General features: G+C 64.3%; 54 protein-coding genes (1 of these 54 only partly in view). 26 read left to right on the top strand and 28 right to left on the bottom strand.

The genetic code is table 11. The features are described from left to right. Positions 1-263 precede the first annotated feature (263 nt). Positions 264-1,202 carry a dihydrodipicolinate synthase family protein gene (locus tag G3N95_RS29150; protein WP_205973562.1) on the bottom strand — a complete coding sequence of 313 codons (939 nt, stop codon included), beginning with the start codon at positions 1,200-1,202 and terminating at the stop codon, positions 264-266. Between the two features lie 215 nt (positions 1,203-1,417). Here G3N95_RS29150 and G3N95_RS29155 point away from each other — a divergent pair, with 215 nt between their 5' ends. Then, the gene (locus tag G3N95_RS29155; protein WP_205973658.1) at positions 1,418-1,723 is read left to right on the top strand and encodes an antibiotic biosynthesis monooxygenase; all 306 of its coding nucleotides are present in this window, start codon (positions 1,418-1,420) and stop codon (positions 1,721-1,723) included. A gap of 63 nt (positions 1,724-1,786) precedes the next feature. Next, entirely contained in the window at positions 1,787-2,173 is a 387-nt protein-coding gene (locus G3N95_RS29160; RefSeq protein WP_205973563.1) for a DUF488 family protein, read from the top strand. A gap of 27 nt (positions 2,174-2,200) precedes the next feature. Here the strand turns inward: G3N95_RS29160 and G3N95_RS29165 are convergent, their stop codons facing one another. Together G3N95_RS29165 and G3N95_RS29170 are read right to left on the bottom strand one after the other, a co-directional pair. Beyond that, positions 2,201-2,914 (bottom strand): SDR family oxidoreductase, encoded by a 714-nt coding sequence (locus G3N95_RS29165; RefSeq protein ID WP_205973564.1) that lies wholly within the window; start codon positions 2,912-2,914, stop codon positions 2,201-2,203. Positions 2,915-2,960: 46 nt separating this feature from the next. Next, the gene (locus G3N95_RS29170) at positions 2,961-3,524 is read right to left on the bottom strand and encodes an ester cyclase (protein ID WP_205973565.1); all 564 of its coding nucleotides are present in this window, start codon (positions 3,522-3,524) and stop codon (positions 2,961-2,963) included. Positions 3,525-3,633: 109 nt separating this feature from the next. Here G3N95_RS29170 and G3N95_RS29175 point away from each other — a divergent pair, with 109 nt between their 5' ends. The 8 genes from G3N95_RS29175 to G3N95_RS29210 all read left to right on the top strand — a co-directional run bounded on the left by G3N95_RS29175 (position 3,634) and on the right by G3N95_RS29210 (position 13,598). Next, a complete protein-coding gene (locus G3N95_RS29175; RefSeq protein WP_205973566.1) occupies positions 3,634-4,548 on the top strand; it encodes a LysR family transcriptional regulator in 915 nt (304 codons plus the stop codon). Positions 4,549-4,803: 255 nt separating this feature from the next. Beyond that, the gene (locus G3N95_RS29180; protein WP_205973567.1) at positions 4,804-6,480 is read left to right on the top strand and encodes a methyl-accepting chemotaxis protein; all 1,677 of its coding nucleotides are present in this window, start codon (positions 4,804-4,806) and stop codon (positions 6,478-6,480) included. 42 nt (positions 6,481-6,522) lie between these two features. Beyond that, complete coding sequence (locus G3N95_RS29185; protein WP_205973568.1) at positions 6,523-6,993, top strand: chemotaxis protein CheW; 471 nt, start codon at positions 6,523-6,525, stop codon at positions 6,991-6,993. Continuing rightward, complete coding sequence (locus tag G3N95_RS29190; protein ID WP_205973569.1) at positions 6,990-8,417, top strand: CheR family methyltransferase; 1,428 nt, start codon at positions 6,990-6,992, stop codon at positions 8,415-8,417. Before G3N95_RS29185 ends, G3N95_RS29190 begins: the two co-directional genes overlap by 4 nt. Next, a complete protein-coding gene (locus G3N95_RS29195) occupies positions 8,398-9,096 on the top strand; it encodes a chemotaxis protein CheW (protein WP_205973570.1) in 699 nt (232 codons plus the stop codon). Before G3N95_RS29190 ends, G3N95_RS29195 begins: the two co-directional genes overlap by 20 nt. Continuing rightward, complete coding sequence (locus G3N95_RS29200) at positions 9,093-11,375, top strand: hybrid sensor histidine kinase/response regulator (RefSeq protein WP_205973571.1); 2,283 nt, start codon at positions 9,093-9,095, stop codon at positions 11,373-11,375. The genes G3N95_RS29195 and G3N95_RS29200 overlap by 4 nt, the downstream gene beginning before the upstream one ends. 20 nt (positions 11,376-11,395) lie before the next feature. Then, positions 11,396-12,400 carry a chemotaxis response regulator protein-glutamate methylesterase gene (locus G3N95_RS29205; RefSeq protein WP_205973572.1) on the top strand — a complete coding sequence of 335 codons (1,005 nt, stop codon included), beginning with the start codon at positions 11,396-11,398 and terminating at the stop codon, positions 12,398-12,400. A gap of 79 nt (positions 12,401-12,479) precedes the next feature. Then, complete coding sequence (locus tag G3N95_RS29210) at positions 12,480-13,598, top strand: diguanylate cyclase (protein WP_277398041.1); 1,119 nt, start codon at positions 12,480-12,482, stop codon at positions 13,596-13,598. Between the two features lie 40 nt (positions 13,599-13,638). On the opposite strand, the gene G3N95_RS29215 is transcribed toward G3N95_RS29210, so the two are convergent. The 9 genes from G3N95_RS29215 to G3N95_RS29255 all read right to left on the bottom strand — a co-directional run bounded on the left by G3N95_RS29215 (position 13,639) and on the right by G3N95_RS29255 (position 23,299). Continuing rightward, the gene (locus tag G3N95_RS29215; RefSeq protein ID WP_205973573.1) at positions 13,639-14,856 is read right to left on the bottom strand and encodes an NnrS family protein; all 1,218 of its coding nucleotides are present in this window, start codon (positions 14,854-14,856) and stop codon (positions 13,639-13,641) included. A 76-nt stretch (positions 14,857-14,932) separates the two neighbouring features. Further along, the gene (locus G3N95_RS29220) at positions 14,933-15,319 is read right to left on the bottom strand and encodes a hemerythrin domain-containing protein (protein ID WP_241019020.1); all 387 of its coding nucleotides are present in this window, start codon (positions 15,317-15,319) and stop codon (positions 14,933-14,935) included. A gap of 188 nt (positions 15,320-15,507) precedes the next feature. Beyond that, positions 15,508-16,575, bottom strand: a complete 1,068-nt coding sequence (locus tag G3N95_RS29225; RefSeq protein WP_205973575.1) for a LacI family DNA-binding transcriptional regulator — start codon at positions 16,573-16,575, stop codon at positions 15,508-15,510. 82 nt (positions 16,576-16,657) lie between these two features. Continuing rightward, positions 16,658-17,983 (bottom strand): MFS transporter, encoded by a 1,326-nt coding sequence (locus tag G3N95_RS29230; RefSeq protein WP_205973576.1) that lies wholly within the window; start codon positions 17,981-17,983, stop codon positions 16,658-16,660. A gap of 85 nt (positions 17,984-18,068) precedes the next feature. After that, positions 18,069-18,803, bottom strand: coding sequence for a ribonuclease activity regulator RraA (locus tag G3N95_RS29235; RefSeq protein WP_205973577.1), 735 nt, complete (start codon positions 18,801-18,803; stop codon positions 18,069-18,071). Between the two features lie 27 nt (positions 18,804-18,830). Further along, positions 18,831-20,579, bottom strand: coding sequence for an L-arabinonate dehydratase (gene araD / locus G3N95_RS29240; RefSeq protein ID WP_205973578.1), 1,749 nt, complete (start codon positions 20,577-20,579; stop codon positions 18,831-18,833). A gap of 226 nt (positions 20,580-20,805) precedes the next feature. Next, the gene (locus G3N95_RS29245; protein WP_205973579.1) at positions 20,806-21,114 is read right to left on the bottom strand and encodes an EthD family reductase; all 309 of its coding nucleotides are present in this window, start codon (positions 21,112-21,114) and stop codon (positions 20,806-20,808) included. A 184-nt stretch (positions 21,115-21,298) separates the two neighbouring features. Next, positions 21,299-22,336: a transporter gene (locus G3N95_RS29250; protein WP_205973660.1), complete on the bottom strand. Its 1,038-nt coding sequence runs from the start codon at positions 22,334-22,336 to the stop codon at positions 21,299-21,301. Positions 22,337-22,555: 219 nt separating this feature from the next. Then, positions 22,556-23,299: an SDR family oxidoreductase gene (locus tag G3N95_RS29255; RefSeq protein WP_205973580.1), complete on the bottom strand. Its 744-nt coding sequence runs from the start codon at positions 23,297-23,299 to the stop codon at positions 22,556-22,558. Positions 23,300-23,462: 163 nt separating this feature from the next. On the opposite strand from G3N95_RS29255, the gene G3N95_RS29260 reads away from it, so the two are divergent. Together G3N95_RS29260 and G3N95_RS29265 are read left to right on the top strand one after the other, a co-directional pair. Next, entirely contained in the window at positions 23,463-24,386 is a 924-nt protein-coding gene (locus tag G3N95_RS29260; RefSeq protein ID WP_205973581.1) for a LysR family transcriptional regulator, read from the top strand. A gap of 172 nt (positions 24,387-24,558) precedes the next feature. Next, complete coding sequence (locus G3N95_RS29265) at positions 24,559-26,133, top strand: methyl-accepting chemotaxis protein (RefSeq protein ID WP_205973582.1); 1,575 nt, start codon at positions 24,559-24,561, stop codon at positions 26,131-26,133. A gap of 57 nt (positions 26,134-26,190) precedes the next feature. On the opposite strand, the gene G3N95_RS29270 is transcribed toward G3N95_RS29265, so the two are convergent. Further along, positions 26,191-26,853 carry a FadR/GntR family transcriptional regulator gene (locus tag G3N95_RS29270; RefSeq protein WP_241019021.1) on the bottom strand — a complete coding sequence of 221 codons (663 nt, stop codon included), beginning with the start codon at positions 26,851-26,853 and terminating at the stop codon, positions 26,191-26,193. A gap of 188 nt (positions 26,854-27,041) precedes the next feature. Here G3N95_RS29270 and G3N95_RS29275 point away from each other — a divergent pair, with 188 nt between their 5' ends. The 4 genes from G3N95_RS29275 to G3N95_RS29290 all read left to right on the top strand — a co-directional run bounded on the left by G3N95_RS29275 (position 27,042) and on the right by G3N95_RS29290 (position 31,816). Beyond that, positions 27,042-27,836 carry a (Fe-S)-binding protein gene (locus G3N95_RS29275; protein ID WP_205973584.1) on the top strand — a complete coding sequence of 265 codons (795 nt, stop codon included), beginning with the start codon at positions 27,042-27,044 and terminating at the stop codon, positions 27,834-27,836. Then, entirely contained in the window at positions 27,833-28,540 is a 708-nt protein-coding gene (locus tag G3N95_RS29280) for a lactate utilization protein C (protein ID WP_205973585.1), read from the top strand. The genes G3N95_RS29275 and G3N95_RS29280 overlap by 4 nt, the downstream gene beginning before the upstream one ends. After that, complete coding sequence (locus G3N95_RS29285; RefSeq protein ID WP_205973586.1) at positions 28,537-29,982, top strand: LutB/LldF family L-lactate oxidation iron-sulfur protein; 1,446 nt, start codon at positions 28,537-28,539, stop codon at positions 29,980-29,982. The genes G3N95_RS29280 and G3N95_RS29285 overlap by 4 nt, the downstream gene beginning before the upstream one ends. 124 nt (positions 29,983-30,106) lie before the next feature. Continuing rightward, the gene (locus G3N95_RS29290) at positions 30,107-31,816 is read left to right on the top strand and encodes a lactate permease LctP family transporter (RefSeq protein ID WP_205973661.1); all 1,710 of its coding nucleotides are present in this window, start codon (positions 30,107-30,109) and stop codon (positions 31,814-31,816) included. A 55-nt stretch (positions 31,817-31,871) separates the two neighbouring features. Here G3N95_RS29290 and G3N95_RS29295 read toward each other — a convergent pair whose 3' ends face one another. Further along, positions 31,872-32,750 (bottom strand): LysR substrate-binding domain-containing protein, encoded by an 879-nt coding sequence (locus G3N95_RS29295; RefSeq protein ID WP_205973587.1) that lies wholly within the window; start codon positions 32,748-32,750, stop codon positions 31,872-31,874. A 101-nt stretch (positions 32,751-32,851) separates the two neighbouring features. Between G3N95_RS29295 and G3N95_RS29300 the strand changes: the two genes are divergently transcribed. Next, on the top strand, positions 32,852-33,775 hold the full coding sequence (locus tag G3N95_RS29300; RefSeq protein WP_205973588.1) for a DMT family transporter: 924 nt from the start codon (positions 32,852-32,854) through the stop codon (positions 33,773-33,775). Here G3N95_RS29300 and G3N95_RS29305 read toward each other — a convergent pair. The 8 genes from G3N95_RS29305 to G3N95_RS29340 form a co-directional block, all read right to left on the bottom strand. Continuing rightward, positions 33,772-34,455, bottom strand: a complete 684-nt coding sequence (locus G3N95_RS29305) for a Fe2+-dependent dioxygenase (RefSeq protein WP_205973589.1) — start codon at positions 34,453-34,455, stop codon at positions 33,772-33,774. The two genes, G3N95_RS29300 and G3N95_RS29305, sit on opposite strands and share 4 nt — an antisense overlap. A 100-nt stretch (positions 34,456-34,555) precedes the next feature. Continuing rightward, positions 34,556-36,793, bottom strand: a complete 2,238-nt coding sequence (locus G3N95_RS29310; RefSeq protein WP_205973590.1) for a TonB-dependent siderophore receptor — start codon at positions 36,791-36,793, stop codon at positions 34,556-34,558. A 346-nt stretch (positions 36,794-37,139) separates the two neighbouring features. After that, a complete protein-coding gene (locus G3N95_RS29315) occupies positions 37,140-38,882 on the bottom strand; it encodes an ABC transporter substrate-binding protein (protein ID WP_205973591.1) in 1,743 nt (580 codons plus the stop codon). 88 nt (positions 38,883-38,970) lie between these two features. After that, the gene (locus tag G3N95_RS29320; RefSeq protein WP_205973592.1) at positions 38,971-39,252 is read right to left on the bottom strand and encodes a DUF2160 domain-containing protein; all 282 of its coding nucleotides are present in this window, start codon (positions 39,250-39,252) and stop codon (positions 38,971-38,973) included. Then, positions 39,252-40,064 carry a carbohydrate ABC transporter permease gene (locus G3N95_RS29325; RefSeq protein ID WP_205973593.1) on the bottom strand — a complete coding sequence of 271 codons (813 nt, stop codon included), beginning with the start codon at positions 40,062-40,064 and terminating at the stop codon, positions 39,252-39,254. Before G3N95_RS29325 ends, G3N95_RS29320 begins: the two co-directional genes overlap by 1 nt. Continuing rightward, positions 40,057-40,950: a sugar ABC transporter permease gene (locus G3N95_RS29330; protein ID WP_201649165.1), complete on the bottom strand. Its 894-nt coding sequence runs from the start codon at positions 40,948-40,950 to the stop codon at positions 40,057-40,059. The genes G3N95_RS29325 and G3N95_RS29330 overlap by 8 nt, the downstream gene beginning before the upstream one ends. After that, positions 40,947-42,059 carry an ABC transporter ATP-binding protein gene (locus tag G3N95_RS29335; RefSeq protein WP_205973594.1) on the bottom strand — a complete coding sequence of 371 codons (1,113 nt, stop codon included), beginning with the start codon at positions 42,057-42,059 and terminating at the stop codon, positions 40,947-40,949. Before G3N95_RS29335 ends, G3N95_RS29330 begins: the two co-directional genes overlap by 4 nt. Next, on the bottom strand, positions 42,046-43,158 hold the full coding sequence (locus tag G3N95_RS29340; protein ID WP_205973595.1) for an ABC transporter ATP-binding protein: 1,113 nt from the start codon (positions 43,156-43,158) through the stop codon (positions 42,046-42,048). Before G3N95_RS29340 ends, G3N95_RS29335 begins: the two co-directional genes overlap by 14 nt. A gap of 842 nt (positions 43,159-44,000) precedes the next feature. On the opposite strand from G3N95_RS29340, the gene G3N95_RS29345 reads away from it, so the two are divergent. The 4 genes from G3N95_RS29345 to G3N95_RS29360 all read left to right on the top strand — a co-directional run bounded on the left by G3N95_RS29345 (position 44,001) and on the right by G3N95_RS29360 (position 48,381). After that, on the top strand, positions 44,001-45,395 hold the full coding sequence (locus G3N95_RS29345; protein ID WP_205973596.1) for an FAD-binding oxidoreductase: 1,395 nt from the start codon (positions 44,001-44,003) through the stop codon (positions 45,393-45,395). A gap of 76 nt (positions 45,396-45,471) precedes the next feature. Continuing rightward, entirely contained in the window at positions 45,472-46,329 is an 858-nt protein-coding gene (locus tag G3N95_RS29350; protein ID WP_205973597.1) for a DMT family transporter, read from the top strand. A 91-nt stretch (positions 46,330-46,420) separates the two neighbouring features. Next, positions 46,421-46,945, top strand: a complete 525-nt coding sequence (locus G3N95_RS29355) for a hypothetical protein (protein ID WP_205973598.1) — start codon at positions 46,421-46,423, stop codon at positions 46,943-46,945. Positions 46,946-47,043: 98 nt separating this feature from the next. Beyond that, positions 47,044-48,381: a DUF2325 domain-containing protein gene (locus G3N95_RS29360; RefSeq protein ID WP_205973599.1), complete on the top strand. Its 1,338-nt coding sequence runs from the start codon at positions 47,044-47,046 to the stop codon at positions 48,379-48,381. 16 nt (positions 48,382-48,397) lie between these two features. Here G3N95_RS29360 and G3N95_RS29365 read toward each other — a convergent pair whose 3' ends face one another. From G3N95_RS29365 to G3N95_RS29375, 3 genes are all read right to left on the bottom strand, one after another. Beyond that, positions 48,398-48,721: a LysR family transcriptional regulator gene (locus G3N95_RS29365; RefSeq protein WP_205973662.1), complete on the bottom strand. Its 324-nt coding sequence runs from the start codon at positions 48,719-48,721 to the stop codon at positions 48,398-48,400. A gap of 144 nt (positions 48,722-48,865) precedes the next feature. Continuing rightward, positions 48,866-49,357 (bottom strand): molybdopterin-dependent oxidoreductase, encoded by a 492-nt coding sequence (locus G3N95_RS29370; protein WP_205973600.1) that lies wholly within the window; start codon positions 49,355-49,357, stop codon positions 48,866-48,868. A 179-nt stretch (positions 49,358-49,536) separates the two neighbouring features. Then, a complete protein-coding gene (locus tag G3N95_RS29375) occupies positions 49,537-49,965 on the bottom strand; it encodes a TOBE domain-containing protein (protein ID WP_205973601.1) in 429 nt (142 codons plus the stop codon). A 214-nt stretch (positions 49,966-50,179) separates the two neighbouring features. Here G3N95_RS29375 and G3N95_RS29380 point away from each other — a divergent pair, with 214 nt between their 5' ends. The 5 genes from G3N95_RS29380 (at position 50,180) to G3N95_RS29400 (ending at position 54,774) form a co-directional block, all read left to right on the top strand. Further along, complete coding sequence (locus G3N95_RS29380) at positions 50,180-50,569, top strand: DUF3022 domain-containing protein (RefSeq protein ID WP_205973602.1); 390 nt, start codon at positions 50,180-50,182, stop codon at positions 50,567-50,569. Positions 50,570-50,694: 125 nt separating this feature from the next. After that, the gene (locus G3N95_RS29385; protein ID WP_205973603.1) at positions 50,695-51,399 is read left to right on the top strand and encodes a YceH family protein; all 705 of its coding nucleotides are present in this window, start codon (positions 50,695-50,697) and stop codon (positions 51,397-51,399) included. Between the two features lie 264 nt (positions 51,400-51,663). Further along, on the top strand, positions 51,664-53,367 hold the full coding sequence (locus G3N95_RS29390; protein ID WP_205973604.1) for an acid phosphatase: 1,704 nt from the start codon (positions 51,664-51,666) through the stop codon (positions 53,365-53,367). Positions 53,368-53,399: 32 nt separating this feature from the next. Then, positions 53,400-53,639, top strand: coding sequence for a hypothetical protein (locus G3N95_RS29395; RefSeq protein WP_205973605.1), 240 nt, complete (start codon positions 53,400-53,402; stop codon positions 53,637-53,639). Positions 53,640-53,841: 202 nt separating this feature from the next. Next, the gene (locus tag G3N95_RS29400) at positions 53,842-54,774 is read left to right on the top strand and encodes a M23 family metallopeptidase (RefSeq protein ID WP_241019024.1); all 933 of its coding nucleotides are present in this window, start codon (positions 53,842-53,844) and stop codon (positions 54,772-54,774) included. 79 nt (positions 54,775-54,853) lie between these two features. Here the strand turns inward: G3N95_RS29400 and grxC are convergent, their stop codons facing one another. The 3 genes from grxC to G3N95_RS29415 all read right to left on the bottom strand — a co-directional run. After that, a complete protein-coding gene (gene grxC, locus G3N95_RS29405) occupies positions 54,854-55,120 on the bottom strand; it encodes a glutaredoxin 3 (RefSeq protein WP_205973606.1) in 267 nt (88 codons plus the stop codon). A 37-nt stretch (positions 55,121-55,157) separates the two neighbouring features. Further along, positions 55,158-55,496, bottom strand: coding sequence for a DUF4148 domain-containing protein (locus G3N95_RS29410; RefSeq protein ID WP_205973607.1), 339 nt, complete (start codon positions 55,494-55,496; stop codon positions 55,158-55,160). A gap of 253 nt (positions 55,497-55,749) precedes the next feature. After that, a protein-coding gene (locus tag G3N95_RS29415) for an AraC family transcriptional regulator (protein ID WP_205973608.1) crosses the window boundary here: on the bottom strand, positions 55,750-56,340 show its 3' portion. 432 nt of this gene lie beyond the right edge of the window; 591 of the gene's 1,023 nt are visible here — the last part of the coding sequence; its start codon lies beyond the right edge, outside the window — the gene reads right to left on this strand; the stop codon is at positions 55,750-55,752.

Consider the following 56,340-nt stretch of genomic DNA (forward strand, 5'->3'; position numbering starts at 1 on the left):
ACCGGCTTGCCCGCATATTCCTCACGGCTGTAGCCCATCTGCGCAGTGCGCGAGCGATGGCCGAACGACCGCAGATCGTTCACGCCATACCAGCGGTGACTGCGCAGTTCTTCGGGCGTCTTGCGTTGGTTCCGTCCGTTGCCGTTGTTGCTCACGTTTCGTCTCACTCATGGTATTGCTTCGATGCCACTGCGATGCTGCTGCACGTCATGCGCGGCGCCGCGTGCTCATCGCGCCGCGCTTCGCTTCAATCGATCGATCGATCACGCGGACACGCTGCCCGCGAACTCGCGCTCGAACGCGAGCAGATCGCGCACCGCCTGCGCGACAGCCGCATGCTGTTCGACGGGCGTCGCGCTCAGCAGCGGCAGGATCGGTCCCATGTCGGCGATGCCCGAGAACGTGACGGCGTCGTGCAGCACGCGGATCAGCGAGATGTTGTCGCGCAGCGTTTCGAGCGGCATGAAGGCGTCGTAGAGGCGCTGCGCTTCGGCGTCGCGCCCTTTCTTCGCCGCTGCGAGCAGTCCCGTCACCGCATGCGATGCAATGCAGCCGCTGCCCGTCGTCCACGCAGCGAGGCCGAAGTCGCGCACGTGCGTCAGCGCGGGACGTTCGCCCATGCCGGAGATCACGCGCGACGGGCTCACGCTTTCGAGCAGACGCCGCAGATAAGGATCGTGCGACGGGTCCGCGCGGACGATCGCGTACTTGACCGCGAGCAGCGTGCCGCTATCGACGAGACGCGCGAGCGTGTCGACGTCCACATACTCTTCGCTCTTGATGTACAGCGTGAGCGGCATGCCCGCGGCATCGACGATGCGCGTGAGCCCTGCTTCGACGCCCGCCGGCGTCGTGAAGCCGGACAGCGGCAACACCATCGCGGTGCGGTACGTCGTCTGCGCGAGGATGCGCGCCTGATCGAGCATCTTGCCGAAGTCCGGACCGATGGCGGGGATCACGCGCGTCATGGGCGCAGCACTTTCGGCCAGCATGTCGAGCAGATCACGGTATTCGCTGACGGCCACGTGATAGAAATTGGCGTTGCCGCCATACAGCAGCGTCCGCACGCCACCCGCTTCGATATGACGGATCAGTGTCCGGTTGGCGTCGATGTCGAGCGACAAATCGGCGCGGCGCGCGAGCGGCGGAACCGCCATCACGGTAGACGCGAACTCGCGCTCGTCGATCGGTGACTCGTTCATAGGGTCTCGGGTTTCGAATGGGTAGCGGACGAGCCAGAAATTAGCATCGGCTTCGCAATGTTGTCAAACAACTGTATGGGTACTAGGTGTTTTCCATGTAATCGTTTGACAACAGTTGACGCATATCGAGGCGGTCATCATCGGCGGCAACATGCCGGGCGACATACGGTTAAATTGGAAGGATCGCAACGAGCCACGTCGACAGGAGACCGATGATGATCAAGTACGCATTGTTCGCGCGTTTCGAGGCCAAGCCCGGCAAGGAAGCCGAGGTCGAGGCGTTTCTGCAGAAAGGACTGGAGATGGCGAATCAGGAAAGCACCACGCCGATCTGGTTCGCACTGAAGATCGCCGAGCACACCTACGGCGTGTTCGACGCCTTCCCCGACGAGGCGGGCCGCCAGGCCCATCTCGACGGCCCGATCGCGAAGGCGCTGATGGGCGTCGCGAACGACCTGTTTACCGGGCCGCCGCAGATCGGCCGCATCGACGTGCTGGGCATGAAGAACACGCTCGGCTGAGTATTCGGGCGCATCACCGGCGCAACCGCAAAAACAATCACAGCGATCGAGGAGACCTCGCCCATGACCATACGCATCGTTCGGCTCGGATCGGACCGCGCCGCCGACGAAGGCGTGCGCATCGGCACCGTGCGGCGCCCGCCGCGCGGCGTGCCGAAGTCCGAGTTCAGCCGCCGCAACTATTACGATGTCTGGCTGCCGACGCTCTCGCCGACGCCGGAACTCGTCAGCGAGGCGCTGGCTGCGCAGACAGATGCCGAATGGAAAACCTTCGTGCGCAAGTTTCGCGCGGAAATGAATCACGGCGACGCGTCGAAGGTGCTCGACACGCTGGCCGCGCTGTCGGCCACGAGCAATTTTTCGCTCGGCTGCTATTGCGAGGACGAAAACCGCTGCCATCGCAGCGTACTGCGTCAGTTGCTCGCCGACCGGGGCGCGAAAGTCGAATAGTCCTCGCCTTCGCGCTGTGCCGCCCTCTCAGGCAATCGCACCGCCCCCGTCGACGAGCACCGTCGAGCCCGTCGCGTACGGCGTCGTCGCCAGATAGACGATCGCGTTCGCGACGTCTTCGGGCTGGCCGACGCGCCGCGCCGGCAGACGGTTCGCCGCGCCTTCGAACATGCTGTCGCGCGCTTCGTCAGAGAGCTTCGACCACAGCGGCGTCGCGATCAGTCCCGGCGACACCGTGTTCACGCGCACGGGAGACAGTTCCAGCGCAAGTCCGCGCGCGAGCGCTTCGAGCGCGGCGTTGATCGCGCCTTGCAGCACGGACGACTTGCTCGGACGCACGGCGAGAAAGCCCGACACGAACGTCAGCGAGCCGCCTTCGGCAATCTTCACGGCGCGCGCCACGCGATACGCGCCCCAGAACTTGCTGTCCATCGCCCGATAGGCGTCGTCGAGCGGCAACTGGCGCACGGGGCCCGACGGCGTCTGGGCGGCCGAAATCACGACGTGATCGAACGCGTGCTGCGCGGCGAAGAACGCATCGACGGCTGCGGCGTCGGTCGTGTCGAGCTCCGCCGTCAGCACGCCGTGGCCGATCTCCTGCGCAGCCGCCGACAGCTTCTGTGCATGGCGCGACGCAATCGTCACCTGCGCACCGAGCGACGCGAACGCCTTCGCAGCCGCTGCGCCGATACCCGAACTGCCGCCGACGATCAGCACGCGTTTCGATTGAAGCGAATTCATGGTGTGTCTCCTGGATGGACAAAGAAGGGGGAGGTTTCGCGCGCCGTTACTTCGCGACGACGCCAAGTTGCTGCAGGAACGTCAGGTTGTCTTCGAGATGCCAGTTCTCCGCGATACGGCCATCGGCGACCCGGTAGATGTCCGTCGCGATGAAATCGATGTTCTGGCCGTGGCCCTGCACGTCCTTGAACTGTCCCGTGAAGTGGCCATGAAAACGCAGATGCACGACGACGCGATCGCCCGCCACCACCATCTGCTCGATCTCCGCCTGCAGGTCGGGCACGGCGGCGCGCACGAACTTCGACGCGGCGAGCGGCCCCTCGATACCCTGCGCGCGGCCCGGCGGCAAGGTGCGGTCGGTGAAGCCCGGCGCGAGCGCGGCGCGGGCGAGCGCTTCGTCGCCCGTGCTCCAGAACGTGTCGTAGCGGCGCGCCGCGAGAATCTGCGCGTCGCGCTGCGCCTTGGGCAGGCTCGGATCGACGGTCAGATGCTGCGGTTGAACGAGCGCAGACGCCGGCGTGGCGGCAAATGCGGGCGCGACAGCCAGCGATGCAACAGCAAGAGCAGCAGACACAGCGCGACGCAGCGAGGAAGCAGGACGAAACGACATGATGGGCTCCTTGAAGAAAAACAAAGCATTTGTTGAGTCGTATGCTAGCCTTCGCAATACGGAAGAAATACCGCTCGACGACTGATGAATCCTTTCTTTTTTGAGAAGAATGACCGACACCCGGATCGATAGCCTCCCCGCGCTGCTTGCCTTTTCCCGCGTCGTGTCGGCGGGCAGTCTGTCGGCGGCCGCGCGCGAAATGGATCTGCCGCTGTCCGTGGTCAGCAAGCGGCTCGCGCACCTGGAGAAAAGCGTCGGCGTGCGGCTGATCCAGCGCACCACGCGCCGCCAGACGCTCACCGAGGAAGGCGCGCTGTTTCATGCGCGCGTGGTGCGCATCCTCGATGAAATCGAGCAGGCGGAAGAACTGCTGTCGCAGCGCCGTCAGGAGGTCAGCGGCCTGCTGCGTGTGACGGCGCCCGGCCAGCTCGGCCGCCAGAAGATCGCGCCGCTGATCGCCGATTTTCAGCGTCTGCATCCGCAACTCACGGTGCAGCTGGATTTGACGGATGCCGTCGTCGATCTCGTCGAAGGCGGGTTGGATCTCGCGATCCGCTTCGGCAGCCTCGCGGATTCGTCGCTGATCGCGCGCACGCTGGCGCCGAATTTCCGCGTGTTGTGCGCGTCGCCTGCCTATCTGACGGAGCACGGCACACCGAAGCATCCGCACGATCTGACCTCGCACCGCTGCATCCTGATCGGCGACCAGCGGCGCGCGGAATGGCGCTTCGAGGGCGACGAGAGCATCGCCGTGCGCGTCGATGCCGCGATCATCACGAACGACGGCGAAGCCGCACATCTGTTCGCACTCGCCGATGCGGGCATCGCGGTGAAGTCGATCTGGGACGTGGGCGACGACATCCTCGCCGGCAAGCTGCGCCGCGTGCTGCCGCAGCATTCGATGTCCGCGGCGCCGCTGCACGCCATCTACCCGCATAGCCAGCATCTCGCGCCGCGCGTGCGCGCGTTCGTCGACTATCTGCGCGAACGGCTCGCGCAGGCGTGGCGCTGGGACAGGCTGTGAGGACGCGCGGTCCAGTTTCGCCACATTCGGCTCGCAGTGCGCAAGCGCGCATCGTCGTCGCGTGGTTGACGCGCCGTTCTCACCCAGCCGGCCACATTTTTCCAAATGCCCGATCAGGCGTGGATTCGCCGGCCTTTTTGCGATAATGAATCGTCTTATGTTCGGGTAATTTCCCGTTAGTGTCGGCGTGGACCGTCCGGATGTTCGTCATCCCGTGCGCCGCCTCATATCCCCCACCCAGGAAGAGTCATCACAATGGCCACTGCGACGTCCCGCACCAGCGACACCACCCTGCTCGATTCGAAGCACGCTGGCCGCTTCACGCTCGGCAACCGGATCATGCTGAGCTTCGGCGCGCTGTTCGTGCTGATGCTGTTGATGGCCGCGATCTCCTGGACGCGGCTGCGCACGATGGACGACGAAGCGCTCAGCATGGGCCGCGATTCCGTGCCCGGCCTCTATCTTGCGACCACGCTGCGCGCGACGGCGAACGAAGGCTACGCGACGCTGCAACGCGCGCTGTTCGTCGAAGGCAGCGCTGCCGCGACGACGAGCGACCTCGAACGCATGCCGCAGTTGCTGCGCAATTTCGATCAGGTATCGGCCCAGTACCAGGCAACGCTCTATCGCGACGCGGACCGCGAGCACTTCCGCGCCTTTCGCGCCGCCTGGGATCAATACCTGCCGCAGCTGAACGACGCGATCCGCGCCGCGCCCGCCTCGAAGGCGCAGGCGCAGGCCACCTTCCTCAAGCTCGCACCCGCGTGGGACAACGTGATCCGCGCGGCCAACGAGCTCGTCACCGAAAACCGCACGCAGGCCGACGATTCCGCCAAAGCCATCCGCGATTCCGTCGCCAGCACCGAAATCACACTCGCGACCGCGCTCGGCGTCACGCTGCTGGTCGCGCTGTTCACGGGCTTTTCGCTGTATCGCGCGATCACCGTGCCGATGGCGAACCTCGTCGACGTGCACAACGTGATGCGCACGGGCAATCTGACGCATCGCCTGAAGCTCGGCCGCCGCGACGAATTCGGCACGCTCGAAGACGGCTTCAACCGCATGGCCGAAGAACTGAACAGCCTCGTCGCTCAGGCGCAGAAATCGTCGCTACAGGTGACCACGTCGGTGGCCGAGATCGCCGCGACCTCGAAGGAACAACAGGCGACCGCGACGGAAACGGCCGCGACCACGACGGAAATCGGCGCGACTTCGCGCGAGATCTTCGCGACCTCGCGCGACCTGCTGCGCACGATGAACGAAGTGTCGACCGTCGCCGAGCAGTCGGCGACGCTCGCGGGCACGAGCCAGAGCGGCCTCACGCGCATGGAAGACACGATGCGCAGCGTGATGGAAGCGGCGGGCTCCGTGAACGCGAAGCTCGCGATCCTCAACGAAAAAGCCGTCAACATCAATCAGGTCGTCGCGACGATCACGAAGGTCGCCGACCAGACCAACCTGCTGTCGCTGAACGCGGCGATCGAAGCGGAGAAAGCCGGCGAATACGGCCGCGGCTTCGCGGTCGTCGCGACGGAGATCCGCCGGCTCGCGGACCAGACGGCCGTGGCCACCTACGACATCGAACAGACCGTGAAGGAGATCCAGTCGGCCGTATCGGCGGGCGTGATGGGCATGGACAAGTTCTCCGAAGAAGTGCGGCGCGGCATGAGCGACGTGCAGCAGGTGAGCGACCAGCTATCGCAGATCATCCACGAAGTGCAGACGCTCGCGCCGCGCTTCCAGCTCGTCAACGAAGGCATGCACACGCAGGCGACGAGCGCCGAGCAGATCACGCAGGCGCTGTCGCAACTGTCGGAGGCCGCGCAGCAGACGGCGGAGTCGCTGCGTCAGTCGTCGCAGGCGATCGACGACCTGACGCTGGTCGCGAACCAGTTGCGCACGGGCGTGTCGCGCTTCAAGATCGAAGCCTGACCTTGCGCGCATGCCCCCGGCTCCGCTGACACGGTGAGTGCGATGCTCTTTCTCCTCTTCGAACTCGACGGCGACCGCTATGCGCTCGATGCCGCCTGCATCGTCGAAGTCCAGGCGCTGACGGCCGCGAAGACGATTCCGGGTGCGCCCGCGTGGGTCGCGGGTCTGATCGAGCGGCACGGCGGGCCCGTGCCCGTGATCGATCTCGCGCAGCTTGCGCTCGGCCGGCCGTCGCAGCGGTGGCGTTCGACCCGGCTCGTGCTGGTGCGCTACCAGGAGACACCTGAAGCGCCGTCGCGCCTGCTCGGCCTGATCGTCGAACGCGCGACGCAGACGCACCGCATCGAACGCGAGCGTTTCGCCGACAGCGGCATCGCGACGCCGCACGCGCGCTGGCTCGGTGCTGTCGCGAGCGACGAATTCGGCATGATCCAGCGAATCGACGTACAGCAGATGCTCGACGACGACGTGAAGGCACTGCTCTTCCCGCAACCCGAACCTCATCCGCAATGACCGCCGCGAACGCCTTCGTGCCGCGCTTCGAAGCCTGGCTCCTGCGGGAGACGGGGATCGACGCGTCGTCGCTCGGCGTCAATGCGCTCGAACGCGCGGTGCTCGAACGCGTGCGCGTCGCGTGCCTCGGTGCAAGCGCGCACGACACGAACGTGTCCGTCGATCCCGCCGACATCGATGCGTACTGGCAGCAGCTGACGACGTCGCGCGACGAACAGCAGGTGCTGATCGAAGCGCTCGTCGTGCCCGAGACCTGGTTCTATCGCGACCGCGAAGCGTACGTCGCGCTCGCGCGGCTCGCGAATGAGCGGCTGGTGCGCGATCCCACCCATGTGCTGCGCGCGCTGAGCCTGCCGTGCTCGACAGGCGAAGAGCCGTACACGGTGGCGATGACACTGCTCGACGACGGCATCGGCGAGAACCGCTTTACCGTCGATGCCTTCGATATCAGCGCGCGCGTGATCGACCATGCGCGCGCCGGCATCTACGGTCGCAATTCGTTTCGCGGCGCGCCGCTCGCGTTTCGCGACCGGCATTTCACGGCATTCAAGGAGGGCTGGCAACTGGGCGAGCGTGTGCGGCAGACGGTGCGCTTTACGCAGGCCAATCTGTTCGATCTGCAGCCGAATGTGCAAGCGCCCTATGACTTCATCTTCTGCCGCAACGTGCTGATCTATTTCGATCGCGACGCGCAGGACCGCGCGATCCGGCTGCTCGACGCGCATCTCGCCGACGGCGGCACGATCTTCGTCGGCCCTGCCGAAACCGGCCTGATGATGCGTCACGCGATGACGTCGGCGCGCATTCCGCTCGCCTTCGCGTTCCGGCGCAGCACGCCGGAAGAACGGGACGCCACGCGGCAAGCGGTGAAGCAGGCTGTGTCGGGCATCGCGGCGCGCGCCGTGCATACGGCTGCATCGACCTCTGCGGCAGGCACACGCGACTCGGCAAAGCAATCGCCCGCGCACCGTGCTTTCACGCGTACACCATTGCGCGCGCCGCCGACTGTCAGAGCGATGCCGCCCGAAGTACCGCCGCAAGCGGCCGCCGTGCCATCGCTCGATGCCGCGCGCCGTCACGCGGATGCCGGCGAGTTCGACGCCGCCGAACGTCTCGCGCATCAGCATGCGATCGTGCATGGCCCGAACGTCGACGCGTTCCATCTACTGGGACTGATCGCCGATGCGCGCGGGCACGTTGACGACGCCGCTGACTTCTATCGAAAGGCGCTCTATCTGGACCCCGCACATTACGAGGCGCTCACGCATCTGGCCGCGCTGCTCGATATCGGCGGCGATCACGCGGGCGCGCAGAACCTGATGCAGCGCGCGCAACGCTCGGCCGCGCGCGCCGCACGGTCGACGGACGCGTCGGCGGACGAAGCACAACGATCACGAGGATTCCATGCTTCACGACGCTCCTGATCTCGCGAGCGCGACCCTGCGCATCGACGACTGCTGGAATCGCATCGGCACGCGTGGCGACAACTCGTGCCCGCGCCTCGCCGACTATTCGCGCTGCCTGAATTGCCCGGTGTTCGCGCAAGGCGCAGCACACCTGCTCGACCGGCCGTTGAGCGACGCGGATCTCACGCCGCGCCTGAACGCAGACGAAGCAAGCGGCGTTGCGTACGGCAACGACGCCGCGACGCATTCCGCCCTCGCCTTCCGCATCGCGGGCGAATGGCTCGCGTTGCCGACCCGCGTGCTGCGCGAAGTCGACGATATTCGCGCGATCCATTCGCTGCCTCATCAGCGCTCGCGCGCGGTACTCGGCATCGTCAACGTGCGCGGCGCGCTGACCCTGGCGGTCTCGCTCGGCGAACTACTGAACATGGAGCCGGCCGCCAACGCCCGAGCGGTCGCGCGCAACGGCTACGCGCGCATGCTGGTCGCCGCGCACGACAGCGAGCCCGTCGCGTTTCCCGTCGATGAAGTGGAAGGCGTGATCCGTTATGCCGACACTGCGGTCCTGCCCGTGCCCGCGACGCTCGCGCACGCCACCGCGTCGCATGCGCGCGGCGTGCTCGTCTGGCGTGACCAGACCGTCGGCCTGCTCGACCCCGCACGCCTGTTCGACTCGATCGCCCGGAGCCTGCGATGACGGATGACGATCTGAGCCGCCAGTCGCTGCTCGAACTGTTCCGCGAAGAAGCCGGCGCGCAAACGCGCGTGCTGTCCGACGGACTGCTCGCGCTCGAACAGCGCCCCACCGACGCCGCCGCGCTCGAAGCCTGCATGCGCGCCGCGCATTCGCTCAAGGGCGCGGCGCGGATCATCGGCTTGCAGGATGGCGTCGATATCGCGCATCTGATGGAAGAATGCTTCGTCGGCGCGCAACGCGGCGAATTGCAACTGACGCCCGCGCATATCGACGTGCTGCTGCGCGGTGTCGATCTGCTGTTGCGCGTGGGCGAAGCGAAGCCGGAGGCACCCGTCACGCGCGCGGATATCGACGCATTCGTGCGGCGGCTGTCGTCGCCCGAACAGGGTGCGGACGAGCCGGCCGGGCAGCAACATGCGGATGCCGGGCTCGACGTGTATGCGCAGCTTCAGGCGCAGTTGCAGGCCGAAGCGCTCGCGCAGCGCCAGGAAACGGCGGCCGCCGACACCGTCGAAAAGCCCGACGCCGCGCGTCACGCCGACCGCATGCTGCGCGTGCGCGCCGCGAATCTCGACCGCGTGCTGAGCCTGTCGGGCGAAGCGCTCGTCGAATCGCGCTGGCTCAAGCCCTTCGCGTCGTCGATGCTGCGCATGAAGCGTACGCAGCGCGAGACCTCGCTCGCACTCGATGCGCTCTACGACACGCTCGCTGTGCATCTCGGCGAAGTCGCGCTGTCAGCGCTCGCGGATGTGCGCAGCGCGCTCAACGGGATGCAGCAGACGCTCGGCGCGCGTATCGACGAACTCGATCACTACGAGCGCAGCAGCGCCAATCTCGCGCAACTGCTGTACGACGAAGCGCTGCAATGCCGGATGCGTCCGTTCGGCGACGCGACGCATGCGTATCCGCGCGTCGTGCGCGATCTCGCGCGTTCGCTCGGCAAACGCGTGACGTTCCAGATCGTCGGCACGTCGACGCAGGTGGACCGCGACATTCTCGACATGCTCGACGCGCCGCTCGGCCATCTGCTGCGCAATGCCATCGATCACGGCATCGAGACGCCCGAGCAACGCGCCGCGAGCGGCAAGCCCGTTGAAGCCCACGTGACGCTCGAAGCGCGTCACAGCGCGGGCAAGCTGCTGATCAGTGTCAGCGACGACGGCACGGGCATCGATCTCGACGAGGTTCGCGCGTCCGTCATCCGCCGCCAGCTCGCCGACGCGGACACGGCCGCGCGCCTCTCCGAACAGGAACTGCTCGATTTCCTGCTGCTGCCGGGCTTTTCGATGCGCGACCACGTCACGGACGTATCGGGGCGCGGCGTCGGGCTCGATGCCGTCCACGAGATGGTCAAGGCCGTGCGCGGCACCGTGCGTATCTTCAACGATCCTGGCAAAGGCTCGCGCTTCGTGATGCAGTTGCCGCTGACGCTGTCCGTGGTGCGCAGCCTGCTCGTCGACGTGGGCGGCGAAGCGTACGCGTTTCCGCTCGCGCACGTGCGGCGCACGCTCGAACTCGCGCGTGCCGATATCGACATGCTCGAAGGCCAGCAGCATTTCGCATTCGACGGCAAACCCGTCGGGCTCGTCACCGCGCATCAGCTGCTCGGCGCGCAGGCCGCGGGCATCGCGCGCGAGTCGGTGTCGGTGGTCGTGATCGGCGACGAGCGCGAGACGTACGGGATCGCCGTCGACCGCTTTCTCGGCGAGCGGATGCTCGTCGTGCAGCCGCTCGATGCACGCCTCGGCAAGATCAGGGACATCGCGGCGGGTGCGTTGATGGAGAACGGCGACGCCGTGCTGATCGTCGATGTCGACGACCTGCTGCGGTCCGTCGACAAGCTCGTGCGCGGCGGCCAGCTCGACAAGATCGGCCGCGCGCACGATGTCGCGACCCGGCAGCGCAAGCACGTGCTCGTCGTCGAAGACTCGCTGACGGTGCGCGAACTCGAACGCAAGCTGCTGGAAAAGCGCGGCTATGCGGTCACGGTCGCCGTCGACGGCATGGACGGCTGGAACGCGCTGCGCAGCGGCAGCTTCGATCTCGTCGTCACCGATATCGACATGCCGCGCATGGACGGCATCGAGCTCGTCACCCTGATCAAGCGCGACCCGCTGTTCAAGCCCGTGCCTGTCATGATCGTGTCGTACAAGGACCGCGACGAGGACCGCCGGCGCGGGCTCGAAGCGGGTGCGGACTACTATCTCGCAAAGGGCAGCTTCCACGACGAAGCGCTGCTCGATGCCGTACGCGATCTGATCGGAGAGGCGGTCCAATGACATCGGGAAGAAGCGCAGGCATGACGATCGGCATCGCCAACGACCTGCCCCTCGCCGTCGAGGCGCTGCGCCGCGTGATCGCGCTGCGTCCCGAGCATCGCGTGCTGTGGGTCGCGGCGAACGGCGAAGAAGCCGTCGATTTCTGCGCGGCGCAAACGCCCGACGTCGTGCTGATGGATCTCATCATGCCGAAGCTCGACGGCGTGGAAGCGACGCGCCGCATCATGGCGCGCACGCCCTGCCCGATCCTGATCGTCACGAGCAGCGTCGGCGCGAACACGTGGCGCGTCTACGAGGCAATGGGCGCGGGCGCGCTCGACGCCGTCGATACACCGACGCTATCAGGACGCGGCATTGGCGAGTCCGCGCAACTGATGCTGCAGAAGATCGACCAGATCGGCCGGCTGATGGACCGGCCCGCCACGCCCCGGCAAACGGCTGCCGCGCCGCTGCGGCCCGACGCCCGGCAACTGGTCGCGATCGGCGCGTCGGCGGGCGGTCCGGCCGCGCTCGCGACCGTGCTGGGCAGCCTGCCAGCGAGCTTCGCGGCACCCATCGTGATCGTGCAGCACGTCGACAAGGTGTTCGCCGACGGCATGGCGCAATGGCTCGACGGGCAGACGCCGCTCACCGTGCGCACGGTCCGCGAGGGCGAACCGCCGGTTGCGGGCGTCGCGCTGCTGGCGGCAACCAACGACCACCTGCTGATGACACAAAACGGCGCCCTGCACTACACTCCCGATCCGGTCGAACTGCCGTACCGTCCTTCCGTCGACGTGTTCTTTCAGAGTGTCGTCGAGCATTGGCCCGGCGACGCGCTCGGCGTACTGTTGACGGGCATGGGCCGCGACGGCGCGATCGGGCTCAAGGCGATGCGCGCGAAGGGCTACGAAACGATCGCGCAGGATCAGGCAACCAGCGCCGTGTACGGCATGCCGAAAGCGGCTGCGGCCCTCGGCGCGGCGAGCCGGATCCTGCCGCTCGGCGACATCGGCGGCCAGTTGATGGTCTATGCGCGCCGATGACGGTATCGGGGGCATCAATGGTATCGGCGATCAACGATAGAGACGGGGCATGAGCAGCATTTCCGACAGGGGTACGCAAATGGACTTCGATCAAATCGGGGCACGGGACCAGGGGGGTTCCACATCGACGTCGGTCGACCGCGCGAATGCCGCGCTGGAAGCCGCGCGCGCCGCGCTCGAAACGGCGGCGCTGTCTGACATGCCGATCATGGTGCTGCTCGTCGACGACCAGGCGATCGTCGCGGAAGCGGTGAAGCGCGCGCTCGCGAACGAGGAAGGCATCGATCTGCACTACTGCGCGAGCGCCGACGAAGCGATCCGCGCGGCCACCCATACGCGTCCCACGGTGATCCTGCAGGATCTCGTGATGCCCGGCATCGACGGTCTCACGCTCGTGAAGGCGTACCGCACGAACGCGAAGCTGCGCGACGTGCCCATCATCGTGCTGTCGACGAAGGAAGAGCCGACCATCAAGAGCGCGGCCTTCGCGGCAGGCGCGAACGACTATCTCGTCAAGCTGCCCGACCGCATCGAACTCGTTGCGCGCATTCGCTATCACTCGCGCTCATACGTGAACCTGCTGCAACGCGACGAGGCCTACCGCGCGCTGCGCGAATCGCAGCAGCAACTGCTCGAAGCCAATCTCGAACTGCGCAAGCTCACACAGTCGGATGGCCTGACGGGTCTGTCGAACCGCCGCTATCTGGACGAGTACCTGAACGCCGAGTGGCGGCGCGGCATGCGCGCGCAAACGGAAGTGTCGATGCTGATGCTCGACGTCGACAACTTCAAGCCGTACAACGACACCTACGGGCACGTCGCGGGCGACGAAGTGCTCAAGCAGATCGCGTCGACAGTGGAAGGCTGCCTCGGGCGTCCCGGCGATCTCGCCGCGCGCTTCGGCGGCGAGGAATTCGCGGTCGTGCTGCCCGGCACGTCGGCGGGCGGGACGCGCCTGCTCGCCGAGAAGATCCGTCTCGAAGTCGAGGCGCTGCGCATTCCGCACGCGGGCTCGTCGTCGGGGAAGTATGTGACGGTCAGCGTCGGCTGCGCGACGCTGGTGCCGGCACCCGATGCGCCGATGACGACGCTGATCGAATCCGCCGACCTCGCGCTCTATCGTGCGAAGCGCGACGGCAAGAATCGTGTCGCGGCGATGGAGGGCGGCAAGGGCGCGGCACGCGGGGCCGCCGGGTGATGCGCCTTCTTCCACGTGTTGCCGCCGGGTCGCCGGCGCCCTAACCCGGCTTGCCGTCCGCGCGCGGCCGCATCAACGGCAGCGCATACGCGCCCACATAGATCGCGAATGCCGCGATCCAGCACACGCCCGCGCTCCCGATCCACATCGTGTAATGCCCCGGCGCAAGCAGCGGACCGACGATCCGCAACGCCGAACCCAGCGTGACGAGCGCATAGCTCGCGAGATCGCGCGTATCCGCGACGAGCGGCCGGCCCGTGTGACCGCGCGCCGTGCGCGTGATCATCGCGATGATCGCCCCGCCGATCACGCCCGCCGTGAACGCATGCAGTGCCACGGAATGCGGCACGAATCCGAATGCGCTCAGACCCAGCAACGCAAAGCCGATGGGCATCCACGCATACGCGATATGCAGGATCAGCAGAATCGCCGGACCGCGCACCTTGTACGAACGCCAGCCGATCAGACGCGCGCCGTGGACCGCGCAGGCAGCCAACGCGAGCGTCGCAATGAGCGCCGGCGGCAGCGCAGCCGCGTCGGCGAACAGCGCGGCGAGCGTCAACGGCGCGGCGCTGCGTTCGACCCACGTCCAGCGACGCGTGACGAAGCCAGGAATCGCGTTCGACGTGAACATCGGAATCACGCGCGCGCCGATCACGCTCACCAGCAGCACGACGATACCCGCCGCCGCGTAAATGCAGCGCAGCGCGAGCCCGGCGTGCCCGGTCTGCATCAGCACATGGAACGCGGCGTTCAGGGCACCGAAGGTCAGCAACACGGGCACGAGGAAATAGTTGCGCCGGTTCCCCGCCTTCATCAGCACGCGCAGCAACACGAATGCGACGACGGGCAGGAACGCGCTGTCGATGAGCGCGGCCGGTACAGCCGGTCCACTCCACACGAGCACGCGCGCACACAGCCACAACAGTGCGAGCGCGGCGAGCACGCGCGGGCTGGTCGTCTGCATGCCCGTCCAGGCGCGCACGGCTGTCAGCAGAAAGCCCGCGACGATGGATGCCGCAAAGCCGAACACCATTTCGTGCGCATGCCATCCGATGGGATCGAGTTTGAGCAGATAGTGGCCCATCGCCGGCACGCCCGCGAGCACGAGCAGCCATACGCTGAGCGCGAGCGCGGCAAAGCCCGCGCCCGCCAGATAGAACGGACGAAAGCCCAGGTTGAGCAGCGCGAAACGCTGCGCGGGCCGGTAGCGTCCCGGCAGCGGAACGAAGGTCGCACGGGGTTCGACGGGTTTCATGATTCGCTCGCTTTCTTCAGGGCAACGCAAAGGATGAGAAAGCGGCCTCGCCGCTTTCCAGCGGGTCTGCGCTTCGTTATGCGCAGTGCGCTTCGAACGCGGGATAGAGACGCACTTCTTCGCGCGTCATCCGTTGCCGCAGATGCGAAATCACGCGGCCGATTTCACGCGCGGATTCGAGTCCCGAGCGCCCTCTGTCGAGCGAATCGAAAAAGCCGAGAATTTCCGCCGACATCGCGCGCATCTCCTGCGCGTACATATCGCCGAGGGCGCGCGTCGCGTCGTGCTTCTGCATCGCGGGGTAGAGCTTCTGGTCTTCGCGCGCGAGATGCGCGACGACGACGCCGCGCAGCAGCTTCAGCTTGCGGCGGCCTTCTTCGGAGGCGACGCCGAGCGCGCGGCATTCATCGAGCAAACGGAAAATCTCTTCGTGGTCGTGCTTGAGCGTGGTGATCAGTGACATGGTTGTTGACCTGCACATTCTTATGTTGACTGGATACGCGGCCTTTGGGCTCGCGTTAACCCTTAAACACGTTTCGTGCCAACCAGTAATGTTCAGGAAAACAGTAACTTACGGTGTTCGCTAGTCACTCGCACCCTAGTCATTCCGACTAGGTGCCGAGTCGGTTCGACAGCCTGCTTCGTGAGGGCTCAAGCCGATTCGCGCTCGACCATACTGAACCCGACATCGACGAATGCGCGCTCGTGGACGCCGTTCAGCCGGTCGAGCAGCGCGCGCGCCGCGCTCACGCCGATACGCGTGCCGTCGACGCGCACCGTCGTCAGTTGCGGCGTCGTTTCTGTCGCGAAGTCGAGATCGCCGAAACCGCAGATCGCGAGTCGCGAAGGCACGTCGATGCCCATGCGTCTCGCTGCGCCGAGCGCGCCGATCGCCAGCAGGTCGGAGCCGCAGAACACGGCATCGACATCCGGCGCGCTCTGCAGCAGTTGCGGCAACGCGGCCTTGCCTGTCGCCAGCGAACTGGGCGGCGCAACGATCACTTCCGCCACGTCCGTCATCCCCGCCTTCGCGAGCCGGTCGCGAAAGCCTGCGCGGCGTGCAAGCGCGCGCACGTCGCTCGCCGAAATCAGCGCGGGCCGTTTCGCGCCGCGCGCCAGAAAGCGCTCCGCCACCGCCGCGCCGATCTGCTCATGCGAGAAGCCAACCAGCATGTCGATCGGCGTCTCCGTCATGTCCCACGTTTCGACGACGGGAATACCGACGTTGCGCAGACGCTCGCGCAACGAAGCCGTATGCGCGACGCCCGTCAGCAGCACGCCTTCGGGCCGGCGGCTCAGCACGGTATCGAGCAGGCTTTCTTCGTTGGTGTCGCTGTAGCCGCTGAGCGCGAGCAGCACTTCATAGCCTGCGCGCGACATGGTCTCGCTGAACACCTGAATGGTTTCGGAGAACAGCGAGTGCGCGATGGTCGGCACGATGGCCGCGATCAGCCGCGAACGCGCCGACGACAAACCGCCCGCGAGACGATTCGGCACATAGCCGAGCTTCTGCACGACCTGGCGCACACGCTCGAGCGTTTCGGGCGCGACGGACTCCGGGTTGTTGAACACGCGCGACACCGTGATGGGCGACACGCCCGCTTGCGCCGCGACATCCGTGATGCGCAAGCCCTTCGGCCCGCCGCGCGTGCGCCGCGCGGGTGTGGCGCTGCCCTTGAGATCGATCGGGGCGTCGTCGGTTGGCTTGGCGGTCGGCATGAAAAGATGCACCTGGAAAAGTTGCGCGGCTATTGTAGCCAATGCGCGATGCACACATTCACGCGCACTTTCACGCGCGCGTTCATTCGATTGCGGGCGCGCCGCTCACGCCCTGTGCCGCGCGAGCGCTGCGGCGCAGAACGAAGCTGGTGACGATCGCGAAGACCAGCATGCACGCGGCGGGAATCAGCATCGGTGCCTGCGTGCTGCCTGTGGTCTGCTTCACGAACGGCACGAGATTCTGCGCGATGAAGCCGCCGATATTGCCGAGCGAGTTGATGGCCGCAATGCCCGCCGCCGCGCGCGCGCCGAACAGGAACTTCGGCGGCAGCGTCCAGAAGCACGGAATCAGCAGATACATGCACGGTGCGCCGAAGCACAGCGCGACGAAGCGCAGCGTATTGGTCGGCAGGAATACCGACGACAGGAAGAACACCATGCCGAGCAGCGCCGACGCGAGCATCGCGACGATCGCGCGATTGCCCGCTCGCAGTTTCGACGGCAGCCACGCGAGCACGATCGTCGCCATCAGCCACGGAATGATGTTGAGGAAACCGTTCGTCGTGTTCGTGACGCCGAAGCCTTTGACGAGCGTCGGCAGCCAGTAGCTCACGCCGTACACGGAGATCGACAGCATCATGTAGTAGAGCGCCATGCCGATCACGCGCGGCTCGGCGAGCACGGACAGCAGCGTCGTGTGATGCGCGGCGTTCTTGCGGGCCTGCGCGCTCTCGTTCTCCAGCGTGCGCGCAAGCCAGCCCTTTTCTTCGTTCGACAGAAACTTCGCTTCGCGCGGCGATGCGGGCAGGCAGAACAGCACGACCAGCGTAAGCAGCACGGAAGGAATGCCCGTCACGACGAACACGAGCTGCCACCCTTGCAGCCCGAGGAAACCGCCCTTGTCGAGCAGCCAGCCGCAGATCGGCGCGCCGACCATGTTGCCGAGGCTGCTGCCCACCGTGAAGTACCCGAGCATCCGCACGCGATGCCGCTGCGGAAACCACAGCGTCAGGTAATAGATCACGCCGGGATACAGCCCGGCTTCCGATGCGCCCAGCAGAAACCGCAGCACATAGAACATCGTTGCGTTCCGCGTGAACGCGAGCAGGATCGTCACGATGCCCCACGTCAGCATGATGCGCGCCATCCATTTCGGCGCGCCGTACTTGTGAAGCAAAACGTTGCTCGGCACCTCGAAGATCAGATAGCCGATGAAGAACAGCGACGCGCCCAACCCATACGCCACTTCCGACAGCCCAAGACTGCCGAGCATCTGCAGTTTCGCGAAGCTGATGTTCGAGCGGTCGATATACGCGACCAGATACAGGACGCCGAGCAGCGGCATCAGCCGCAGGCCCAGACGATTGATGAGGCGCGATTCGTCGATCGCGGAAGTGACGGTGTTCACGTTGTCTCCTGGGCCCGCTGCGTGCGCGCGGACCTCCTTATGGCGGTTGTCGTCGTGACGGGTTGCGCGTGACCTCTACAGCGCGTTACTTCTGCTGCTCGCGCCACGCCTTGTAGGCGGCCAGCGTTTCCTCGTTCGGCGGATACGTGCCGCGCAGCGGACTGCCGTCGGCGACGCGCTGCTGGATGAACGCTTCGAGCTGCTCCTGTTCGGTTGCATCGCGCGCAACGTCTTCGGCCATTTCGCGCGGCACGATCACGACGCCGTCCACGTCCCCGACGACGATGTCGCCCGGATAGACGGGCACGCCGCCGCACGCGATGGGCACATTCATGTCGACGGCGTGATGCTTCGCGAGATTGAGCGGCGCGCTCGCGCCCGCGCACCAGATGGGCAGACCCAGTTCGGAGATCGTGCCGCTGTCGCGCACCGCGCCGTCCGACACCATGCCCGCGACGCCGCGCTTCGCGAGTCGCAGCGCGAGAATCGAGCCGACCGAAGCGACCGTGCGGTCGCCGCGGCAATCCTGCACGAGCACGCTGCCGGGCGGCGCTGTCTCGACGGCCTTGCGCTGCGGATGGTCGGGGTTCTGGAACACGCCCACATGATCGAGGTCTTCGCGCGCCGGGATATTGCGCAGCGTGAACGCGGGACCGACCAGGTTCGGCGCGCCGGGCGCGGGCTTCACGAGCGGCGCGACGCCTTGCAGGAACACATTGCGCAGGCCGCGCTTGAAGAGCTGCGTGGTGAGCGTCGCGGTGCTCACGTGGCGGAGTTGTTCGAGCGCTTCGGCGCTCACGGTCGTTTCGGTTGCGGTCATATTAGGTGTCGGGTGGCTCGGTATGCGTTAGTGGATTTCCGGCTCATCGCGATTCGCATCGGAGGAGACGGTCAGTTTTTCTTCGAGAAAATCGAAATCGCAACCCTTGTTCGCCTGGGTCACGTGCAGTTGATGCATCACGCCGAAGCCGCGTTCGAACGGACGTTTCGGCGCTTGCCACGCTTCCTTGCGCGCGGCCAGTTCCTGATCGCTGACCTCGACATGCAGGCGGCGAGCGGCCACGTCCAGTTCGATGATGTCGCCGTCCTTCACGAGCGCGAGCGGCCCGCCGACGAACGACTCGGGCGCGACGTGCAGCACGCACGCGCCGTAGCTGGTGCCGCTCATGCGCGCATCGGAGATACGCAGCATGTCGCGCACGCCCTGCTTCAGCAGCTTTTGCGGAATCGGCAGTTGGCCCCACTCGGGCATGCCCGGCGCGCCGACGGGACCCGCATGCTGCAACACGATCACCGAATCGGCCGTCACGTCGAGGTCTTCGCTGTCGATGCGCGCAGCCATGTCGCCGTAGTCCTTGAACACGACCGCGGGACCGCGATGCTTCAGCAGGTGCGACTCCATCGCGGCCGGTTTGATGACGGCGCCATCGGGCGCGAGATTGCCTGTCAGCACGGCGAGACCGTCACGTTCGACCAGCGGATTGGCGCGCTTGCGGATCACGTCGTCGTTGAAAATCTCCGCGCCCGCGATGTTCTCGCCGAGCGTCTGGCCGTTCACCGTCATCTGCGTGCCGTCGATCAGTTCGCCCAGTTCGACCAGCAACGCGCGCAGGCCGCCCGCGTAATAAAAATCCTCCATCAGATACTGGCCCGCCGGACGGATGTTGCCGAGCACGGGCGTCACGCGCGCCAGTTCGTCAAAGCGCGCCGTCGTCAGATCGATGCCCGCGCGGCGTGCGACGGCCACCAGATGCACGATCGCATTCGTCGAACCCGACATCGCGAGCACGGTCGTCACGGCGTTGTCGAACGACTTCGCGGTGAGGATGTCGGACGGCTTCTGATCGGTCCACACCATCTCGACGATGCGCTGCCCCGTCAGCGACGCATATTGCGCGTGACGCGAATCGGCGGCGGGAATCGACGAGAATCCGGGCAGCGTGAGGCCGAGCGATTCCGTCGCGCTCGTCATCGTGGAGGCCGTGCCCATCGTCATGCAATGGCCGGGCGAACGCGCGATGCCGCTCTCGATGCCCTTCCATTCGTCTTCCGTGATCTTGCCCGCACGCAGCTCCGCCCAGTATTTCCACGTGTCCGAACCGCTGCCGAGCGTGCGGCCGTTCCAGTTGCCGCGCAGCATCGGACCGGCGGGCAGATAGATCGCGGGCAGGTCCATGCTGATCGCGCCCATCAGCAGACCCGGCGTGGTCTTGTCGCAGCCGCCCATCAGCACGCAGCCGTCGAACGGATAGGACTTCAGCAGCTCTTCCGTCTCCATTGCGAGGAAGTTGCGGTACAGCATCGTGGTCGGCTTCTGGAACGGCTCGGCGAGCGTCATCACAGGCATTTCGACGGGAAAGCCGCCCGCCTGCCAGATGCCGCGCTTCACTTCCTCGACGCGCTGCTTGAAGTGCGTGTGGCATGAGTTGATCTCGCTCCACGTGTTGACGACGGCGATCACCGGCTTGCCCATGTAGTCCGACGAGTGATAACCCATCTGCGCGGTGCGCGAGCGGTGACCGAACGACCGGAGATCGTTGACGCCATACCAGCGGTAGCTGCGCAGTTCTTCGGGCTTCTTGCGATTCGAGGACAAATCAGTCTCCTTGGTAACGCTATCATTTCCGGCCGCGAAAACGGCGGCGGGACGCGACGGATAGGGGCTTTCGCGGCTGCGAAACGATCATTCGGATGCACGGATGGTAGCGTTATCATTCCGCTCCGTCCGCCAGGGATAGTACGGAGACGCAATGGAAAATCAGGTATGAAGACATGCCGCGCGGACCGGCCCGCGCGGCTGTGTCGCGAACGCGCCGCCTGCGTCAGACTTCTTTCGTGTCGAACACGAGCAGTTCGACGCCCGCCTGCGCGAAGTTCTGCAGATCGGCGGTAGTGGCCGCGGCTTCGGGCGTGCCCATCGCCTGCTGCAACGATTCGAAGCTGTCGAAACTGAGGATGGCGGCGAGCGCATATGGCGACTCGCCCTTGGCGCTTGCCACGGGTCCGACGCTCACTTCGTAGCCGCGCAGGCCGGGTATCGACTTCGCGAGCGGCACGTGTTTATCGAAGTAATGGGCGTCGAATGCGTTGCGGTCGGTGGGGGTCTTGTAGAGCGCGACGAGCTTTGCCATGTCATGCCTCCTGAAACGGACGTTCAGTGTTGCGCCGCCTGCTAATGACCAATACGGCTGATCAATGCGTGCTACCGATACCGCTGGCCAATGCAGAATGCCGCTCGAACGGCTCATGGATTCTACGCCGGGCTTATGCGAAAGCCGTGTGAAGGGACGCGTTTCGAAACAGCCGCTGCACGCATCAACCCGACGGCCTGCGACGCAACGCCCACCAGCCCGCGAGCACGGTAAAACTCACGACGAGCAGCACCATCATCCAGAAGCCGTGCTTGTTCTCCGCGAGCGGCACGCCGCCGACGTTCATCCCGAACAGACCCGCGATGATGTTGATGGGCAGCGCGAGCACGGTCACGATGGTCAGCGTGTACAGCGTGCGGTTGGTCTGCTCGTTCAGGCGCGCGGCAATCTCTTCCTGCAGCAGCTTGATGCGTTCCGCGAGACCCGACAGGTCGCCGAGCACCAGCGAGAACTCTTCCGTCGAATCGCGCAGGCTCTGCACGTCGGCGGGCAGCAGCCATGCGGGCGGCCGCACCAGCAGGCGGAAGATCGAGCCGGGCTCGGGCGCGAGCAGCCGTTGCAGGCGCACCAGCACGCGCCGCATTGCGCCGAGGTCGCGGCGGCTCTGATAGACGCGCTGCGACAGGAAATGATCTTCGATGCGGTCGACCTCGATGCTGGTCCGGCGCACGATTTCGACGAGCAGATCGGCCTGATCGCGCAGCAGATGGATCAGCAGTTCCGCCGATGTGTCGAAGTTCTCGCCGTTGCGCACCGACGCGCGCAGCCGGTCGACCGAGCGCAGTTGCTTCAGACGCGCCGTCACCATGATCCGCTTGTGCGTGTAGACCCACAGCGTCGCGATTTCGGAAGGCGTCTGCTCGAAGTCGTACATCACATCGTTGACGACGGCGAGCAGCGCGCCGTGCTGGTGCTCGATGCGCGTGGAGTGCGAGCCTTCTTGCAGCGCTTCGAAGAAGGTGTCGGGCAGATCGAGATGCGTGCGGATCCAGCGCTCGCTGGACACATGCGCGAGATTGAAATGCAGCCAGAGAAATTCACTCTGATGGGCGCTCGACGCCTTCGTTTCGTTGCGGCATTCGGCAAGCCAATCGGCGGCCGTGTCGGTGTCGACGGCCAGGCCGGGCGTGTCGGGGGCAAAGCGAAATCCGCAAACGAGGCCGGAGCGGTCGGCTCCGTAGGTGCTGGGCGCCAGGTTCAAAGTCATGTGCGTTTCGGGGTGGGGTCCACGAAAGCGCCATTCTGACATGAGCATCGCGTCAGCAGCGTTACGTGACAGCTGTTTGACGCTTATTTGTCGACGAGTTGACAGGCTTTTGACGGCTTTGTCAGCGGCGATGCCGGCAAAAGCGGCGAATCTCGCTCCCGCCGCGTTCGATACGCAGCCGCCCGCACGATTGCGGACGGCTGCGCCCGATGCTTACGCAGCGAAGCCGCCGTCGATCAGCAGGTTCGCGCCCGTCACGAAAGCCGCTTCAGGGCTTGCGACATACGCGACCATGCCCGCGATTTCGTCCGTCGTGCCGTGACGCGGGATCGCCATCAAACCGTGCAGCGATGCGCCAAACTCGCCCGCTTCCGGGTTCATGTCGGTATTGACGGGACCGGGCGCCACGTTGTTGACCGTGATGCCCTTCGGGCCGAGGTCACGCGCGAGGCCTTGCACGAGGCCCAGCAGCGCCGACTTGCTCATTGCGTACGCCGCGCCGCCCGCGAACGGCATGCGCTCGGCATTCGTGCTGCCGATGTTGATGATCCGGCCGCCTTGTCCCATGTGCGGCAGCACCGCCTTCGACGCGACGAACACGGCGCGCACGTTCACTTGCACGGTCGCATCGAAGTCTTCGAGCGTGAAAGTGTCCAGCGTGCCGATGCGCAGCACGCCCGCGTTGTTCACGAGGATGTCGATCTTGCCGAGTTCACGCGCCGTCTCGTTGATCGCGTTCGTCAGCGCAGCGGCATCCGCGACGTCCGCCTTCACGGCAATCGCACGGCCACCCGCCTTCTCGATGCTCGCGACCAGATCGTTCGCTCCCGCTGCCGAGCTGTGATACGTGAAGGCGACCGTCGCGCCTTCGCGGGCGAGCCGGCGAACCACCGCCGCACCGATTCCGCGTGCACCGCCCGTGACGAAAGCAACCTTGCCTTGAAGATTCGAGTTCATGTTGTGCTCCTGATGAAGTGGTGTTGAGGTGATGCAAGTATGGTCAAGCGATTACATTGCCGGTAGCATCTAATCACGACTAACAGTTTCAACTACAGGTATAAGCCGAAACGGACGGCCATCGTCCGCAAGCGGCTGAAACGACAGCCTAGACCGACAACAAATGGAAGCCCTGAACCTCATCGAATCGTTCATCCAGACAGCCGAAACGGGCAGTTTCTCGGCAGCCGCGCGCAGGCTCGGCCTTACGCCTGCCGGTGTCAGCAAGAACGTCGCGCGGCTGGAGGCGCATCTGGGCGTGCGGCTCTTTCATCGCAGCACCCGCAAGCTTACGATGACGCCCGGCGGCGAGCAGCTATGGGCCGACGCGGGCGCGCCGTTCGCGAGCCTGCAGGACGCGTTTGCGCGCGCCGCGCAGCACGACGGCAAGCCGTCGGGCGTGCTGAAGGTCGGCATGGCGCTGTCGTTCGGGCGGGAGTATCTGGTGCCCCTGCTCGGCGAATTTCTCGAACGCTATCCGGACATCGTGCCCGACTGGCACTTCGACAACCGCGCCGTCGATCTGATCGCGGGTGGCTTCGATGCCGCCATCGGCGCCGGGATCGAGTTGACGCAAGGCGTGGTCGCGCGCGAGATCGCGCGGCCTTGCACGATCGTCGCGGCGTCGCCGGCGTATATGAAGGGCCGGCCGCTGCCCGCGCATCCGTCCGAACTCGCGGACCTGGACGGCATTGCACGCCGCTCCAGCAGCACGGGCCGCCTGCGCGCGTGGACGATGCGCAACCAGGTCGGTGAAGAGGCGCTTGCCGAATGCCGCGTGCGGATGATCTTCGACGATCCCGAAGCGATGGCGCATGCGGCGATGCAAGGTCTCGGCATCGCCTTCCTGCCGACGCCGCACGCGGCGCCGTGGCTCGAAAGCGGCCAGTTGATGCGGCTGCTGCCCGGCTGGCACGCGCCCATCAGCCCCCTTACGCTCTATTACCCGAACCGCAAGCTATTGCCCGCGAAGACCCGCGTGTTCATCGACTTCATCGTCGGGGCGTTTCGCGAGCGGCGCCTCGCGGCGCGCTTCGACGCTAGATAGGTGCGATTCGCAGACCGCTGCCACGCGGGCCTTCTACGCAGAATCCATGACAGGGTTTTTCTGTACGCAAGCCGGGGCGACATCTGTCGATATATCAGAAGGAGACATGCGCGCCGCATCCTGTCGAAGCGCGTCCACATTTTAAAAATCGCGCACGTAGCGAGGCGTCCGAATGGTGAAGCTGAGTTTTACCCAGAAGCTGTGGTTGCCGCTCGTCATCAGCCTGATCGCGTTGTTGCTGGTATCGGTGTCGGCGGCATACCTGTCGCGCGAGACGCGTATCGAGGAACGCAAGAACGACCTCGTGAACGTCGCGCATGTCGGTTTGTCGCTGGTTCAGGAATATGCGGCGCTCGCGCAGAACGGCAAGCTCAGCGACGCGGACGCGCGCAAGGAGGCGCTCGCCCGCCTGCGCGACATCCGCTACGGCGAGGACGGCTACTTCCTCGTGATCGATTCGACGCCGCGCATGGTCATGCATCCCATCAAGCCCGCGACCAATGGCAAGGATCTCGCCGGCACCGCTGACGCCGATGGCCGCCACCATTACGTGACATTCGCTAAAGTCGCACAGTCGCCCGATGGCGGCTTCGTCGACTACGTGTTTCCGCATTCGCGCCCCGCGTCGGCATCGGGCCCCGCCGAAGCCGTCGGCAAGATCGGCTACGTCGTGCGCTACGCGCCGTGGGACTGGATCATCGCAACAGGCGCGTACGTCGACGATATCGACGCCGCATTCATGCGCTCGCTCTATCTGATCGGCGGCGTGTTCATCGGCATCGCCGTGCTGCTGGCCACGCTCGTCGCGGTGACCAACCGCAGCATCCAGCGCACGATCGGCGGCGACCCCGGCTATGCGGCCGACGTCGCCAACGCGATCGCGATCGGCGATCTGACCGTGTCGATCGACACGCGCCAGAACGACGAGCGCAGCCTGCTGCGCGAGATGCGCCGCATGCGCGATACGCTGACGGACACGATCCGCGCAATCAAGCATGCCGCCGACAACGTCGCGACGGGTGCGGGGGAAATCGCCAGCGGCAATGCGGACCTCTCGTCGCGCACCGAGAATCAGGCCGCCTCGTTGCAGGAGACGGCGGCGAGCATGGAACAGATGACGTCGATGGTGCGGCAGACGGCGGAGAACGCGCGCACCGCCAGCGAACTCGCCGAAAGCGCCGCGCAGATCGCGAACCAGGGCAGCGTGATGGTCGGCGAGGCCGTCTCGACAATGCGCGACATCTCCAGCGAATCGCAGAAGATGGTCGAGGTGATCGCGGTGATCGAGAGCATCGCCTTTCAGACCAACATCCTCGCGCTGAATGCCGCCGTCGAAGCGGCGCGCGCGGGCGAACAGGGACGCGGCTTCGCGGTCGTCGCGGGCGAAGTGCGCACGCTCGCGCATCGCAGCGCGGGCGCCGCGAAGGAAGTGCGGCAACTGATCAGCCGCGCCGTCGACAAGGTCGGCAACGGCGCGGGTCTCGTCGAGCGCACGGGATCGACGATTCAGCAGGCACGCGATGCGATTGCGAGCGTGACGGGCGTGATGCAGGAAATCGCCGCTGCCGCCGCCGAACAGAGCGCGGGCATCGATCAGGTCAATCTCGCCGTCACGCAGATGGACAGCCTCACGCAGGAAAACGCGGCGCTCGTCGAACAGGCGGCAGCCGCTGCGCATTCGCTGACCGAGCAGGCTGGGCGGTTGAAGACTTCGGTGGATGCGTTTCAGGTCGCCGAAACCGTCTGATGTTTTTTTAGCCGCGACTGACTCCAGCGTGGTTGGACCAGTTTCGGCTTCCTCGCCCTATTCGTGCAGGTTGCTGCGCACGTAGTCGATATGCGTGTGCATCGCCGTGCGCGCTTCTTCGGGCCGCCGCATGCAGATCGCGTCGCAGACGGCGCGATGCTGGATCAGCAGCTGGGCCGACTCCGTCGCGCCCAGTGCCCGCAAATCCGTCCCGCTGATCGTGATGTGTTCGCGCAGCATGCCGAGAATGCTCGTATGCAGATGCAGGAACATCGTGTTGTGCGAGGCCTGCGCGATGGCGTCGTGCAACTGTGTATCGGCCGTGGCTTCGCTTTCCTTGTCGTCGCAGTCGTGCGAGCGCTCCAGTTCGCGCATCAGTGAACGGATCCGTTTGATGTCCGCGCCCGTCGCGCGCATCGCCGCGAAATAGGCCGTCGCGCCTTCCAGCACGCGGCGAAATTCCAGAATGTCGTTGCGCAGCACCGGGTGGTCCGCGACCAGTTGCCCCCACGGCGACGCGATGCCCGCGCGCAACTGATCCGTCGCATACACGCCCGCGCCGCGCCGGCTTTGCAGCAGGCCGCGCGCCGCCAGCCGCTGGATCGCCTCGCGCACCGTGTTGCGCGAGGCGTCGTACTGTTCCGCCAGCGTACGCTCGGCGGGCAGCCGCGAACCGGGCGGCCACGTGCCGTCGAGCAGCGACGTTTCCATCTGGCGCATGATGCCCTCCACCCTGCCCCGCTCTCTCGTCTGCGTCGCCATCCCTCGCCCCTTTATTGGTCCAACCAATTTGTATTGTCGCGCACATTTGGGAATCATGCGCCAACGATTCAAGCAATCCGCGCTGCCACTTGAGCTTCAAACGAGTTTCAAGCGGCGCACAAAGCGGACGCATTCTGGAGCGAGATATGAAGGAAAGGCAATATCCGGCGGCCCCGCGCGATGTGTATCTGTTCGCCACCTGCCTCGTCGACCTGTTCGTGCCCGAAGCCGGCCTCGACGCCGTGAAGCTGCTCGAACGCGAAGGGCTCGTCGTGCACTTTCCTCAGGAACAAAGCTGCTGCGGCCAGCCCGCGTACAGCAGCGGCAATCCCGAACAGGCGCGCAGCGTCGCGCGTGCCCAGTTCGAGCTCTTCTCGAACCCGTGGCCCGTGATCGTGCCGTCCGGCTCGTGCGCGGGCATGATGCGCCACCACTGGCCGAAGCTCTTCGCGGACGATCCCGCGATGGCCGCCAGGGCGGAAGAACTCAGCGAGCGCGTCTACGAACTCAGCGAATTCCTGCTGCGCGTGCTGCACATCGAATTGCCCACTTCGAGCGATGCCGCCGACGAACGCATCGTGCTGCATACCTCATGTGCTGCGCGACGTGAAATGGGCACGCGGGTGCATGGCGTCGAACTCGTCGATGCGTTGCCGGGCGTCACGCGTATCGAGCATGAACGCGAATCGGAATGCTGCGGGTTCGGCGGCACGTTTTCGCTCAAGCATCCCGACATTTCCGGCGCGATGGTTCGCGACAAGGTCGCGTCGGCGTGCGCAACGGGCTGCGAGCGCATCGTGTCCGCCGATTGCGGTTGCCTGCTGAACATCGGCCATGCCGCCCGTCATCAGCACGCGCCCGTTGAAGTCGAACATATCGCGAGCTTCCTGTGGCGGCGCACGCAGCGCGCCGATGCGCATGACAAGGGAGACAACGCATGAACGCGCGCGAACGCATGCTCGGACGATTGCGCGCCGCCGCGCCCGCTCAGGTTTCCGCCGACGACCTCGAACACCTCGACGCAGGCATCGATCTGCATTACGACAGCCGCCGCGTCGCGTCGCCGACGCAGACGCTGATCGAATCGATGCAGGCTGCACTGCGCGCGTCGCACGCCGACGTGTTTCGCGCGACGGAGCGCACGTGGCCCGCGTTGATCGCACAACGCCTGCGCGAAGCGAATGTGAAGCGCGTGCTGCTCGACACGTCGCGCGCGGAAGGTGCCGCGTTACAGCAGGCGCTGCCTGCGTCCGTCGCGACACGCAACTACGATCAGCCGATCGAAAACTGGAAAGCCGAACTATTCGACACGATCGACGCCGGCTTCACGGTCGCGCGCTCGGGTCTCGCAGCGACGGGCACGCTGATCGTCGCACCCGACGCGGGCTCGCCGCGCACGATGTCGCTGGTGCCGCCGCTGCACATCGCGCTCGTCTACGCGCACACGCTGCACGCGGACCTGCACGCCGCGATGCGCGCCGAGCAATGGCAGACAGACATGCCGACCAATCTCGTGATGATCTCGGGCCCGTCGAAGACATCCGATATCCAGCAAACGCTCGCCTACGGCGCGCATGGTCCGCGCGAACTGTGGGTCGTGATCGTCGAACATCAGGCCGACTTCGCGCACGGAGACGCCGCATGAACGCCACGCCGATGCACTTCGTGCCGCCGCAGGACTTCAAGACGCGCGCCCGTGCCGCGCTCGACGATCCCAAACTTCGCAGCAGTTTTCGCGGCGCAATGGACTTTCTGCAAACCAAACGCCGCACGCAATTCCCCGACGACGACGAACTCCAGCATCTGCGCGATCTCGGCGAAGCCGTGCGCCAGCACGCGCTGTCGCGCCTGCCCGATCTGCTTGTGCAGCTCGAAGAACAGCTCACGGCGCGTGGCGTTCATGTGCATTGGGCCGAAACCGCTGCCGACGCCACCGCGATCATTCATCGCATCGCGCAATCGCGCGACGCGAAGCGCGTGATCAAGGGCAAGTCGATGGCGAGCGAGGAGATCGAGCTCAACCATTACCTCGAAGCGCGCGGCATCGACTGTATCGAATCCGATATGGGCGAGTACATCGTGCAGCTCGCACACGAAAAGCCGTCGCATATCGTGATGCCCGCGATCCACAAGACGAAGGCCGATATCGCCGAACTGTTCGAGCAACACATCCCCGATACGCGCTACACGGAAGATGTCGACGAACTGATCCAGACGGGCCGCCGCGCACTGCGCCGCGCATTCATCGACGCCGACATCGGCCTGTCGGGCGTCAACTTCGCGGCAGCCGATACGGGCACGCTCTGGCTCGTCGAAAACGAAGGCAACGGACGTCTGTCCACGACCGTGCCCGACGTGCACATCGCGATCATGGGCATGGAAAAGGTGGTCGCGAAGCTGTCGCACATCGTGCCGCTTTCGAGCCTCCTGACGCGCTCCGCGACGGGCCAGGCGATCACGACGTACTTCAACCTGATCACGGGCCCGCGCCGCGAAGGCGAGCGCGACGGTCCGCGCGAGATGCACGTGGTGCTGCTCGACAACGGCCGCACGCAGGCGTATGCGGACGAGCAGTTGCGCGCGACGCTGCAATGCATCCGCTGCGGCGCGTGCATGAATCACTGCCCCGTGTACACGCGGATCGGCGGACATGCATACGGAACCACGTATCCGGGTCCGATCGGCAAGATCATTTCACCGCATCTGCTGGGCCTCGAAGAAACCGCCGATCTGCCGACGGCATCGAGCCTGTGCGGCGCCTGCGGCGAAGTGTGCCCCGTGCGGATACCGATTCCCGAATTGCTCGTGCGCCTGCGCACGGAAGCGAACCGCGATCCGAACGAAGTGGTCGCGCATCCGTTGCGCGGCCAGGGCGCGAAGTTCAGCCGCGAGGAACAGTTCGTGTGGCGCTTCTGGAGCGGCGCCTTCGCGCATCCGCGCGCCTACCGGATGCTGCGCTGGGCGGCCACGCGGCTGCGCGGCTTCGCGCCGAAGAACCAGATGGGCTGGACCCGTCATCGCGAGCCGCTGAAGCCTGCCGCGCGCAGTCTGCACGATCTGCTGCGCGAGCGCGGCCAGCCCGGGTAGCGATTACTTTACTTAGTTTATTCAGCACAGGGACACGCGTGCACCGTCTTCACAGGCGATGCACCGCGAGCGGCTGCGTGCCGCCAACAAGAATTCATTGAACGCATTTTCGGAGGAGACCGACATGCACCCGTGGTATCAGACCTATCTGCCGCTCGGCAGCCTCTGGCTATCCGCGCTCGCGGCCAGCATCCCGATCATCTTTTTCTTCGTCGCGCTGGCGGCGCTGCGCCTGAAGGGACATGTCGCGGCAGCGGGAACGCTGATCCTGTCGCTCGCCGTAGCGATCTTCGCGTACGGCATGCCCGCGCCGCAGGCCTTCGCGGCCGCGGGCTTCGGCTTCGCCTACGGCCTGTGGCCGATCGCATGGATCATCGTCACGGCCGTATTCCTCTACAAGCTGGTCGTGAAGACGGGGCAGTTCGACATCATCCGCGCATCCGTCCTCGCGCTGACGGACGATCAGCGTCTGCAACTGCTGCTGATCGGCTTTTCGTTCGGCGCGTTTCTCGAAGGCGCGGCTGGCTTCGGCGCACCCGTCGCGATCACGGCAGCCCTGCTCGTCGGTCTGGGCTTCGATCCACTGAAGGCGGCGGGCATGTGTCTGATCGCCAATACCGCACCCGTTGCGTTCGGCGCGATGGGCATTCCCATCATCGTCGCGGGCCAGGTGACGGGCATCGACCCGTTCCTGATCGGCGCGACGGCGGGCCGTCAGTTGCCGCTGCTGTCGCTGGCCGTGCCGTTCTGGCTGGTCTTCATGATGGACGCCAAACGCGGCATCAAGGAAACGTGGCCGGCCGCGCTCGTCGCGGGCGGCAGCTTCGCCGTCACGCAATACTTCACGTCGAATCACATCGGACCTGAGCTGCCCGATATCACGTCGGCGCTCGTGAGCCTCGTCGCACTTGCTTCGTTCCTGAAGGTCTGGCAGCCGCGCCGCGCACACGATACGGCGCGCGGCACCGTCGGCGGCGGCGCGGCGGCGCTTTCTCTCGGTGGCTTTGGCGGCGGTAATGGTGCATCGAATGGCACGAGCCGTCGCGCGTCGCCGTACACGGTCGCACAGACCATCCGCGCGTGGGCGCCCTTCGGCATTCTGACCGCCGTCGTCACCGTGTGGAGCCTGCAATCGTTCAAGGCGCTGTTCGCTGCGAAGGGCGCGCTTGCGTGGAGCATCATCAAGTTCAAGGTGCCCGCGCTCGATCAACTCGTGATGAAAACGGCGCCCATCGTTGCGACGCCCAAAGCATATGAAGCCGTGTTCAAGCTCGATCTGCTCTCCGCAGTCGGCACGGCGATTCTGCTGACCGCGCTGATATCGATGATCCTGCTGCGCGTGAAGCCGCGCGACGCGCTCTCCACGTTCGGCGAAACGCTGAAGGAACTGCGCCGCCCCATCCTGTCGATCGGTCTCGTGCTGTCGTTCGCGTTCGTCGCGAACTATTCGGGCATGTCGTCGACGCTGGCATTGCTGCTCGCCGGCACGGGCGCCGCGTTCCCGTTCTTCTCGCCGGTGCTCGGCTGGCTCGGTGTGTTTCTGACAGGTTCGGATACGTCGTCGAATGCGCTGTTCTGCTCGCTTCAGCATACGACCGCGCATCAGATCGGCGTGTCGGACACGCTTCTGGTGGCCGCAAATACGACGGGCGGTGTGACGGGCAAGATGATTTCGCCGCAATCGATCGCGGTTGCTTGCGCGGCGACGGGTCTCGTCGGACGCGAGTCGGAGCTGTTTCGATTCACCGTGCGGCATAGCCTGCTGTTCGCGGTGATCGTCGGCCTGATCACGCTGCTGCAGGCGTATGTGTTGCCGGGCATGCTGCCGGGCTGATCCTTCCGCTTACTGTATCTGAAGAAACGCCCGCATTATTTGCGGGCGTTTTTGCTTAAGGCTCGCTGATAAACCACGCTTTCAAGGTCTCCGCTCCCGGCTTGAGTTCGACCGACCTCGGATGCACGAGGTAGTACGCAGTCTTCAAGGGCAAGCTCAAGCCAAACGGATCGACCAGCGACTTCGCCGCCCGCTCCGCTTCCGTCAACACGGCGCTCGTCAGCACGACGCCCTGCCCGCGCACGGCCGCCTCGATCGCCATCAGCGACTGGTCGAAGTGAATGCCTGGAATGCCATCGATCTGCCGCGCGGACAGCTTGCCGAATTTCCTGAGCCACGTCGTCCAATGCGGATGCAGCGTGTTGTGCAGCAGCGTCGCACGTGGCAGATCGTCGGGGCTTTTCAGCTTGAGCCGTCTCGCGTACGACGGACTGCAATAGACGTGCGCTTCGTCGGGATGCAGCAGTTGCACGTTCAGGTCGGGCGCGTTGCCGTCGAAATAGCGCACGGCCAGATCGATGGACTGCAATTCGAAATCGACCATCGCAGTCGTCGTGTTCAGTTCCAGCGCGATGTCCGGATGCGCGATCAGAAACTCCGTCATGCGTGGCGCAAACCATTTCGCGGCGAAACTGGGCGGCATGGATATGCGTACGCCTTTGTTCTGGCTCTCCCGCACGCGGCGGCTCGCATGCACGATCTGCGCGAGCGCGGGTTGAACCTGTGTGTAGTAAGCGCGCGCATCGTCCGTCGGCACGATTTGCCGAACCTGACGAGCAAACAGCGCGACCCCGAGCCACGCTTCGAGCTTCTGGATCTGCTGACCTACCGCGCCGGGCGTCACGTTCAATTCGTCAGCAGCTAGAGAAAAACTGTTCAGTCGCATCGCGGCTTCAAACGCGACCAGTGCCTTGAGTGGGGGTATGCCGGACATAAGATAGTTTTTCTTCACTATCGACGAAAACAAATCGTTTGTACCGCATCTGCGTGCGCAGCACAATCGGCCCATCGTCTCTGCTTCCGATGGTGTTTGCCATGAACCCCGCCTATTTCGCATTCGCGCTGCTCGGCCTGATCTGGGGCAGCAATTTTCTTTTTATGAAGTGGGCCAGCGTGTTGATCTCGCCCGCACAGATCGTCTTCCTGCGCGTGCTGTTCGGCTTCCTGCCGCTCGTCGTCTATGCGTTTGCCACGAAGGCGCTGTCGTGGAAGCAGTTGCGCCATGCCCATCACTTCATTGTGATGTCGCTGCTTGCTACGAGCGTCTACTACTACGCGTTTGCAAAAGGCGCGTCGCTGTTGCTGTCGAGCGTAGCCGGCATGCTGAGCGGCGCGATTCCACTGTTCTCGTTCGTCTGCGCGTGGGCACTGTTGCGGGCCGAGCGGCCGACCGCGAAGATGATCGTCGGCGTGGTGTGCGGTTTCGTTGGCGTGCTGATGATCGCGCGGCCGTGGAATGGCGCCGTCGCGAGCGTGAATCTGGGGGGCGTCGGGTATATGGCGGCGGGATCGTTGAGCGTGGGCGGCTCTTTTGTCTACGCCCGGCGCTTTCTATCGACACTCGACATGTCTCCCGTCGCGCTGTCGACGTGGCAAATCGGCTTTGCGCTCCTGACGATTGCCTGCGTGACGCCATTCGACGGCATCGCAAGCATCGCGCACGAGACGCGCGCCGTCGTCGGCATCGTGCTCGGGCTTGGGCTGCTCGGCACGGGCGTCGCGTATATCCTGTACTACTTCATCGTGCAGCGGCTCGGCGCGCTCGCCGCGTCGAGCGTCACGTATATTCCGCCCGTCGTCGCATTGGTGATCGGCGTGCTGTTCGCGCACGAGCCGATCCGTTCGCTCGATCTGCTCGCCATGGTCTGCATTCTCGGCGGCGTGTTCCTGCTGCAAAGCGGCCGCAATCCGCAGAAGAAAGCGGCTCCTGCTTCTTCCGCGGGGCGCACGGCTGCCTAGGTATCGCTCCACATACGCAGCAGGTTGTGATAACACCCTACCAGCGTGCGGCGCGCCGCTTCATCGCCATTCGATGCATTGAGCCGCTGGATCGCGCCGTCGAGATCGAACAGCATCGCGCGCTGCGTGTCGTCGCGCACGAGGCTCTGCACCCAGAAGAAGCTCGATACACGCGCACCGCGCGAGACGGGCCGCACCTGATGCAGGCTCGTGCCCGGATAGACGATTGCGTGTCCGGCGGGCAGCTTCACTTCCTGCACGCCGAAAGTATCTTCGATCAGCAGCTCGCCGCCGTCGTATTCGTCGGGCGGCGTGAGGAACAGCGTGATCGAGATGTCGGTGCGCACGCGCGCGCCACTGCCCGGCACGAGCCGGATCGCACCGTCCACGTGACTGCCGAAGTGCATGCCGCCTTCATAACGGTTGAACAGCGGCGGATACACCTTGTTCGGCAGCGCGGCGCTGATGAAAAGCGGATGGCGTTCCAGCGACGCGACGATCCGGTCGCCCATTTCCAGCGCGATGGGCGAGCCCTCCGCGATCTGCTGGTTGCGCTTGACGGGTGCGCCCTGATAGCCGGCTGTCGCGCGGCCATCGACCCATGCATCGCTCGTTTCGAGCTGCGCGCGCATCGCGGCGGCTTCGGCGGGGCTCAGTACGTCCGGGATCGAGACTATCATCGTTCAAGGTTCCTGCTTAACGGACAACGCCGCGCGCTTTCTGCATGAATCGCTTCATGCGGGAAGCACGCGGCATGTCGTGGGCTATCGCTTCATGCGATCAGAAGAAGCGATAGTTTACCGTCGCGAGGAACGTACGGCCGTAACCCGGCACCGCGCGTCCGCCGTCGGACGGAATCAGCGCGTCGTAGTAGTTCTTGTCGGTAAGGTTCAACACGTTGAGCTGAACGTCGTAACGCTTCGCGTGATACGCGGCCATCGCATCCCAGCGCGTGTAGCCGCCGACCTGCACGAAGTTGTTATTCGCTGCATAGCGCGACGACATATACGTCGGCCCGCCGCCGATTTCCCAATGCGGCGTGAACAGGTACGTGGTCCACAGCGTGAGCGTGTGCTTGGGCGTGTTGGCGGGCACCTTGCCTTGCGTACCGTCTAACGCCTTCAGGATCTCGCCGTCCATGTACGTGTAGCCACCGAACACCTGCCAGTTGTTCGTGATGTGACCGGCAAGACCGAGCTGATAACCGCGCACGCGGATATCGCCATCGAGCGTGTAGCTGCCGTCCGGGTTCGCCGTGCGCGCATTCGTCTTTTCGATGTTGAACAGCGATTGCGTGACGGACAATCCACCGCCAAGCAGATCCAGCTTCGCGCCCACTTCATACGACTTGTTGTGTTCGGGCGGCAGGCTCTGCTGGCCGTTCGTCAACGTCAGCGCTTCGAGCGACGGATCGAACGACGTGCCGTACGACACATAATACGATTGCCAGTCGGCCGGCTGATAAATGATGCCGCCGCGCACGCTCGTGAAGTAGTTCGTCTGCGTCGCATAGCCCGGCACGTTGATCGAATTGTGAATCGACGCTTCATAGCGATCCCAGCGCACGCCGCCCACCACCTTCCAGTGCTGGCCGATCGACACCGTATCGTTCACGTACGCACCCACGCCATTCGCACTCGATTCCGCGAGATTGGTGGCGACTTCCTTCACGTTCGCAGGACGCGGCAGATACGGCGGATCGATCAGCGGCACGACGCCGATCGTATTCGAGGTCATACCCGGCGAGGTCGCGGTGAAGGTCTGATTGCTATACGTTTCGTGGCTCAGGTCGAGACCCGTGATCACGTCGTGTTTGAGCGGACCCGTGTTGAACTTCGCTTCGAGATCGGTCGAGTTGTAGACCGAGTGGTCGTTGATGTTGCGGTCCTTGCCCTGCAGCTTCACGAACAGCTTCGACGGATCGATCGTCGTGAAGTTGCCGTTGGTCAGCGCCGTCGACGTCGAGAGCGGACCCGTCAGCACCGATGCCGCGTTGGTCGCGCGCGCTTCCGTGCTGTAGTGGCTGAACTGCGTCTGGTTACGCAGAATCAGGTCGTCGTTGAAACGGTGCTTGATGCGCGCGCTGAGCGTCTGCACGTCCTGAATCGTGCGGTCGTCGGTGTAGCCGTAAAACGTGCCGCGATTCACCGGCGCGGGATGGCCGTTCAGCGGCGGAATACCGTAGTCGGGCTGATCGCGGTTGTGCTGGATCAGCGCGGACAGCGTGATTTCCGTCGGCGTGCCGATGCCGAACTTCACTTCGGGCGCGACGCCGTAGTCCTTGTTCTTCATCACGTCGCGCGACGAGCCGAGGCTCTGGCCGAATGCGTTGATGCGGAACGCTGACGTGTCAGTGATCGGCGTGTCGAGGTCGACGGTCGTGCGATAGCGGTCATGTGTGCCGGCCTGCACGGAGACGTCGGCGCGCTTCTTCAGCGTCGGCTCCTTGCTGACCTGGTTGATCACGCCGCCCGTCGAACCACGACCGAAGTACAGCGACGACGGACCATACAGCACATCGATCGACTCGAGGTTGAACGTGTCGCGATAGTACTGGCCGCGATCGCGAAAGCCATCGAGGTAAATGTCGGTACGCGCCGAGAAGCCGCGCAGGTTGATGTTGTTGCCGATCTGCCCGCCTTCGGCTGCGCCGATCGTAATGCCGGGCACGTTGCGCAACGCATCGGAGAAGGAGCTCACGGCCTGCGATTGCAGCACGGCCTTGGGCACGACGGTCGCGGCTTGCGGAATGTCACGCAATGCGGTCGGCACCTTGGCGCCGACGCTCGACGTGTCGGGCTGGAAGTCGGTAGCGTTGTCCGCTTGGCCCGACACATGAACAGCAGGCAGTGCGGTGCTTTCGGAAGGCTGGCTGGCGGAGGGCTGGCTGGCGGGAGAAGTGGACGTTGCGGCCTGGGCTACTTGTGCTGCCGGTGTGGCAGGCGTCGTCGTTTGGGCGTAGAGCGGCGTCGCAAAGACGGCCATGACGGCCGCTGCGAGTGGCGTTGTTCGATACATCGCGATTCCCTGTCGTTGTCACTGATTTTTTTGGTGCAACGGGCGCTGCCTGCCCGTCCGGTTCACGCCTTCGCGCGAACCGCCCCGCCGAGCCGACAACACCTCCGGCTGGCCGCCATTAAATGCGAATCGATATCATTACATGAACGGTAATGGTTCGCAATAATGCACACGGCATGTGTGGTCATTGCGCGTCATTCTTTTTAATGACGATTCGCTTTCGACTAACGGTTAAATCATGCCCACTTCTCACTGCTTTTAGACGCGATTAAAAAGCCAATAAAAAAAGCGGCGTCTTTCGACGCCGCCCATTCAAGCCTTCCCGCTTCTTTGCTAAAGACGCTGCTTAGCGCACCTTGCCCGCCTTCCATGCCGCCAGCAACTGGTCGTATTTGACCGTTTCCCCCTTCGGCTTTTCATTTGCGAGCTTCTTCCATGGCGCGTGTTGATCGGAAAGCCATTTCGACGTGTCGCTTTCCGCATTCAGTTCAGGCGCACAGACCTTCATGCCCGCGCGTTGCAAGCGGCCCAGCACCTGATCCATTTCCCTCGCGAGGTTGTCCATCGCCGCTTGTGGCGTCTTTTCGCCGGCAACGGCAGTCGCAACGTTCTTCCACCACAGTTGCGCCATCTTCGGATAGTCCGGCACGTTGTTGCCGGTCGGCGTCCACGCGACACGCGCGGGACTGCGATAGAACTCGATCAGGCCGCCGTATTTGTCCGCGTTCTTCGTGAAGTAATCGCTATGAATGTCGGAATCGCGGATGAACGTGAGACCGACAATCGACTTCTTGAGCGACACGCTCTTCGACGTCACGAACTGCGCGTAAAGCCATGCGGCCGCACGCTGGTTAGCCGGCGTCGATTTGAAGAAAGTCCACGAGCCGACATCCTGATAGCCGTTCTGCATGCCGTCTTTCCAGTACGGGCCGTGCGGCGACGGCGCCATGCGCCACTTCGGCGTACCGTCAGCGTTCGTCACATTGCCGGGCTTCAGCATCGATGCCGTGAAGGCGCTGTACCAGAAGATCTGTTGCGCGATCTTGCCTTGCGCCGGAACCGGGCCGGCTTCGTTGAAGGTCATGCCGGACGCTTCCGGCGGTGCATATTTCTTCAGCCAGTCGATGTACTTCGTCGTTGCGAAGACGGCCGCGGGACTGTTCGTGCCGCCGCCGCGTGACACCGACGCACCCACGGCATGACATCCATCCGGCGTCACGCGGATGCCCCACTCGTCGACGGGCAGACCGTTCGGAATGCCTTTATCCGCTTCGCCCGCCATCGAAAGCCACGCATCGGTAAAGCGCCAGCCCAGTGACGGATCTTTCTTGCCGTAGTCCATGTGACCGAAGACTTTTTCTCCGTCGATTGTCTTCACGTCATTGGTAAAGAACTCGGCGATATCTTCATACGCGGACCAGTTGACGGGCACGCCGAGATCGTAGCCATACTTGGCCTTGAACTTGTCCTGAAGATCTTTGCGGGCAAACCAGTCCGCGCGGAACCAGTAGAGGTTCGCGAACTGCTGGTCGGGCAACTGGTAGAGCTTCTTGTCGGGCGCCGTGGTAAAGCTCGTGCCGATGAAGTCCTTGATGTCGAGATTCGGATTCGTATATTGCTTGCCTTCGCCTTCCATATAGTCGGAGAGCGGAATGATCACGCCATAGCGATAGTGCGTGCCGATCAGATCGGAATCGGAAATCCAGCCGTCGTAAATGCTTTGGCCCGATTGCATCGAGGTCTGAAGCTTTTCGACGACGTCGCCTTCCTGAATGATGTCGTGCTTGACCTGAATGCCTGTGATTTCGGTGAATGCCTTAGCAAGCGTTTTCGATTCGTACATGTGCGTGTCGAGCGTTTCGGACACCACGTGCACTTCCTTGACGCCTTGCGACTTGAGCTTCGCAGCCGTATCGACGAACCATTTCATTTCGTCCATCTGCTGCTGTTTGGTCAGTGTGCTCGGCTGGAATTCGCTATCGACCCATTTCTGCGCTTCGGGCGTGCCTGCCAGCGCAGCGTGATTCGCACAAGCCCCCGCGACCACTCCTGCTACTGCAAGCGCGACGATCCGTCTCCTGTGTTGCATGGTCTTCTCCTGTGTCTCCACACCCCTTATGGATCATCAGCCGATAGCCGCCCGGGGCATCAACGGAACCGGTTTGTTCCTGCTTCCTTTATCCCTTCCACATGATCGCGAGCAGCACGACGACGGATGCCGCAAAGCCGGGCCATGCACTCGCGCCTTCGCCGCTGATCGCGATCCACGCGAGATTCACATACGCCGCCGTCAACAGGCCGATGAACAGCCGGTCGCCGCGCGTCGTGGCAATCGGCAAGAAGCCTTTACGTTCGATAGTCGGCGAGCGCATTTCCCAAACGGTCATGCCCGTGAGCATCACGACGACGCAGCCGAAGAAGATCGCGACTTCCGGTGTCCAGTACATCCACGTGAACATCACACTCTCCCCATCGCGAAACCCTTCGCGATGTAATTGCGGACGAAATAGATGACGAGAGCGCCGGGAATGATCGTCAGCACGCCGGCCGCCGACAGCACGCCCCAATCCATGCCCGCCGCCGATATCGTTCGTGTCATCACCGCCGCGATCGGCTTCGCGTTCACCGTGGTCAACGTGCGCGCCAGCAGCAGCTCGACCCAGCTGAACATGAAGCAGAAGAACGCCGTCACGCCCACGCCTGCCTTGATCAACGGCAGAAAGATCTTGATGAAGAACGCGGGAAACGAATACCCGTCGATATACGCCGTCTCATCGATTTCACGCGAGACACCCGACATGAAGCCCTCGAGTATCCACACGGCGAGCGGCACGTTGAACAGCATGTGCGCCAATGCAACGGCGACATACGTATCCATCAGACCCACGCTCGAATAAAGCTGAAAGAACGGCAAGAGAAACACGGCGGGCGGCGTCATCCGGTTAGTGAGAAGCCAGAAGAACATGTGCTTGTCGCCTAGAAAGCGATAGCGCGAGAACGCGTACGCAGCCGGCAATGCGACCAGCACCGACATCACCGTATTCATCAACACATAGACGATCGAGTTGATATACCCCCAGTACCACGACGGGTCGGTGAAAATGATCTTGAAGTTGTCGAACGTCACATGGTGCGGCCAGATCGAGAACGCCGACATCGTTTCTTCGTTCGTGCGCAGCGAAATCGACAGCATCCAGTACAGCGGAATCAGCGCAAACGCGATATAGACAAGCAATACGAGCGCGCGTATCCAGCGGCGATTGTCACGCATTGTCTTCTCCCGTCGTTGCAGGACCGCCCTTGCCCACGCGCTCCATCCAGTTGTAGAGAATGAAGCAGAGCAACAGGATGATCAGGAAGTAGATCAGCGAAAACGCCGCCGCGGGGCCGAGATCGAATTGACCCACGGCCTTTTGCGTGAGGTACTGGCTAAGGAACGTCGTCGAGTCGCCAGGACCGCCGCCCGTCAGCACGAATGGCTCCGTGTAGATCATGAAGCTGTCCATGAAGCGCAACAGCACAGCGATCATCAGCACGCCGCGCATCTTGGGCAACTGGATATAGCGGAACACGGCAAAGCGACTGGCGCCGTCGATTTCCGCGGCCTGGTAGAAGGCATCGGGAATTGCACGCAAACCTGCATAGCACAGCAAGGCGACCAGCGGCGTCCAGTGCCAGATATCCATCACGAGCACCGTCACCCATGCATCGGTAGGACTCGCCGTGTAGTTGTATTCGACGCCGATACGATTCAGCGCGTAGCCAAGCAGGCCGATATCGGGCCGCCCGAAGATCTGCCAGATCGTGCCGACCACGTTCCATGGAATGAGCAGCGGCATCGCGAGCACGACGAGCGCAGCCGATGCACGCCAGCCCGACGCAGGCATCGCGAGCGCAAGCGCGACACCCAGCGGAATCTCGAACAGCAGCACACAAGCCGAGAAAATGATCTGCCGTCCCAATGCGCCGCGCAGATCCGGGTCGGTCATGATGTTGCGAAACCATTCCGTACCGACGAACACATGCTGTGTCGGGCTGATGATGTCCTGCACCGAGTAGTTGACGACCGTCATCAACGGCAGGATCGCGGAGAACGCGACGCAGATGAACACGGGCACGACGAGCAGCCAGGCCTTCTGGTTGAGCGGCTTGTTCATCGCGCGCCTCCCGCTGCGGCGCGTACCGCGATGCGTTCGTCGTTGCTGAAATAAACGGTTTCGGGCGCGGCGACGCGCAACCACACAGGGCCATCCACGACGCGCAAGTTCGGCTCCATCTTTGCGTTGAACACGTGACCTTCGCAGTTCGCCGTCACGAGCTGATAATTGCCGAGCTGCTGCGCGCGCGTGACTTGCGCCCTGACGGCGCCTGTTTCGCCGTCGTCAGCGAGGCGCACGAACTCCGGACGAATGCCGAGCTTGAGATCGCCATTCGTGTTCTTGAGTGTCGCGAGCGTATTCGCGTCGACGGCAATGCGCTGCGAACCCAGCTTGACCGCACCTTCATCCAGACTGACGGGACACAGGTTCATCCCCGGACTGCCGATGAAATAACCGACGAACGAATGATCGGGTCGCAGAAACAGCGCTTCCGGTCCGCCCTTCTGCACGACACGCCCATTGGTCATCACGACCACTTCATCGGCGAACGTCAGCGCTTCGACCTGATCGTGCGTCACGTAGATCAGCGTGAGCTTCAGCTGCTGATGGATCTTCTTCAGTTGACGCCGCAGCATCCACTTCATGTGCGGATCGATGACGGTCAGCGGCTCGTCGAAAAGAATGGCCGCCACATCCTTGCGCACGAGTCCGCGTCCAAGCGAGATCTTCTGTTTCGCATCCGCCGACAGATTGCTCGCCTTGCGCGGCAAGTCGCGCGCCATGTCGAGAATGTCGGCCACTTCATGCACGCGCGTGCGCACTTCGGCCGCAGGAAGCCCGCGATTGCGCAGCGGAAATGCGAGGTTGTCGAACACGGACATCGTGTCGTAAATCACGGGGAACTGGAACACCTGCGCGATGTTGCGTTCGCGCGCGCCTTGCGTGGTGACGTCGTGCCCGTTGAACAGCACCTTGCCTTCCGAGGGCTTCAGCAGACCCGACACGATATTGAGCAAGGTCGACTTGCCGCAGCCCGAAGGTCCGAGCAATGCATACGCGCCGCCGTCTTCCCAGACCATGCTCATCGGCTGCAGTGCATAGTCGTCGAGCGATGAAGGATTCGGGCGGTACGCGTGCCCGAGGTTCTGAAATTCAATGCGCGCCATATGCCACCTCCTGCACCTTGGGACGCGCGACAAGACTCGCGTCCGCGCCGAACACGAACAGTTCGTCCGGGTCGATATAGACGTCGAGTTGCGTGCCGATCGCGATCTGATGCACGCCTTGCAATTGCGCGACAAGGTCGATGCCGCCGTGACGCGTGTGCAGATGCAGGTACGTTTCCGAGCCGCTCAGCTCGGCGAGTTCGAGCAGGCAAGGCACCGCGATCGAATGCGCATTGCGCGGCGCCAGCCGCAGATGGCCGGGCCGTATGCCGATCCGGCAGCTACCCGTGCCGACGGCCGTCGCGGCTGCATGCCGCACAGGCACGTCGACGCCGATGGGCAGGCGCGCGTCGCCGTTGTCGAGCAGTTCGCTCGTCAGCATGTTCATGGGCGGGTCGTTGAACACGGCGGCCACATCGACATTCGCGGGCGCGTTGTAGACGTCGAGCGTCGGCCCGAACTGCAGCACGCGGCCCTTGTCGACCACGGCCGTATAGCCACCGAGCAGCAGCGCTTCGAGCGGCTCCGTCGTCGCATAAACGACAGTGGTCTTGCCGTCGGAAAAGAGCGTGGTGAGTTCCGCCCGAAGTTCTTCGCGCAGCTTGTAGTCGAGGTTGACGAGCGGCTCGTCGAGCAACACCAGCGATGTGCGCTTGACGAGCGCACGCGCCAGCGCGCAACGCTGCTGCTGGCCGCCCGACAGTTCGCCGGGCCGCCGCTCGAGCAGATGCTCGATATGCAGCTTCGACGCGACTTCGTTCACGCGGCGGCGTATCTCGGCGGCATCCGTCTTTTGCAGCTTGAGCGGCGATGCGATGTTGCCGAACACCGTCATCGCGGGATAGTTGATGAACTGCTGATAAACCATCGCGAGATTGCGCTGACGTACGCTCACTCCCGTCACGTCCTGGCCGTCGGCGAGCACGCGCCCGGACGCAGGCCTGTCGAGTCCTGCCATCACGCGCATCAACGTGGTCTTGCCTGCCTGAGTCGGACCCAGCAGCACATTGATCGCCCCCGGGACAAGCCGCAGATCGACGCCATACAGATGCGTCAGCCCGCCCGAAACGACGGTGACCCGCTCCAGTTCCAAAACCAAATTGCTCTCCTTTGTCCGATGCTGCTTCGCTTTCTTCTGCTTGTTCGTTGTTCAACTGCGGCTTCGACGCCAATGCAGATGCTTTGGTACGGCTACAGCAATGACGCGCTTACGGCGTGCGCAAACGCCCGGCGGCGCGAAAGCACGGCCCGGTTTGCATACGAGAGGCAGGGCAAGGGATAGCGCCGCGAAGGCGCCGGAGAAGCTGTTGTCGATCCATTGTCCCGATGGTTTTTTTATTCGGGTACTTCAAAAACAGGCCACAAGGCCGATGTTCAAAAAGGAAATCAAAACAACAGCAACAATGTTCTCTTTTGTTCGTTTACGTTTAAATCGGGGTTAACCATACAAAACACGAACAACGACCATCTACCCTACTTACGGACAGTAGAACAATCTATTACGCATTGACGCCAGTTTTCTTACCAAAAGAAAGTTGGCGGTCAGCGTAACAGAAGAAACGAGAGACGCAGGGCGACTGCGACCTTCCATTCAGCGTTGGCAGCAGATCACGTGCACGCGCATTTCGATCGACGAAAAAGCACCTTGCTTAGGGTTGGGCCACGCGCAAAACGCACACAAAAGGACACGTCGATCGCACGCAATTCACGAAGCACTCCATCCGTGGATGTGTTCGAAAAACGCCTTGTTTTATGGCGTTTTTGCGCGAGACAGCCCTTCTCTAAAGGACTTGTCGGGCTGCATCGACGCATGCGGGTATACGTTAATTTGTGCGCGCCGGGCAGCCCCGTTTACTGAAGTGAAAGCCAGGTCGTCCGAACTACTTTGATCAGACATGATCGAGGGGTTCGGACGTTGTTTGTTCGTACCGGAGGTGTAGCATGGCGAATCTGTCCAGCAGTGCAATCGACGAATTCAAGGCTCTCACACGAGGCCAGATCGTATTGCCCGGCGACCCGTCGTTCGATGAAGCACGCAGTATCTGGAATGGCATGATCGATCGTCGCCCCGCGATCATCGTTCGCTGCGCGGGCACTGCCGACGTCCGTTGCGCGGTCAATTTCGCCCGCGACAACCAGCTTCTGCTCGCCGTGCGCGGCGGCGGTCACAACATAGCAGGCAGCGGCGTGTGCGAAGACGGCATGCTGCTCGATCTTTCGCCGATGAAGTCCGCGCGCATCGATCCCGTGGCGCGGCGCGCCTATGTGGAGCCCGGCTGTCTGCTGCGCGACTTCGATCACGAAGCACAAGCCTTCGGTCTCGCCACGCCGCTCGGCATCAACTCGACCACGGGCGTCGCCGGTCTGACGCTCGGCGGTGGCTTCGGCTGGCTCAGCCGGCGCTTCGGCATGACGGTGGACAACCTGATTTCAGCCGACGTCGTCACCGCCGACGGCCAAATGATCCGCTGCAGCGCCGATTCGCATGAAGATCTGTTCTGGGCGATTCGCGGCGGCGGCGGCAACTTCGGCGTCGTCACGATGTTCGAGTTTCGTCTGCACGAAGTCGGTCCGGAAGTGTATGGCGGCCTCGTCGTGTTGCCGATGGATCAGGCGCGCGATGCACTCGTGAAATACCGCAAGGCATTCGAGACGTGGCCTGACGAATTGACCGTCTGGGCCGTTGCGCGCTTTGCGCCACCGCTGCCTTTCCTGCCCGCCGATGTGCACGGCAAGCCGATCATCGCGTTCGCCGTCTGCTATACGGGACCCGTCGCGAACGGTCCCGCCGTGGTCGACGAAGTGCGCAAGTTCGGTACGCCCTATGGCGAGCATCTCGGACCGATGCCGTACACCGCCTGGCAACAGGCGTTCGATCCGCTGCTGACGCCCGGCGCGCGCAACTACTGGAAGTCGCACAATCTGGCCACGCTCGACGACGGCCTGATCGACGCGTTCGTCGATGCGATCGGCAACCTGCCGTCGCCTCAGTGCGAAATTTTCTTTGGCGCAATAGGCGGCCAAACGATGCGCGCGGCGCCCGACGCCACGGCCTATTCGAATCGCGACGCGAAGTATGTGATGAACGTGCACGGCCGCTGGACCGAGGCCGCCGACGACGAACGCTGCATTGCCTGGTCGCGCGCATTCTTCGATGCATCGGCGCCGTTCGCGCTCGGCAGCGTCTACGTGAACTTCATGACGGAGGAGGAATCCGGGCGCGTCGGTGCTGCCTATGGTCCTAACTACGCTCGACTCGTCGCCGTGAAAGACCGTTACGATCCGCAGAACCTGTTCCGGCATAACCAGAACATCAAGCCATCTGCCATGGCCTGAGTGCTGCGCGTTCGAAACGCCGGATGGCAACCTGCCTGCCATCCGGCATTCGCTGTTCAACGCCCTTCTCCCGTCGATGCAGATTGCCGCCCACCGCTCCATACCGCGCCTGCGCATCGCGTTACTGACCCTCATCGCGATGTTCGCGTTCGCGGGCAATTCGCTGCTGTGCCGCGTCGCCCTGAAAGGCACATCGATCGATCCCGCGACGTTCACGTCGGTGCGCATCGTGTCGGCGGCAGTCGTGTTGTGGATCATTCTGCGTACACGCGGCAATTCGCAACGCGTCGGCGGCAACTGGCTGTCGGCGTTCGCGCTGTTTGCCTACGCTGCGGCGTTTTCGTTTGCCTATGTATCGCTGGCGGCCGGCACGGGCGCGTTGCTGCTGTTCGGCGCAGTGCAGGCGACGATGATCGGCTATGCGCTGACGCGCGGCGACCGCCTGCGCCTGCTGCAATGGATCGGCCTCGCATGCGCCCTCACGGGGCTCGTCGGTCTGGTACTGCCCGGCGTCAGTGCGCCGCCTCTGTTCGCGTCGCTGCTGATGCTGTGCGCGGGCATCGCGTGGGGCGTCTATTCGCTGCGCGGCAAACGCGCCGCCGATCCGACGGCCACCACGGCCGGCAACTTCATGCGCGCGATCCCATTCGCGGTCGTTATCAGCGCGGGCATGTTCACGCATGCATCCGTCGATAGAACCGGCCTGTTTTTCGCGGCGATTTCAGGCGCGCTGACATCGGGCGTCGGCTATGTGATCTGGTATGCCGCGTTGAAGCACATCGCGTCCGCCACGGCGGCAACTGTGCAACTGAGCGTGCCGCTGATCGCCGCGGCGGGCGGTATCGTGCTGCTCGGCGAACCGCTGACGACACGCCTCGCGTTGAGCGCGCTCGCGATACTGGGCGGCATCGCGCTCGTCGTCGCACGCCGCTGATCTCGATCTGACAGACAAAAACGGCCGGGTGTCCGGCGCATCGATGTATACGATAGAATACATCGAACGTTCGGATCTCGGGAGAAACGGGGTGGACAACAGTCGTCGCGATGCGCCCAAAGATGCGCTATCCAAAAAGATCAGCACGCTCAAGCCGGTGTCGGACGACGTGCGCGCGCAGCAGATCCGCGACGTCGTCGATGGGTTCAGACGTCTGCACAGCAGCGTTACGCGCTTCGTGCAGATGTTCGCGGCCGCGAGAAGCGCGCCGCCGCCCGCCGATCGTCTTTCCTCCGCGACCTTGCGCGAGCTGCTGGCCATGCTCGCGAGCGAAGCCCAGGCCGCGCGCTTTGCGCGGCTGCGCGAACTGAAGATCGCGATCCGCCAGGCACGTCTGCTCGAACGCACGCGCGACGCCGTGTTCTCCGAGTCGTTCAGCACGGACCCTACCGCGATGCGCGAGACGGTCACCGCGCTGGAGCGCGTCGATGCGATTCTCGTCGGACTGTGCGTCGAACACGTGCTCGAACGTCACAAGGCGGTGCCACCGCGTACGGTCGCCCTCAAGCGCGCGCCGCCGCAGACGCGCCGGCGTCAACCCGAGCCCGTGCACTGATTGGCGCGTCCGAACGACTCGATATATTCGATGGTATATTTCGCTTATCCGTTCGCGCATCCACCCCGGTCCGCCTGACTGTCCGGATAGAGGTCACCATGCACGCTCCGCCCTTTCGTCTTGCCCGCACGTCCAGCATCGAAACATCCGTGCATTCCGCGCAGCGCACTGCCGAAGGGCGCGCCGATGCCTGCTGCGCGCCGTCGAAAGCGCAACTCGCCGACCTGAGACGGCGCGCGCGCCTCGCAGAACTGGACTCGCATCTGCATTGCTCGATCATCGGCACGTGTCTGAGCACGCATGAATTGCGCAAGCTCGTGCCGAAGTACACGGACCTCGACCGGCAGCGCGCGAGCGACCTGGAGATTCACCACACGGCCGTCGAACTCGCGATCGAAGGCGGCGCAGGCGGCAAGGCGCTGCAAAAGGCGCTCGACGAACGCTACGCCGGCGCGATCCGTCTGTTCGACAAGGCGAAAGATCCCGACGCGGTGCTCGCGCTATGGAAAGAAGCGCTCAAGAACGGCGACATTCCGCCCGCGTACTGGGCGCTGATGACGCATTCGCAAACGACGATGAGCGTGCGGCAAACGGCCTTCGGCGATCTGCACATGCTGTCGCATCTGGTTGGCGCCGCGAATCGGGCGGACATACGCCGGCTCGTCGCGCTGGAAGAAGAGAACGTGTCGTTGCGCGCGAAGATCGATCGGCAGCAGAGCCGCTTGCAGGAGATGAGCTTGCAGCGCGACGCCGCCACGCATGAACTGGATGCGCGCGCCGCGCATGCCAAAGCGCAGGATGCCGAAAGCGACGACGCGTTGCGCGCCGAAGTCCACACGTTGCGCGAAGCGCTGACGGCACGCGATGAACGGCTCGCGTTGCACACGAACCGCCGCGAGGCTGCCGAACAGCGTGCGGCAGCCGAACACGACAGCGCACGTGCATTGCGCGCGAGGCTCGATGAAATGGATGCGCTCGTGAAAACGCTGCAAGCGGAAGCGAGCGCGCTCGAACGCACGCTTCAGGTCACGGCCGCCGACGACCCGTCGCACGATCCGGCCGCGTCGCTCGCGATTCTGGAGCGCATGCGGATCGTGTATGTCGGCGGACGGCCGGGATCGAATGCGGCGATCAAACGTATCGTCGAGTCGGCAGCCGGTGAGATCACCGTGCACGACGGCGGTATCGAAGATCGCAAAGGTCTGCTCGCGGCCGCGCTGCCCGGCGCGGACATGGTCGTGTTCCCCGTCGACTGCATCGATCACGACTCGATGAATATGCTCAAGCGCATCTGCGAACGCGGTCACATCGCGTGGTATCCGCTGCGCACGGCGAGCGTCGCGAGTTTCGTCGAACTGATCGGCCGGCTCAATGCCGACGCGCAAACCAACACGCAGCCGGGCGGTTCGCCGCGCTTCTGTCTGCGACACGGCTAGGCGCCGTGCGTGAAGCCTAGCGCCGCACCATTTTCGTAAGCGCGGCGATGTCGTCGGAGCATGCCGCGTACGCCTGCGCCTCGATCCCGCGATAGAGCCGGATGATTTCTTCCCCGACAGGCGTGAGCACGCTGCCGCCGCCGCTCTGTCCGCCGTGCTCCGACACCGTCGCGGGCGATTTCAGCGAACGGTTCAACTCATCCATCAGCAGCCACGCGCGCCGATACGACATGCTGAGGCTGCGCGCCGCAGCCGAAATCGAACCGTGCTCGCGCACCGCCTCGAGCAGCGCGACCTTTCCCGGTCCGAGCGCGATCGTGCCGGCCTGCTGGATACGCATTCTGAACCGCACCTCGGGCTTCGGATGTGCCGATGTTTTCATGTTATCTGCCGGTTGCCTCATGCGCGCAAGCATACACGATGCCATATGCGGCCAATCAATCGGCAATTGCACCAGTCCGCGGTGCACGCAGACCTCAACGCATCACAATTCGAGCACGCGCGCGACGACACCCGCCAGCCGTTTCACGTGGCGCGGCGCGGGCAGAATATCGGCTGCGGAGAACAGAATGGGCGCGCCGTCGTCGACGGAGAGCGGCTGGTCGCCGCGCTCGAACGCAACGAGCACGCGTTCGCCGATGGGGGTATTGAACAGTTCATGCCAGGAGAAGGTCACGGCGTAGCCATCATGAGCGTGCGCAATGAACACGGTCCGCTTGAAGTCGCCGGGCTTGTCGTTGCGCAGGCCGGCCATCTCGATCAGGTCTTTCAGCAGCACGCCGCGATACTGGTCGATCTTGCGAATGAAGCGGTTCGTCGTGTAGCAGCGCAGGTCGAAGGCATCGGCTGTGACGCTCGCGTGCTGCCGCAGATCGTCGAGCGTCACCCGCATCGGGCGCAGGAGAGCGCCCGCCAGCGTGACGGCGCCTGCCGTCGTGTCCTGCAGCGGCAGCGCCGCCGTGCCCGTCTGTCCCATCGTCCGTCTCCGTTCCGTTGCAGCGTCGATCCGCCGCGCGATGTATCGGTGGATATATTACGCTGCGCGAGCAACGGCTGCCCAGGAGATCCGCGACATAGAGGGCATATTGCACGGCGTATGAAACACCGGCGGCGGACGACGGACACAAGACCGCCGCCGGTGTCAGGGCAAAGCGCTTACTGGTCGACGCCGACGATCACGCTCGAAGCCTTGAAGATCGCCGCAGCCGCCTTGCCGCTCGCGAGGCCGAGACGGTCGACGCTGTCGTTGGTGACGATGGCCGCGATCTGCGCGCCGCCCGCCGCCGAAATAATGACCTCGCTGTTGACGGCGCCCTTCGTGACCGACGCGACCGTGCCTGCGACGCAATTGCGCGCCGACACCTTGCTGCTGTCGGCATCGACCATCACGATCACCGACGAAGCCTTGACGAGCGCGAACGCGGGCTTGCCTGCCGCGAGTCCGAGCGAGGTTGCACTGCCGTGCGTGATGACCGCGACGATTTCGAGTCCGTCCTGGCTACGGAGCGTGACTTCGTCGTTGACGGCACCGTTCTTGACGGCCGTGACCTGGCCGGCGAAATGATTGCGGGCGCTGGTACGCATGTGACTCTCCTTCGGGTTGCCCCTGATTATTGTTGAAGTGTATGGACGAAAGGGTTCCGGCAGTGTAGCGCGCGCACATGACACCCCGCCATCGGCGGCCTTGTTCGAGCCAGGCCTAAGCGTGACGCGGGCATCGCGAGCGGCAGCGCAGCATACGTGGCACCCCGGTTGCTCCTATCCGGACAGAGGGCCCCCAAAACGAAAAGGAGCAGCCATGAATACGATTGGATTGTCGCAGCGCATCGAGGAAATCGAACTGGCTCTCGCGGGCATGTTCGAATCGCCGAAAGCGCCCACCGTGAGCGCGTATCAGGAAGGGACGACCACGTATCTGACGCTCTCGTGGGTCGTCGAAACGGGTCGGGATACGACCCTGGACGCGCGCTGTATCGCGACGATCAAACTCGTCGATGCCCAGATCGACCGCTATGCGGCGCTCGAAACGTCCAAACGGCGAATCGTGCAGGACCGTTTGAAGGATCTCGTGCGCCGGCATGTCGACGCATCGCGGGCGAAGGCTGCATCGGCGGACAGCTGTTCGATCGAACTCGAAGTCGAGGACACCGTGTTCGACGTGCCCAACGAGCCGTACAACGCGCTGTAACACCCGACTGCCCGGAAACGTCGCGACGCTTCCGGTCCTGCCGCCGGGGCAATAGACTATGCTAACGCGCGAGCCCGTGTGCTCGCGCTGTCGCACACGCGGCCATCCTTTTGAGTCTATTGCCCATGAATTCGACCACCGACGATACCCCGCGCCCCGCCCTGCGCGCGCTCACGCCGCTCGAAGCCCGCGTGCTGGGCGTGCTGTTCGAGAAGCAGCACACCGTGCCCGATACCTACCCGCTTTCGCTCAATTCGCTCGCGGCGGGCTGCAACCAGAAGACCTCCCGCTCGCCCGTGATGAACGTCAGCGAGACCGAGATTCTCGACGCGATCAACACGCTCAAGCGTCTCTCCCTCGTGCTGGAAGGCAGCAGCAGCCGCGTGCCGCGCTACGAGCACAATATCGAACGCGTGTTCGGGTTGCCGCGCCAGTCGGCGGCGCTGCTGACGGCGCTGCTGCTGCGCGGCCCGCAGACGGCGGCCGAACTGCGGCTTGCCACGTCGCGCCTGCATAGCTTCGCCGACACGTCGTCCGTCGAAGCGTTTCTCGAAGAACTCGCCGACAACGATCCGCCGCGCGTCGTCAAGCTCCCGCGCACGCCGGGCGAGCGCGAAAGCCGCTGGATGCATCTGCTGTGCGGCGAACCGTCCGCCGAGCAACTGCGCGGGGCCACGCTTTCCGACGAACCGCTGCCGCCCGGCGAGCTGGAAGGCCTGCGCGCGCAGCAGCGCGAGTTGAGCGAGCGCGTCGAGCGGCTCGAAGCGCTCGTCACGCATCTGGCGGGCGAACTCGGCGTGTCGCTCGACGATCTGAAGGGGCGGCTGTAGTTGTCCTGGCGTTGCCTGCGGTTGCCTGCGCCGGGCGGATCGCCGTGCGTGGTTCGCGGCGATCCGGCTTCGGCGGCCGACCTCCGCCCGCTCGCCTGACCGGAAGGCGTTCTCCGTTTCCGGACCACAACACCGATCCCCCGCACAAAGCTTGCGAACCGCCCGCACCGAATGCGACGATGCGGGTGGCGCGCGCCACGCGCCCCGAATTCAGCCCCGCCTGCTGTGCCTCAACCGCGTTTCACTGTGCCAGGAGACTGACCGATGAACGAGCACGACGATCCCACACTGCCCCCGGCTTCCGAACTCCCCGACGCCTCCTCCGACCGTCCCGACGACCCGGAACGCCGCCGTGTCCTTACGGGACTCGCAGCGGCAGGCCTCGGCTTCGCGCTGGCAGGCTGTCAGTCGATGGACAGCGCCGCGAACGGCGCGCCGCGCAGCGCGGCCGACGCGCGCCTCGACGCCGCCCTGCATGATCAGGTCAAGCGGATCGTCGTGATTTACGCGGAAAATCGCAGTTTCGCGAACCTGTACGGCAATTTCCCCGGCGTGCAATATCCGCTTTCCAATGTCGCGCCGGAACGCTACGTGCAACTCGACCGCGACGGCAAAACGCCGCTCGCGACGCTGCCGAAAATCTGGGGCGGCCTCGTGCCGCAGGCGCAGGAAGTCGACGGCAAGCGCTATATGATTGCCGAACGCGACATCGCCGGCTTGCGCAACCAGCCGTTCCATCTCACCGACGCGCATGGCGCGCCGCTGCCGAACAGCGTGATCACACGCGATCTCGTGCATCGTTTCTATCAGAACCAGATGCAGATCAACGCAGGCCGCAACGACCAGTTCGCCGCATGGGGCGATTCGGGCGGCCTCGTGATGGGGCATTACCGCAGTTCCGGCGAGTCGCTGAAACTGTGGGCGCTCGCACAGCAATACACGCTGTGCGACAACTTCTTCATGGCTGCGTTCGGCGGCTCATGGCTCAATCACATCTTCCTGATCTCCGCGCAGGCGCCGCTCGTGCCGGACATCGGCAACGGGCCGGGCAAGAAGCTGGTATCCGTCGTCGATGGCGACGATCCTCTCGGTACGCGTCTAAAGCTCGCACCCGATGCGCCGAAGTCGGCGCTCGACGGCCCGCCCAAGTTCATCAGCGACGGCCTGTTCACGCCCGATGGCTACGCCGTCAACACGATGGCGCCGCCCTACCAGCCGAGCATGGTGCGTCCCGCCGAGGGCGGCGACCCGGCGCTCGCCAATCCGGCCGAGCCGAAGGTGCTGCCGCCGCAACGCTACGCGACGATCGGCGACCGGCTCTCCGCCAAGGGCGTCGACTGGGCGTGGTATAGCGGCGCGTGGCAATACGCGCTAGATCATCGCGATACGGGCGCCGTGCCCGACTTCCAGTATCACCATCAGCCGTTCAATTACTTCGCGAACTTCGCGCCTGGCACGGCGGCCCGTGCGCGGTATCTGCGCGACGGCGGGGTCGGCGACGACGCGTCCACCAACCGCTTCATCGCCGATATCGACGCGGGCCGCCTGCCCGCCGTCACCTTCTATAAACCGCAGGGCAATCTGAACATGCATGCGGGCTACGCCGATGTCGAATCGGGTGACCGGCACATCGCGAACGTGATCGAGCACATCCAGCGCGGGCCGCAATGGCAGAACACGGTGATCGTCATCACGCACGACGAAAACGGCGGCTGGTGGGATCACGTCGCGCCGCCGAAGGGCGACCGCTGGGGACCGGGCTCGCGCATCCCCGCGCTCGTCATCTCGCCGCTCGCGAAGAAGGGGTACGTCGACCACACGGTGTACGACACCAATTCGATCCTGCGCCTGATCAGCCGCGTGCACGGACTCGCGCCGCTGGATGGCATCGTCGCGCGCGACCGGGCGTTCGCGCAGAACGGCCTTGCGCCCATCGGCGATCTGACGGGCGCGCTCGATCTCGCATGATGCCGCGCTCGACGCTGCAATAAGGGAAACGCATGTTCGTCGTGTACTGGCTGGAAGAAGGCAGCATACCGACGGGAACCGCTCGTTTCGAGCGGTTCCCCGACGATCAGATGACACAGGCGCTCGCGTTCACCGAAACGCTGCGCAGGAAACAGGCTGCGGGCGAGGACGTGAGCTTCGTTACGCTCTGCAGCGAGAATCCGCGCTCCGTCGGCAAGGCGGGCGCGTCGGATCCGCCCGCCGATTACGCGTGGAAAAAGCGCCGTCCCTAGATGCCCGCCTCGCCGCTGCGCGCAACGCGAGCGCACAGCGGCACGTCCCGGCTGAGCCCATCCGCCGCGAAGCTTCGCAACACAAACGCACGGCGAAAAAGCATAAAAGCGAAGCACTGTAAAACATTAAGGATACCCAAACCACCCGTCGCCACTTCCTGTCAGATTCACGTTCTACCCCGCCGGGCGCACGCGCCGTCTCATGGCGGACCGAACCGATGCAGCGGCATCGTCGAACGACAAGAGGAAGACCGACATGACACATACGCAATCGAATCGCCGCGTGCATGGACTGCCACACGCGGGCCTCACCGTGCTCGTGCTATTGGCCATCGGCGGCTGCACGACGGTGCCGTGGCAGATGGCGCCCGACGAGCGGTCGATACAGCCATCGTCGCAGACGCTCACCCCCGTCAGCCAACCGGCGCCGCGCGCGTCCCCGGCTACCGACAAACCGGTGACGGGCGCCTATTACCGCGTAAAACCGGGTGACACGCTCTACCGGATCGCGGCGAGTCATGGCCAGCGCAGTGACGACATCGTCAAATGGAACAACCTCACCGACCGTGACCATATCGAACCCGGCAGCGTGTTGCGCGTTGCGCCCCCCGATGCGATCGATGAACACGGTGCCGCCGCGTCTCCCTCGACACGCACGAAAGCGCCCGCCAGGCGCGATACCGTCGACGCCAAACCGAAAGGCGACAAAACGGATACCTCCGATCCAACACACGACAACAAAAGCAAGAGTGCCAACAACGATACATCCCGCTTCGGCTGGCCCGCGCGCGGCACCTTGAGCGCGGTGTATGGGCAAGGCAAATCGAAGGGCATGGTGATCGCCGCCAAAGCGGGCGACCCAGTAAGAGCGGTAGCGCCGGGCCGCGTGGTGTTCGCGGGCGATGCCGGCAAGCCGTACGGCAAGCTGATCGTCATCAAGCACGACGACACGCTCGTCACCGCCTACGGCCACAACCGCAAGCTGCTCGTGAAGGAAGGCGCCAGTGTGAAGCGCGGCGACGCGATCGCCGAAATGGCGAACACGGAGCACGGCGCGGGCTCGATGCAATTCGAAGTCCGCAAAGACGGCAAGGCAGTCGATCCCGCGTCCTACCTTCCGCGCATCGGCTCCTGAGAAACCAACGGGCAACAAAAAAGCCGCAAACGGACTGCGCCGTCTGCGGCTCATTGAGCATCGAAACCCGGCGTGCTGCCTAGCCCAGCGCGTTCGCTTCGAGCAGCGGATCGAGCCGCCCCGCCGTTTCCAGCGCATTCAGATCGTCGAATCCACCCACATGCGTGTCGCCGATGAAAATCTGCGGCACCGTGCGGCGTCCCGTGCGTTCCATCAATGCAAGGGCCGTCGCACGATCGCTCTGCACGTTGACTTCCTTGTACGACAAGCCCTTGTTCGTCAGTAGCGCTTTCGCGGCGTGACAGTACGGGCACGTCGGTGTCGTATAGATGGTGATGGCGGACATGATGTTCTCCGTGTAAGTGCGTTGCCGATACGGCGTGTTACTGGCCGCGGTAGACGTCGTCGAATGCGAAAGGCGCGCCTCCGAGCGAACGGGCGCGCGTCGCGCGGAAACCCGAGTCGGCGCTGCCAGTCGTCGACGGGCCATACGATGCGGCTAGCACATCGTGCGAGCGATGCAGCACGTGCGGCGCGGCCGCCGAGTAGTTCGCGGGCTCCGGATAGTTCGTGTCGCCTTGCGGGTACTGGCCGGACTGCTGCGCGGCGATCAGTTCGGCGCGAACCTCGGCGCGCGTCACCGTCGATTGCGACTGAGCGTGGCTGGCGAGCGGCAGACCAAGTGCAGCCGCGAGAACGAGAGCTTGATAAGCGCGATTCATGATGAGCACCTTTGAGAAGAGTTGCCGTCGTCGACGGGATGGCTCAACTGTAGGTGCGCATCGCAGGGGCGTGAATGTCGGTGCGTCTCACGAAGATGCTCGATCGGCTCACCGGCATTCGGCGCATGCGAATCCAGGCGTGGCGCACGGCCTGGGTGTCACCGGCGCACGCCTTGTGCAGCATGGGTTTCAGGCGGATTGACGGGATCGGACCAAACGCACTGAGCGCGTGCGGCACGTTTTCTGAAATTCTCTATTCCGCTTCGGCGGACGACGCCTCGTCATCCGCTACGTCCTGTGCAGCCTGCACATGTCCGCCCGACGCGCGCCAACGCGCGGGCGTCACGCCGATCTGCTTCTTGAACACGCGCTGGAACGCCGCTTCCGACTGATAGCCGACCGTCTCGCCGATATCGCCGACGGGCGTCGCCGATTCGAGCAGCATGCGGCCCGCGATAGTCATGCGCACTTCCGTGAGCACGTCGGTCGCCGAGCGGCCGATCGCTTCCTGGAACTGCCGCACGAAGGTCGCGCGCGACATGTTGCAGAGCGCGGCGAACTGATCGAGCGTCCACGGCTTGCCGGGCGACTCGAACATCGCCGACACCGCCGCCTGCAAACGCGGACGCCCGGCCAGCGCCAGCAGACCATGCGGCGGCTGCGCCGCTTCGCTCGCAAAGCGCAGCGTCAGCGCGAACAGCGCGGCCGACAGATGGTTCACGAGCGTTTCGCTGCCGGGACATTCGTCGGCGGCCTCCTCGCGCATCAACTGGATCAGCCGCGCGAGCCGCGAACCCGCGACGCTCGTCTGCGCCGCGCTGTCGTCGCCGTTCGAAGCTTCGCC

Source organism: Paraburkholderia sp. Tr-20389 (assembly GCF_017104565.1).
In the GTDB taxonomy this organism is placed as follows: Bacteria; Pseudomonadota; Gammaproteobacteria; order Burkholderiales; family Burkholderiaceae; genus Paraburkholderia.

What these genes read in the sequence shown, in the direction of transcription:
- G3N95_RS29150 (WP_205973562.1), bottom strand. Translation starts at nt 1,202, where the DNA reads ATGAACGAGTCACCGATCGACGAGCGCGAGTTCGCGTCTACCGTGATG.
- G3N95_RS29155 (WP_205973658.1), top strand. Translation starts at nt 1,418, where the DNA reads ATGATCAAGTACGCATTGTTCGCGCGTTTCGAGGCCAAGCCCGGCAAG.
- G3N95_RS29160 (WP_205973563.1), top strand. Translation starts at nt 1,787, where the DNA reads ATGACCATACGCATCGTTCGGCTCGGATCGGACCGCGCCGCCGACGAA.
- G3N95_RS29165 (WP_205973564.1), bottom strand. Translation starts at nt 2,914, where the DNA reads ATGAATTCGCTTCAATCGAAACGCGTGCTGATCGTCGGCGGCAGTTCG.
- G3N95_RS29170 (WP_205973565.1), bottom strand. Translation starts at nt 3,524, where the DNA reads ATGTCGTTTCGTCCTGCTTCCTCGCTGCGTCGCGCTGTGTCTGCTGCT.
- G3N95_RS29175 (WP_205973566.1), top strand. Translation starts at nt 3,634, where the DNA reads ATGACCGACACCCGGATCGATAGCCTCCCCGCGCTGCTTGCCTTTTCC.
- G3N95_RS29180 (WP_205973567.1), top strand. Translation starts at nt 4,804, where the DNA reads ATGGCCACTGCGACGTCCCGCACCAGCGACACCACCCTGCTCGATTCG.
- G3N95_RS29185 (WP_205973568.1), top strand. Translation starts at nt 6,523, where the DNA reads ATGCTCTTTCTCCTCTTCGAACTCGACGGCGACCGCTATGCGCTCGAT.
- G3N95_RS29190 (WP_205973569.1), top strand. Translation starts at nt 6,990, where the DNA reads ATGACCGCCGCGAACGCCTTCGTGCCGCGCTTCGAAGCCTGGCTCCTG.
- G3N95_RS29195 (WP_205973570.1), top strand. Translation starts at nt 8,398, where the DNA reads ATGCTTCACGACGCTCCTGATCTCGCGAGCGCGACCCTGCGCATCGAC.
- G3N95_RS29200 (WP_205973571.1), top strand. Translation starts at nt 9,093, where the DNA reads ATGACGGATGACGATCTGAGCCGCCAGTCGCTGCTCGAACTGTTCCGC.
- G3N95_RS29205 (WP_205973572.1), top strand. Translation starts at nt 11,396, where the DNA reads ATGACGATCGGCATCGCCAACGACCTGCCCCTCGCCGTCGAGGCGCTG.
- G3N95_RS29210 (WP_277398041.1), top strand. Translation starts at nt 12,480, where the DNA reads ATGGACTTCGATCAAATCGGGGCACGGGACCAGGGGGGTTCCACATCG.
- G3N95_RS29215 (WP_205973573.1), bottom strand. Translation starts at nt 14,856, where the DNA reads ATGAAACCCGTCGAACCCCGTGCGACCTTCGTTCCGCTGCCGGGACGC.
- G3N95_RS29220 (WP_241019020.1), bottom strand. Translation starts at nt 15,319, where the DNA reads ATGTCACTGATCACCACGCTCAAGCACGACCACGAAGAGATTTTCCGT.
- G3N95_RS29225 (WP_205973575.1), bottom strand. Translation starts at nt 16,575, where the DNA reads ATGCCGACCGCCAAGCCAACCGACGACGCCCCGATCGATCTCAAGGGC.
- G3N95_RS29235 (WP_205973577.1), bottom strand. Translation starts at nt 18,803, where the DNA reads ATGACCGCAACCGAAACGACCGTGAGCGCCGAAGCGCTCGAACAACTC.
- G3N95_RS29245 (WP_205973579.1), bottom strand. Translation starts at nt 21,114, where the DNA reads ATGGCAAAGCTCGTCGCGCTCTACAAGACCCCCACCGACCGCAACGCA.
- G3N95_RS29255 (WP_205973580.1), bottom strand. Translation starts at nt 23,299, where the DNA reads ATGAACTCGAATCTTCAAGGCAAGGTTGCTTTCGTCACGGGCGGTGCA.
- G3N95_RS29260 (WP_205973581.1), top strand. Translation starts at nt 23,463, where the DNA reads ATGGAAGCCCTGAACCTCATCGAATCGTTCATCCAGACAGCCGAAACG.
- G3N95_RS29265 (WP_205973582.1), top strand. Translation starts at nt 24,559, where the DNA reads ATGGTGAAGCTGAGTTTTACCCAGAAGCTGTGGTTGCCGCTCGTCATC.
- G3N95_RS29270 (WP_241019021.1), bottom strand. Translation starts at nt 26,853, where the DNA reads ATGCGCCAGATGGAAACGTCGCTGCTCGACGGCACGTGGCCGCCCGGT.
- G3N95_RS29275 (WP_205973584.1), top strand. Translation starts at nt 27,042, where the DNA reads ATGAAGGAAAGGCAATATCCGGCGGCCCCGCGCGATGTGTATCTGTTC.
- G3N95_RS29280 (WP_205973585.1), top strand. Translation starts at nt 27,833, where the DNA reads ATGAACGCGCGCGAACGCATGCTCGGACGATTGCGCGCCGCCGCGCCC.
- G3N95_RS29285 (WP_205973586.1), top strand. Translation starts at nt 28,537, where the DNA reads ATGAACGCCACGCCGATGCACTTCGTGCCGCCGCAGGACTTCAAGACG.
- G3N95_RS29290 (WP_205973661.1), top strand. Translation starts at nt 30,107, where the DNA reads ATGCACCCGTGGTATCAGACCTATCTGCCGCTCGGCAGCCTCTGGCTA.
- G3N95_RS29295 (WP_205973587.1), bottom strand. Translation starts at nt 32,750, where the DNA reads ATGTCCGGCATACCCCCACTCAAGGCACTGGTCGCGTTTGAAGCCGCG.
- G3N95_RS29300 (WP_205973588.1), top strand. Translation starts at nt 32,852, where the DNA reads ATGAACCCCGCCTATTTCGCATTCGCGCTGCTCGGCCTGATCTGGGGC.
- G3N95_RS29305 (WP_205973589.1), bottom strand. Translation starts at nt 34,455, where the DNA reads ATGATAGTCTCGATCCCGGACGTACTGAGCCCCGCCGAAGCCGCCGCG.
- G3N95_RS29310 (WP_205973590.1), bottom strand. Translation starts at nt 36,793, where the DNA reads ATGTATCGAACAACGCCACTCGCAGCGGCCGTCATGGCCGTCTTTGCG.
- G3N95_RS29315 (WP_205973591.1), bottom strand. Translation starts at nt 38,882, where the DNA reads ATGCAACACAGGAGACGGATCGTCGCGCTTGCAGTAGCAGGAGTGGTC.
- G3N95_RS29320 (WP_205973592.1), bottom strand. Translation starts at nt 39,252, where the DNA reads ATGTTCACGTGGATGTACTGGACACCGGAAGTCGCGATCTTCTTCGGC.
- G3N95_RS29325 (WP_205973593.1), bottom strand. Translation starts at nt 40,064, where the DNA reads ATGCGTGACAATCGCCGCTGGATACGCGCGCTCGTATTGCTTGTCTAT.
- G3N95_RS29330 (WP_201649165.1), bottom strand. Translation starts at nt 40,950, where the DNA reads ATGAACAAGCCGCTCAACCAGAAGGCCTGGCTGCTCGTCGTGCCCGTG.
- G3N95_RS29335 (WP_205973594.1), bottom strand. Translation starts at nt 42,059, where the DNA reads ATGGCGCGCATTGAATTTCAGAACCTCGGGCACGCGTACCGCCCGAAT.
- G3N95_RS29345 (WP_205973596.1), top strand. Translation starts at nt 44,001, where the DNA reads ATGGCGAATCTGTCCAGCAGTGCAATCGACGAATTCAAGGCTCTCACA.
- G3N95_RS29350 (WP_205973597.1), top strand. Translation starts at nt 45,472, where the DNA reads ATGCAGATTGCCGCCCACCGCTCCATACCGCGCCTGCGCATCGCGTTA.
- G3N95_RS29360 (WP_205973599.1), top strand. Translation starts at nt 47,044, where the DNA reads ATGCACGCTCCGCCCTTTCGTCTTGCCCGCACGTCCAGCATCGAAACA.
- G3N95_RS29365 (WP_205973662.1), bottom strand. Translation starts at nt 48,721, where the DNA reads ATGCGTATCCAGCAGGCCGGCACGATCGCGCTCGGACCGGGAAAGGTC.
- G3N95_RS29370 (WP_205973600.1), bottom strand. Translation starts at nt 49,357, where the DNA reads ATGGGACAGACGGGCACGGCGGCGCTGCCGCTGCAGGACACGACGGCA.
- G3N95_RS29375 (WP_205973601.1), bottom strand. Translation starts at nt 49,965, where the DNA reads ATGCGTACCAGCGCCCGCAATCATTTCGCCGGCCAGGTCACGGCCGTC.
- G3N95_RS29380 (WP_205973602.1), top strand. Translation starts at nt 50,180, where the DNA reads ATGAATACGATTGGATTGTCGCAGCGCATCGAGGAAATCGAACTGGCT.
- G3N95_RS29385 (WP_205973603.1), top strand. Translation starts at nt 50,695, where the DNA reads ATGAATTCGACCACCGACGATACCCCGCGCCCCGCCCTGCGCGCGCTC.
- G3N95_RS29390 (WP_205973604.1), top strand. Translation starts at nt 51,664, where the DNA reads ATGAACGAGCACGACGATCCCACACTGCCCCCGGCTTCCGAACTCCCC.
- G3N95_RS29395 (WP_205973605.1), top strand. Translation starts at nt 53,400, where the DNA reads ATGTTCGTCGTGTACTGGCTGGAAGAAGGCAGCATACCGACGGGAACC.
- G3N95_RS29400 (WP_241019024.1), top strand. Translation starts at nt 53,842, where the DNA reads ATGGCGGACCGAACCGATGCAGCGGCATCGTCGAACGACAAGAGGAAG.
- grxC (WP_205973606.1), bottom strand. Translation starts at nt 55,120, where the DNA reads ATGTCCGCCATCACCATCTATACGACACCGACGTGCCCGTACTGTCAC.
- G3N95_RS29410 (WP_205973607.1), bottom strand. Translation starts at nt 55,496, where the DNA reads ATGAATCGCGCTTATCAAGCTCTCGTTCTCGCGGCTGCACTTGGTCTG.